Annotated in this window: 55 protein-coding genes and 1 tRNA gene (2 of these 56 running past the window's edge); 35 read left to right on the top strand and 21 right to left on the bottom strand. The window is 65.4% G+C overall.

Features of this window, described 5'->3' with window-relative positions:
• Together DMR_RS22260 and DMR_RS03175 are read right to left on the bottom strand one after the other, a co-directional pair.
• On the bottom strand, positions 1-523 hold the 5' portion of the coding sequence (locus tag DMR_RS22260) for a hypothetical protein (RefSeq protein ID WP_012750237.1). The gene continues 2,627 nt to the left of window position 1, outside the view; only the first 523 of its 3,150 coding nucleotides appear in the window; the start codon lies at positions 521-523; the stop codon falls past the left edge of the window.
• A gap of 38 nt (positions 524-561) precedes the next feature.
• Complete coding sequence (locus tag DMR_RS03175; RefSeq protein WP_006921555.1) at positions 562-747, bottom strand: helix-turn-helix domain-containing protein; 186 nt, start codon at positions 745-747, stop codon at positions 562-564.
• Between the two features lie 337 nt (positions 748-1,084).
• Here DMR_RS03175 and DMR_RS03165 point away from each other — a divergent pair, with 337 nt between their 5' ends.
• From DMR_RS03165 to acs, 4 genes are all read left to right on the top strand, one after another.
• Positions 1,085-2,158 (top strand): type IV pilus twitching motility protein PilT, encoded by a 1,074-nt coding sequence (locus tag DMR_RS03165; RefSeq protein WP_012750236.1) that lies wholly within the window; start codon positions 1,085-1,087, stop codon positions 2,156-2,158.
• A gap of 109 nt (positions 2,159-2,267) precedes the next feature.
• Entirely contained in the window at positions 2,268-3,413 is a 1,146-nt protein-coding gene (locus DMR_RS03160; protein ID WP_012750235.1) for a type IV pilus twitching motility protein PilT, read from the top strand.
• 127 nt (positions 3,414-3,540) lie between these two features.
• Positions 3,541-4,434: a LytR/AlgR family response regulator transcription factor gene (locus DMR_RS03155; RefSeq protein ID WP_012750234.1), complete on the top strand. Its 894-nt coding sequence runs from the start codon at positions 3,541-3,543 to the stop codon at positions 4,432-4,434.
• Positions 4,435-4,466: 32 nt separating this feature from the next.
• Positions 4,467-6,371: an acetate--CoA ligase gene (gene acs, locus DMR_RS03150; RefSeq protein WP_012750233.1), complete on the top strand. Its 1,905-nt coding sequence runs from the start codon at positions 4,467-4,469 to the stop codon at positions 6,369-6,371.
• 63 nt (positions 6,372-6,434) lie between these two features.
• On the opposite strand, the gene DMR_RS24210 is transcribed toward acs, so the two are convergent.
• A complete protein-coding gene (locus DMR_RS24210; RefSeq protein ID WP_012750232.1) occupies positions 6,435-7,928 on the bottom strand; it encodes a PIN-like domain-containing protein in 1,494 nt (497 codons plus the stop codon).
• Positions 7,929-8,039: 111 nt separating this feature from the next.
• On the opposite strand from DMR_RS24210, the gene DMR_RS03145 reads away from it, so the two are divergent.
• On the top strand, positions 8,040-8,255 hold the full coding sequence (locus DMR_RS03145; protein WP_012750231.1) for a type II toxin-antitoxin system HicB family antitoxin: 216 nt from the start codon (positions 8,040-8,042) through the stop codon (positions 8,253-8,255).
• A 13-nt stretch (positions 8,256-8,268) separates the two neighbouring features.
• Here DMR_RS03145 and DMR_RS03140 read toward each other — a convergent pair whose 3' ends face one another.
• From DMR_RS03140 to DMR_RS03130, 3 genes are all read right to left on the bottom strand, one after another.
• On the bottom strand, positions 8,269-8,658 hold the full coding sequence (locus tag DMR_RS03140; protein ID WP_012750230.1) for a type II toxin-antitoxin system death-on-curing family toxin: 390 nt from the start codon (positions 8,656-8,658) through the stop codon (positions 8,269-8,271).
• Complete coding sequence (locus DMR_RS03135) at positions 8,655-8,876, bottom strand: AbrB/MazE/SpoVT family DNA-binding domain-containing protein (protein ID WP_006918872.1); 222 nt, start codon at positions 8,874-8,876, stop codon at positions 8,655-8,657. The genes DMR_RS03140 and DMR_RS03135 overlap by 4 nt, the downstream gene beginning before the upstream one ends.
• A 235-nt stretch (positions 8,877-9,111) precedes the next feature.
• Positions 9,112-9,525 carry a hypothetical protein gene (locus DMR_RS03130; RefSeq protein ID WP_012750229.1) on the bottom strand — a complete coding sequence of 138 codons (414 nt, stop codon included), beginning with the start codon at positions 9,523-9,525 and terminating at the stop codon, positions 9,112-9,114.
• A gap of 210 nt (positions 9,526-9,735) precedes the next feature.
• Between DMR_RS03130 and DMR_RS03125 the strand changes: the two genes are divergently transcribed.
• The 3 genes from DMR_RS03125 to DMR_RS03115 all read left to right on the top strand — a co-directional run bounded on the left by DMR_RS03125 (position 9,736) and on the right by DMR_RS03115 (position 13,577).
• On the top strand, positions 9,736-11,013 hold the full coding sequence (locus DMR_RS03125) for a double-cubane-cluster-containing anaerobic reductase (protein ID WP_012750228.1): 1,278 nt from the start codon (positions 9,736-9,738) through the stop codon (positions 11,011-11,013).
• On the top strand, positions 11,010-11,768 hold the full coding sequence (locus tag DMR_RS03120) for an acyl-CoA dehydratase activase (protein ID WP_012750227.1): 759 nt from the start codon (positions 11,010-11,012) through the stop codon (positions 11,766-11,768). The genes DMR_RS03125 and DMR_RS03120 overlap by 4 nt, the downstream gene beginning before the upstream one ends.
• A 339-nt stretch (positions 11,769-12,107) precedes the next feature.
• On the top strand, positions 12,108-13,577 hold the full coding sequence (locus DMR_RS03115; RefSeq protein ID WP_012750226.1) for an outer membrane homotrimeric porin: 1,470 nt from the start codon (positions 12,108-12,110) through the stop codon (positions 13,575-13,577).
• A gap of 149 nt (positions 13,578-13,726) precedes the next feature.
• Here DMR_RS03115 and DMR_RS03110 read toward each other — a convergent pair whose 3' ends face one another.
• Positions 13,727-14,074, bottom strand: a complete 348-nt coding sequence (locus DMR_RS03110) for a hypothetical protein (RefSeq protein ID WP_148208345.1) — start codon at positions 14,072-14,074, stop codon at positions 13,727-13,729.
• Between the two features lie 550 nt (positions 14,075-14,624).
• Here DMR_RS03110 and DMR_RS03105 point away from each other — a divergent pair.
• From DMR_RS03105 to DMR_RS03095, 3 genes are all read left to right on the top strand, one after another.
• Positions 14,625-15,005 (top strand): RidA family protein, encoded by a 381-nt coding sequence (locus tag DMR_RS03105; RefSeq protein ID WP_012750224.1) that lies wholly within the window; start codon positions 14,625-14,627, stop codon positions 15,003-15,005.
• 63 nt (positions 15,006-15,068) lie between these two features.
• Entirely contained in the window at positions 15,069-16,142 is a 1,074-nt protein-coding gene (locus tag DMR_RS03100) for a TOBE domain-containing protein (RefSeq protein ID WP_012750223.1), read from the top strand.
• Positions 16,143-16,282: 140 nt separating this feature from the next.
• On the top strand, positions 16,283-16,702 hold the full coding sequence (locus DMR_RS03095) for a universal stress protein (RefSeq protein WP_012750222.1): 420 nt from the start codon (positions 16,283-16,285) through the stop codon (positions 16,700-16,702).
• Between the two features lie 82 nt (positions 16,703-16,784).
• On the opposite strand, the gene DMR_RS03090 is transcribed toward DMR_RS03095, so the two are convergent.
• The 7 genes from DMR_RS03090 to DMR_RS03060 all read right to left on the bottom strand — a co-directional run bounded on the left by DMR_RS03090 (position 16,785) and on the right by DMR_RS03060 (position 26,909).
• On the bottom strand, positions 16,785-19,595 hold the full coding sequence (locus DMR_RS03090) for an autotransporter outer membrane beta-barrel domain-containing protein (RefSeq protein WP_012750221.1): 2,811 nt from the start codon (positions 19,593-19,595) through the stop codon (positions 16,785-16,787).
• A gap of 194 nt (positions 19,596-19,789) precedes the next feature.
• On the bottom strand, positions 19,790-21,256 hold the full coding sequence (locus DMR_RS03085) for an ammonia-forming cytochrome c nitrite reductase subunit c552 (RefSeq protein WP_012750220.1): 1,467 nt from the start codon (positions 21,254-21,256) through the stop codon (positions 19,790-19,792).
• Between the two features lie 120 nt (positions 21,257-21,376).
• Entirely contained in the window at positions 21,377-21,838 is a 462-nt protein-coding gene (gene nrfH / locus DMR_RS03080) for a cytochrome c nitrite reductase small subunit (RefSeq protein WP_012750219.1), read from the bottom strand.
• Positions 21,839-22,242: 404 nt separating this feature from the next.
• On the bottom strand, positions 22,243-22,638 hold the full coding sequence (locus tag DMR_RS03075) for a VanZ family protein (RefSeq protein ID WP_043599948.1): 396 nt from the start codon (positions 22,636-22,638) through the stop codon (positions 22,243-22,245).
• A gap of 102 nt (positions 22,639-22,740) precedes the next feature.
• Positions 22,741-23,277, bottom strand: coding sequence for a GNAT family N-acetyltransferase (locus DMR_RS03070; protein WP_012750217.1), 537 nt, complete (start codon positions 23,275-23,277; stop codon positions 22,741-22,743).
• A 131-nt stretch (positions 23,278-23,408) separates the two neighbouring features.
• Positions 23,409-24,266, bottom strand: coding sequence for a zinc metalloprotease HtpX (locus DMR_RS03065; protein ID WP_012750216.1), 858 nt, complete (start codon positions 24,264-24,266; stop codon positions 23,409-23,411).
• Positions 24,267-25,001: 735 nt separating this feature from the next.
• On the bottom strand, positions 25,002-26,909 hold the full coding sequence (locus DMR_RS03060) for a right-handed parallel beta-helix repeat-containing protein (RefSeq protein WP_052278943.1): 1,908 nt from the start codon (positions 26,907-26,909) through the stop codon (positions 25,002-25,004).
• Positions 26,910-27,081: 172 nt separating this feature from the next.
• Here DMR_RS03060 and DMR_RS03055 point away from each other — a divergent pair, with 172 nt between their 5' ends.
• From DMR_RS03055 to DMR_RS02990, 14 genes are all read left to right on the top strand, one after another.
• A complete protein-coding gene (locus DMR_RS03055) occupies positions 27,082-28,071 on the top strand; it encodes a 2-hydroxyacid dehydrogenase (protein WP_012750214.1) in 990 nt (329 codons plus the stop codon).
• Positions 28,072-28,141: 70 nt separating this feature from the next.
• Positions 28,142-28,594 (top strand): CBS domain-containing protein, encoded by a 453-nt coding sequence (locus DMR_RS03050; RefSeq protein WP_012750213.1) that lies wholly within the window; start codon positions 28,142-28,144, stop codon positions 28,592-28,594.
• An 18-nt stretch (positions 28,595-28,612) separates the two neighbouring features.
• The gene (locus DMR_RS03045; RefSeq protein WP_012750212.1) at positions 28,613-29,950 is read left to right on the top strand and encodes an SLC13 family permease; all 1,338 of its coding nucleotides are present in this window, start codon (positions 28,613-28,615) and stop codon (positions 29,948-29,950) included.
• Between the two features lie 10 nt (positions 29,951-29,960).
• On the top strand, positions 29,961-32,135 hold the full coding sequence (locus tag DMR_RS03040; RefSeq protein WP_043599945.1) for a hypothetical protein: 2,175 nt from the start codon (positions 29,961-29,963) through the stop codon (positions 32,133-32,135).
• 187 nt (positions 32,136-32,322) lie between these two features.
• A complete protein-coding gene (locus DMR_RS03035) occupies positions 32,323-32,490 on the top strand; it encodes a Flp family type IVb pilin (protein ID WP_012750210.1) in 168 nt (55 codons plus the stop codon).
• 284 nt (positions 32,491-32,774) lie between these two features.
• Positions 32,775-32,942, top strand: coding sequence for a Flp family type IVb pilin (locus tag DMR_RS03030; protein WP_012750210.1), 168 nt, complete (start codon positions 32,775-32,777; stop codon positions 32,940-32,942).
• A 283-nt stretch (positions 32,943-33,225) separates the two neighbouring features.
• Positions 33,226-33,393: a Flp family type IVb pilin gene (locus tag DMR_RS03025; protein ID WP_012750210.1), complete on the top strand. Its 168-nt coding sequence runs from the start codon at positions 33,226-33,228 to the stop codon at positions 33,391-33,393.
• A 283-nt stretch (positions 33,394-33,676) separates the two neighbouring features.
• Positions 33,677-33,844, top strand: a complete 168-nt coding sequence (locus DMR_RS03020) for a Flp family type IVb pilin (protein ID WP_012750210.1) — start codon at positions 33,677-33,679, stop codon at positions 33,842-33,844.
• 284 nt (positions 33,845-34,128) lie between these two features.
• Complete coding sequence (locus DMR_RS03015; RefSeq protein ID WP_012750210.1) at positions 34,129-34,296, top strand: Flp family type IVb pilin; 168 nt, start codon at positions 34,129-34,131, stop codon at positions 34,294-34,296.
• Between the two features lie 109 nt (positions 34,297-34,405).
• A complete protein-coding gene (locus tag DMR_RS03010) occupies positions 34,406-34,792 on the top strand; it encodes a hotdog domain-containing protein (RefSeq protein ID WP_012750209.1) in 387 nt (128 codons plus the stop codon).
• 81 nt (positions 34,793-34,873) lie between these two features.
• The gene (locus DMR_RS03005; protein ID WP_012750208.1) at positions 34,874-35,083 is read left to right on the top strand and encodes a hypothetical protein; all 210 of its coding nucleotides are present in this window, start codon (positions 34,874-34,876) and stop codon (positions 35,081-35,083) included.
• A gap of 128 nt (positions 35,084-35,211) precedes the next feature.
• On the top strand, positions 35,212-35,778 hold the full coding sequence (locus DMR_RS03000; RefSeq protein ID WP_043599942.1) for a hypothetical protein: 567 nt from the start codon (positions 35,212-35,214) through the stop codon (positions 35,776-35,778).
• Positions 35,779-36,003: 225 nt separating this feature from the next.
• Entirely contained in the window at positions 36,004-37,413 is a 1,410-nt protein-coding gene (locus DMR_RS02995) for a sigma-54-dependent transcriptional regulator (RefSeq protein ID WP_012750206.1), read from the top strand.
• 117 nt (positions 37,414-37,530) lie between these two features.
• Positions 37,531-37,863, top strand: coding sequence for a hypothetical protein (locus DMR_RS02990; RefSeq protein WP_012750205.1), 333 nt, complete (start codon positions 37,531-37,533; stop codon positions 37,861-37,863).
• Positions 37,864-37,979: 116 nt separating this feature from the next.
• Here DMR_RS02990 and DMR_RS02985 read toward each other — a convergent pair whose 3' ends face one another.
• A complete protein-coding gene (locus DMR_RS02985) occupies positions 37,980-38,885 on the bottom strand; it encodes a lytic murein transglycosylase (protein ID WP_148208344.1) in 906 nt (301 codons plus the stop codon).
• Positions 38,886-39,016: 131 nt separating this feature from the next.
• On the opposite strand from DMR_RS02985, the gene DMR_RS24865 reads away from it, so the two are divergent.
• Positions 39,017-39,361 (top strand): hypothetical protein, encoded by a 345-nt coding sequence (locus DMR_RS24865; protein WP_043599939.1) that lies wholly within the window; start codon positions 39,017-39,019, stop codon positions 39,359-39,361.
• Positions 39,362-39,368: 7 nt separating this feature from the next.
• Here the strand turns inward: DMR_RS24865 and DMR_RS02975 are convergent, their stop codons facing one another.
• Together DMR_RS02975 and DMR_RS02970 are read right to left on the bottom strand one after the other, a co-directional pair.
• Complete coding sequence (locus tag DMR_RS02975; RefSeq protein ID WP_012750202.1) at positions 39,369-40,202, bottom strand: DUF1176 domain-containing protein; 834 nt, start codon at positions 40,200-40,202, stop codon at positions 39,369-39,371.
• Entirely contained in the window at positions 40,202-40,630 is a 429-nt protein-coding gene (locus DMR_RS02970; RefSeq protein ID WP_012750201.1) for a hypothetical protein, read from the bottom strand. Before DMR_RS02970 ends, DMR_RS02975 begins: the two co-directional genes overlap by 1 nt.
• Positions 40,631-40,827: 197 nt before the next feature.
• Between DMR_RS02970 and DMR_RS02965 the strand changes: the two genes are divergently transcribed.
• Positions 40,828-41,598: an SGNH/GDSL hydrolase family protein gene (locus DMR_RS02965; protein ID WP_043599937.1), complete on the top strand. Its 771-nt coding sequence runs from the start codon at positions 40,828-40,830 to the stop codon at positions 41,596-41,598.
• A gap of 204 nt (positions 41,599-41,802) precedes the next feature.
• Positions 41,803-44,280 (top strand): ATP-binding protein, encoded by a 2,478-nt coding sequence (locus DMR_RS02960; protein ID WP_012750199.1) that lies wholly within the window; start codon positions 41,803-41,805, stop codon positions 44,278-44,280.
• 233 nt (positions 44,281-44,513) lie between these two features.
• On the opposite strand, the gene DMR_RS02955 is transcribed toward DMR_RS02960, so the two are convergent.
• Positions 44,514-45,074, bottom strand: coding sequence for a hypothetical protein (locus tag DMR_RS02955; RefSeq protein WP_043599934.1), 561 nt, complete (start codon positions 45,072-45,074; stop codon positions 44,514-44,516).
• 38 nt (positions 45,075-45,112) lie between these two features.
• On the bottom strand, positions 45,113-45,910 hold the full coding sequence (locus DMR_RS02950) for a DsbA family protein (protein ID WP_012750197.1): 798 nt from the start codon (positions 45,908-45,910) through the stop codon (positions 45,113-45,115).
• Between the two features lie 187 nt (positions 45,911-46,097).
• Between DMR_RS02950 and DMR_RS02945 the strand changes: the two genes are divergently transcribed.
• On the top strand, positions 46,098-46,382 hold the full coding sequence (locus DMR_RS02945) for a c-type cytochrome (protein WP_012750196.1): 285 nt from the start codon (positions 46,098-46,100) through the stop codon (positions 46,380-46,382).
• Between the two features lie 72 nt (positions 46,383-46,454).
• On the top strand, positions 46,455-47,408 hold the full coding sequence (locus DMR_RS02940; protein ID WP_012750195.1) for a lysylphosphatidylglycerol synthase transmembrane domain-containing protein: 954 nt from the start codon (positions 46,455-46,457) through the stop codon (positions 47,406-47,408).
• Here the strand turns inward: DMR_RS02940 and DMR_RS02935 are convergent, their stop codons facing one another.
• Entirely contained in the window at positions 47,409-48,239 is an 831-nt protein-coding gene (locus DMR_RS02935; RefSeq protein WP_043599931.1) for a PilZ domain-containing protein, read from the bottom strand.
• Between the two features lie 250 nt (positions 48,240-48,489).
• Here DMR_RS02935 and DMR_RS02930 point away from each other — a divergent pair, with 250 nt between their 5' ends.
• Positions 48,490-49,152, top strand: a complete 663-nt coding sequence (locus DMR_RS02930) for a GDSL-type esterase/lipase family protein (RefSeq protein WP_012750193.1) — start codon at positions 48,490-48,492, stop codon at positions 49,150-49,152.
• Positions 49,153-49,843: 691 nt separating this feature from the next.
• Positions 49,844-52,174: a glycosyltransferase family 39 protein gene (locus DMR_RS02925; protein WP_158304236.1), complete on the top strand. Its 2,331-nt coding sequence runs from the start codon at positions 49,844-49,846 to the stop codon at positions 52,172-52,174.
• 87 nt (positions 52,175-52,261) lie between these two features.
• Here the strand turns inward: DMR_RS02925 and DMR_RS02920 are convergent.
• Positions 52,262-52,348: transfer RNA gene (locus DMR_RS02920), tRNA-Leu, on the bottom strand.
• 195 nt (positions 52,349-52,543) lie between these two features.
• On the opposite strand from DMR_RS02920, the gene DMR_RS02915 reads away from it, so the two are divergent.
• The 3 genes from DMR_RS02915 to DMR_RS02905 all read left to right on the top strand — a co-directional run.
• Positions 52,544-53,482, top strand: a complete 939-nt coding sequence (locus DMR_RS02915; protein ID WP_012750191.1) for a bifunctional riboflavin kinase/FAD synthetase — start codon at positions 52,544-52,546, stop codon at positions 53,480-53,482.
• 5 nt (positions 53,483-53,487) lie between these two features.
• Entirely contained in the window at positions 53,488-55,335 is a 1,848-nt protein-coding gene (locus DMR_RS02910; protein ID WP_012750190.1) for a chloride channel protein, read from the top strand.
• A 151-nt stretch (positions 55,336-55,486) separates the two neighbouring features.
• Positions 55,487-56,113 carry the beginning of a SpoIIE family protein phosphatase gene (locus DMR_RS02905; RefSeq protein WP_012750189.1) on the top strand. The gene runs 1,497 nt beyond the window's last position, so only the first 627 of its 2,124 coding nucleotides appear in the window; the start codon lies at positions 55,487-55,489; its stop codon lies beyond the right edge, outside the window.

The raw sequence follows: 56,113 nt of genomic DNA, 5'->3' as shown, positions 1-56,113 counted from the left end.
CCTCGGCCAACACCCCGGGCGCGCCAGCGGCTTCGGTCGCGTCGGCCGGGGTCGCCTCGACAGCCAGATCAATGACGGGTTCCGGCTGCAGTTCAGCCGGGCCGGCTGCCGGCATCGCCGGGTCAAATTCCGCCCCGTCGGCCGGCTTGGCCGGAGGAATTTCGCCGAACCCCGGCCAGCTCACGCCGCCCTGGTAAGAGGCGGTGGCAAGCCCCGCGCCGTACGGATCGTACACGAGTTGCGGATTGGCGTCGGCGGCGGCATCAAGCTGCGAATTCGTTGCCGGCGCTGTCGGCGCTGTCGGCGTCACAACCGCTTCTTCGACGACCGGGGTGGCGGCCAGGCCGGTCGGCGCGACAGGATCAGGCTGGGCCACCGCCGCCGTGGACGGGCCAATCGTCGGCCGACGCACCGCCTCCCCCGCGTTGGACGCAGCAGGAGCCGCCGTCCCGGCTGCTCCCGAGGACTTGCGGATGAGCTCCAGCAAACGCTGGCTCGGCGTAATTTTGTCTTCCTTGCCCACCGACTCTCTCCCGTCTTTGCCGCGTTCGCCGACCGACGCTAGCCCTGAAGCCGCGTCATGCGCACCACTTCGTCGTGACAAATGCGCCAACCCCGGCCCACCTTGGCCCCACGAAGCTCGTGGCCCTTGAGGAGCTTACGCACCGTCTGGTCGCTGCATTTGAGCAACCTGGCCACTTCCTGGACCGTGTAGGTTTCCTTCACTTCCATCTTGCGCTCGTGCATCCCGCATCGCTCCTTGTCGCTACTTAACGATAGATACGATGCCGTCCGGGCCAAAAAAAAACCGTCCGTCTTCCCAAGCGCTCCCAACCGGAAGCCTGCGGCGGTTCACTTTCTCACCCATGGGCCAGCCTCGTTTCATTTCGTTAAACTCCAGACGACCCTTCCCGCCGCCCGTTTTTCCCCCAACCGGGCCGCTGGCGGCGTTTCGCCCGGCCTTTGGGAGATCCCATGCCGGGCATTCTTCAAGACCCGTGCCCAAACCGAGGGCTGTCAAGGCAATTCCAAAGCTGCCCCCTTCCGTGGTAGGCTCGGCCATCCGTCCGTCCAAGGAGAGGCCATGGCCCAGCTCGACGCTTTTTTTAAGATGCTCAAGGATACCGGAGCTTCGGACCTGCACCTCTCCAGCGGCTGCCAGCCCATGCTGCGCCTCAATGGCCGGCTGGAACGCATCAAGTACAAGGTGCTGGAAAACGAGGAATTAAAGACCCTGCTCTACGAGATCGCGCCCCAGCGGCTGTTGGCCGTTTTCGAGGAAACCGGCGACCTGGACTTCGCCTACGCCGCCCCGGGGCTGGGCCGGCTTCGCTGCAACTACTTTCGCCAGGAACGCGGCGTGGCCGCCGCCTTCCGGGCCATCCCGGAAACCGTGCCGACACTGGCCGACCTCGGTCTGCCGGACATCCTGGGCGAGCTGGCCATGCGCCCCAAGGGACTGGTGCTGGTCACCGGCCCCACCGGCTCGGGCAAGTCCACGACCCTGGCCGCCATGATCCGCCACGCCCTCGAAGCCCGGCGCGACCACATCATCACCGTGGAAGACCCCATCGAATTCCTCCACGCCTCGGCCGGGTGCCTGATTAACCAGCGCGAGGTGGGCCGCGACACCCGCTCCTTTGCCGCCGCCCTGCGCGGGGCGCTGCGCGAAGACCCGGACATCATCCTGGTCGGCGAAATGCGCGACCTCGAAACCATCGAGCTGGCCCTGGAAGCGGCCGAGACCGGCCATCTGGTGCTGTCCACCCTGCACACCGTCTCGGCCGCCAAGACCATCGACCGGGTCATCGACGTCTTCCCCGGTGACCGGCAGGCGCAGATCCGCTCGGCCCTGTCGGAATCGCTGACCGCCGTCATCTCCCAAACGCTGCTGCGCCGGGCCGACGCCCCGGGCCGGGTCATGGCCATGGAGCTGCTTCTGGCCAACACCGCCGTGCGCAACCTCATCCGCGAAAACAAGATCTTCCAGATCAACTCCGTGCTGGAGACGGCCAAGGCCCAGGGGATGCGCACCCTGGACGACTCGCTCCTGGAACTCTTGGCCGCCGGACGCATCGAACCGGCCGACGCCCTGCGAAACGCCGTCAACAAGACCCGGTTCGAAGGCCTTGTCCCGGCCCCGGCCGCTTCGGCCTAGCGTTGCGCCAGGCCACAAAATGCGGCAGTGTTCCTCAGGAAAAATGACCGGTTGCGGCGCGCCCCGGCCCGGCGCGAAACCTTCTTAAGGACAGGAATCCAGGCAAACCGTGGAGCACGCCCTTCTCGACGCCCTCGTCGGCCAGGCCCTTGCCGCCGCGCCCCGGGCCTCGGACCTGCTCTTCCCCCCGGCCGGCCCGGCCGGGGCGCTGGTGGACGGCGCGTTTACCCCCCTGCCGGGCCTTGGCGCGCCGACCTCGCCGCCAACCACCGACGCCCTGGCCCGGGAGCTGCTCGGGCAGAACGCCCGTCTGGCTGCCGACCTCACGCGCCTTGGCAGTTGCGACGTGTCCTACCGCCATTCCTCGGGCTGGCGCTTTCGGGCCAACATCCACCGGGCCGGACAAGGCCTTGGGCTGGTCCTGCGACGCCTGCCGGCCGCGCCCGCGCCCCTGGCCGCCTTGACGCTGCCCCCGGCGGCGGCCCGGCTGACCGAACTGGCCGAGGGGCTGGTCCTGGTGGTCGGGGCCACGGGGTCGGGCAAATCCACCACCCTGGCCGCCCTGGCCGCCGCCATCCTGGCCGCCCGGCCCGTGCACGTCGTCACCCTGGAAGACCCCATCGAATGCCTGCTGCCGCCCGGACGCGGCATCGTCACCCAGCGCGAGCGCGGCACGGATTTCCCGGATTTCGCCGAAGGCCTGCGGGCCGCCCTACGCCAAGCGCCCCATGTCATCGTCCTGGGCGAGGCCCGGGACCGCGACACCCTGGACGCGGCGCTCACCGCCGCCGAAACCGGCCATCTGGTACTGGCCACGCTGCATACCGCCGACTGCGCCGGAGCCGTGGAGCGTGTGCTGGCCTGCTTCGGTCCGGCCGAGGAAAAGCTCGCCCGCAACCGGCTGGCCGGTTCCCTCAAGGCCGTGCTGGCCCAGCGCCTGCTGCCGCGCCTGGGCGGAGGCCGGGCCGTTTCGGCCGAACTGCTCGTCACCACCCTGCGCCTGCGCGAACGCATCGCCTCGGGCGAGGCGACAAGCCTTGGCGTCGCCGACATCATCGAACAGGGCGCGCCCTACGGCATGGTGGGCTTCGACGCCTCCACGGCCGCGCTTTTCGCCGCCGGCCTTATCACCGAGGAAACCGCCCTGGCCCGGGCCTCGGACCGGGCCGCCCTGGCCCGGGGCCTGGACGCGGTCAAGGCCGCCCGGGGACAGGCCGTCTCCACCATCACCGGCCTGCGCCTGGAGGGCGAGTGACCAGGCCGGGCGGCCCCCTGGCCGCCCTCGCCAGCGCCCGCCGCCCGCCCCGCCTCGGGAGCCGCACGCCGTACCGGCGTGCGGCAGTGCCCTTCTCCTTTTTCGCCAGCGACAAGGGCGCGTGACCATGGACCGCATCACAGCACTCCTCGTCCATCCCGATCCGGCCGTGCGCACGGCCCTTCGGACCGAGCTTTGCCGAGTCGACTTCATCCGGGTGCTGGGCGAGGCGGCCGACGCCTACGAGGCGTCCGAGCTGTTGCGCGCCATCCCCTACGGCCTGCTCTTTTGCGGCGTGGACCTTGGTGGGGAAATGGGCGGCTTCGAGCTGGCCGAGGCCCTGGCCGCCGCCAAGCGCCAGCCCGGGCTGGTTTTCATCGCCGCCGACGAAACGCGCGCCTTTCGCGCCTTTGAACTCGGCGCGGCCGACTATCTGCTGTGGCCGTTCACCCCCCAGCGTTTCGCCCAGACCCTGGACCGGCTGGCCCGGTTCCGCCCGGCCTTCCGCGAGGCCCCGCCGCCGGAATGGCGGGCCGCCGCCGCGCCGCGTCCGGGCCAGGACGACGACGGCGACGACGAGGCCGGCGGCGAGGAAACCGTGCGCCTGCCCCTGGAAGAGGACGAGGAGGACCGGTTCCTGTCGGCCCTGCGCCAGGCCTGGGACCCGCGCCACGAACGGGCCGTGGACATCGAAAAGCTGCCCATCACCCTGGACGGCCGCACCATCCTTTTGCCCTACACCCAGATCCTTTTTATCGAGGCCTACGAGGACTATTCCTTCGTCCATACCGCCAGCCAGAAGATGCTGACCTCGTATCGCCTCAAAAACCTTGAAGAACGCTTGCGGCCCCACCGCTTTTTCCGGGTCCACCGCAAATACCTCGTCAATCTCGACCAGGTGACCGAGATCGCCACCCTGCCCGGCGGCAACTTCATGCTGCGCACCGCCGGCAAAACCCGCATCGAGCTGCCCATCGGCCGCCGCCGCATCGGCGAGCTCAAGCAGATCCTCGGTCTGTGAGGGACGACATGCCCGCCAAACAAGGAACGCCGATGCCGCCGACGACCGGAACCCTGGACGCCCTGCTCGTGGAACAACGGGTGTTTCGCCCGGCCCCGGCCACGGTCATCGAAGCCAATATCAAACCCCACGACCTGGCCGAGGCCTACGCCCTGGCCGGCGCGGACCATCTGGCCTTCTGGGAAAAGGCGGCCCTGGAGCTGGAATGGCGGCGCAAGTGGGACGCCGTGCTGGACGATTCGCGTCCGCCCTTTTACCGCTGGTTTCCCGGGGCCCAGGGCAACATCGCCCACAACGCCCTGGATCGGCATGTCCATGCCTGGACGAAAAACAAGCTGGCGCTCATCTGGGAGGGCGAGGCCGGGGATTGCCGCAAATTCACCTATTTCGAGCTGTACCGCGAAGTGAACCGGCTGGCCGGGGCGCTGCGGGGCCTGGGCGTCGGGCGCGGCGACCGGGTGTGCCTGTACATGCCGCCCATCCCCGAAACGGTTATCGCCATGCTGGCCGCGGCCAAGATCGGCGCGCCCCACGTGTTCGTTTTCGCCGGCTATTCGGCCAAGGCCCTGCGCGAACGCGTAAACGACAGCCGGGCCAAGGTCGTCATTACGGCCGACGGCTTCTACCGGGGCGGCCGCATGATCGACCTCAAGGCCGTGGTGGACGAGGCCCTGCCGGGCGTGCGGCCCGAGGCGGCCGAGTCCGTGGTGGTGGTGCGCCGCACCGGCCACGACATCGACATGCAGGAGCCGCGCGACCTCTACTACCACGACCTCTTGCGCCAGGAATCGCCCGAGGCCCCCACCGAAGTCATGGAGGCCGACGAGCCGCTCTTTTGGCTCCACACCTCCGGCTCCACCGGCAAGCCCAAGGCGGTCATCCACGGCCACGCCGGCTACATGGTCGGCGCCCACCACACCTTCCGCACGGTCTTTGACGTCAAGCCGACCGACATCCATTTCTGCACCGCCGATCCCGGCTGGATCACCGGCCACACCTACGGCGTCTACGGCCCACTGCTCACCGGGGCCACGGTCATCCTCTATGAAGGCCATCCGCTCTATCCCCAGGCCGACCGGCTGCCGAGCATCATCGAGCGCTACGGGGCCACCATTTTTTACGCCACGCCGACGCTCATCCGCATGCTCATGCGCTACGGGCCGCAGTATCCCAAGAAGCGCGACCTCTCGACCCTGCGACTGCTCGGCAGCGTCGGCGAACCCCTTGGCCCCGAGGCCTGGATGTGGCTGTACAAGCATTTCGGCGGTTCCAAGTGTCCGCTGCTGGACACCTGGTGGCAGACCGAAACCGGCATGGCCATGATCGCGCCCATGCCGATCTCGGTGCTCAAGCCCGGGTCGGTGGGCAAGGCGCTGCCCGGCATCGAGGCCGAGGTGGTGGACGAGGCTGGCGCGCCCGTGGAGCCGGGCCAGGGCGGCTATCTGGTCATCAAAAAACCCTGGCCGGCCATGTGCCTGGGGCTGGAGGGCGATCCGGCCGGCTACCGCGCCGCCTACTGGGAGCGCATCCCTGGGATGTATTTCGCCGGGGACGTGGCCCGGCGCGACGAGGACGGCTATTTCTGGATTCAGGGCCGGGCCGACGAGGTGCTCAACATCGCCGGCCACCGGGTGGGCACGGCCGAGGTGGAAGCGGCGCTGACGGCCCACCGTTTCGTGGCCGAAGCGGCGGTCATCGGGCTGCCCGACAAGATCAAGGGCGAGGTGGCCAAGGCGTTTGTCGTGCCCGACCCGGGCTGGATCGCCGCGTTCCCCGACGCCGACGCCTTTGACGCCGAACTGCGGGCCCATGTGCGGCGCGAGCTGGGACCCATCGTCGTCATGCGGGCGGTGGAGTTGCGGGATACGTTGCCCAAGACGACCAGCGGGAAGATTTTAAGAAGGCAGTTGCGGAAGGAGGAGTTGAGGGAGGGGTAATCAAAGTTTTTTCGTACTATTTTCGAATACACCTTGAAGAACAGATCGCCGGCAAAAGGTACTTTACGGACAAACGCTGATTATTTCTTTAAATTCACCACCCACAAACACCCCAACAACCACAGCCCTAGGCTTATATTTTAATACAAAAGACTTTAAACTCTGATCAACCATTTTACGCCAACTAAAGCTGCTCGCCTCATAAATGACTTCAGAAGGCACTAATAAAATTACTGCAAAATCATCAACCACACCACCTGTGGCAGCTGAATACCTAGACAGCCAATAACCATCAACAACCTTTTTGAACCAGTTTTTCTCAGCCGAAACATCCTTAATAACAAGCCCCAAACGAGCGTTACCCGTCACTCCAATAAAGTCAAAACAATCAACCCCTCCTAAACAATACTCACAGTTAAATTTATACACAACAAAATCCAAAATCTTTCCTAAATTTTTGACATTGCCTTCTACAATTCCATAATAATTACCGGACGAACTACTACTGGCCGCAGACTCTCTGCGAGCAACGCCTTCAAGATGCTCCATAAAAGTCTTATAGCTATCAGCAACATTTTTGTCTTCAAGCACATCAAAACACACATTAACATGGCGAGGCTCATCGCCCAGCAGATCACTACCTCCACTAGCTAGTTCCTTAACCTGATCGATTGTCTCTTTTGTCACCTCTGTCGCTCTTAAATATCTTTCTGCATACTCCAAAAACTGATCAGAGCTATACATCCAAAAAACATCAACCTTTCCAATCCGAAAAATTTCCTCTACTAGCAACGGGTGAGGTCCTAGGGTCTTCCCTTCAACCTTAAACCACCAATCCTCTTTTCGGTCTCCTGTAACAAAAACAACTTTTTTATTTCCACTATTCAACACATGATCAATGACCTGCTTCCAGATAATAAAATCGCCGTACTTCTGAGGATATACGACTCCTCCCCAAAATACGGAACCATCCTTTTTGCTATCTCGGAAACCCGGAGGAATTGAGTTTACGTATCTCTCATCAGCACCAACCAACATTTTATCCAATTTATCTTGATTTTCAACAGCCGAACCAATCCTGCCCTCAAATAAATCGTATATTTTATTTGCAATGTCATCATCAAGACTAACCAAAGGTACTTTTTTATATACCAACTCAACAGCTTCAGACAAACTCAAATGAGAATCCCTCACAGCTTTCAGACGTTCTTGAACATCTTCAAGCCCTACAGCCCTCTTCTCGAGCTCTATGCTCTCAACTTCATCGCTTAACTCTTTTGCAGTATTCTGTATCTTATCAAGCAAAGACTTTATATTCTTTTCAGATTGCAATACTCTTTTAAATCTATTCTGTTGGAACTCCAATCCGACGAAAAATGGAATCCATATTCTATCCTGTATTTTTCTTAATACAGATTCAAAAACATCGCGGACAGCATCAGGATAACTATACATATCAAGAAGGACATTGGTATCAAAGACAAACAACCCGTCTTTCCATAATGATTCAAAGTCTTCCTCAGACGGCAAATAGTACCCAGGGAACATTTTTTTCATAATTTTCAATCCTCGATATTTTTCTTTCCACTAATACAATAAACCTTTACACGTCAACGAATATACACTTCACTCGCCCCTCCCAAACGCCCAGACAACCCCATTAATACCATGAAATACAAGGACTTCATTGGCGAATTCGAATATGACGCCGAAGCCAAGTTCTTCCACGGCCGCGTGGTCAACATCCGCGACACCGTGACCTTCGAAGGCGCGTCGGCCAGTGAACTCGAACAGGCGCTCACCGATTCCGTGGAGGATTATCTAGAATTTTGCCGCGACCTCGGCCGCGAACCGGACAAGCCGTTTTCCGGCAAATTCAATTAGACCCCGCCGGCCCTCACTCCACCTCCACCCCATGCTCCCGCAGCCAATCCGCGAATCCGGCTTCGTCGAGTTCGCCGGCGGCCAGGGACAGCACCGCCGCCACCACCTCGGCTTCGGTGGCCGTCAATTCCCAGCCGTTGATCTCTAAAAACACGAAGGCGGTCAAAAATCCGGTGCGCTTGTTGCCGTCGATAAAGGGATGGTTGCGGATAAGCCCAAACGCGTAGGCCGCCGCCAGGGCGCAGGCGTCCGGCGCGCCGTAGCCGGCCAGATGCCGGGGGCGGGCCAGGGCCGAGGACAGCAACCCCCGGTCGCGCACGCCCGCGCCGCCGCCGTGGGCGGCCAGCTGCTCGCCGTGCACGGCCACCACCACCGCCTCGGACACCCACTTCCAGTCCGTCACTTGGCCAGCTCCCGCAGCGCGTTGCGATAGCGCGCCATGCCCTTGCGCGCCGCCGCCATCTGTTCCTCGAAAGCCGGATCGTAGGGCGTGACCGCATAGCCCTCGGGCGTCTCGGTCAGATACACGCTGTCGCCCTTTTGCACCTTCAGCCGGGCCACCGCTTCCTTGGGCAGGATGATCCCGGTGGAATTGCCGATCTGCGTCACCGTCGCGCGCATGGTCCCCTCCTTGACGAGTATGAACAAATGTTAGAACGGCGGCACACCCCGGTCAAGTATCGCCCCGCCCCACGCCAAAAAAGCCGCGACCGGCCCCGCCTTCCCCGTGCCCAGGGAGCGCGGAACCGCTCGCGGCTCCAAAATTCACCCCACCCTTGGCGGGGTCCGGGGGGATCATCCCCCCGGCGGGGTTCGGGGCAGCGCCCCGATTATCCTCGTCGTTCTCCCTCTCCCCCTACGGCGACGACGACGTGCCGCGATAGGTCGGGGACTTCTCGATGAGGTCGGCCAGCAGCAGCACCATGGACAGGTCGCGCTTGTTGTCCGCCGTCACGGCCGAGAGCACGTAATCCTTGAGCGACGCGCCCGTGGCCGGCAAATCCTCGCCGCCGCCCTGGCGGGACGTGTGCACGGATTCCATAAACGACAACAGCAGATACGGCCAGACGTCGTCATAGTAGAGATGGTAGTCGAGTATCTCCTTGATCTTCATGATCGCGTAAACAATGTTGTCCGTCTCGCGGTAGTCCCGTGTCCAGAGGTCCCGGTCGCTGATGTGCGGTCGCTTGGGAGACAACGCGGTGTCGAGCGTTTCCCGATGCGGCCGGACTACTTGGCGACGGGGTTCGAATTGCAGTATTCGAGCCATACGCCTCCCTCCCTGGGGCGATGTCGTCCGGCGTTCCTGCCGGACCCTCGCGTGGTAACCTCCTTTTCGGCCGGTCTCGGAATTCCTTTAGCGTCTCCACGGATAGTTTGTTCCAATCGCATCCTCGCAAACTTATTAAAAGAAACAATTTCACCGCCCGCTTTTCCTTGAGTATGGCATACGCTTCAACCCCTTATCCCGGAGGATGCCATGAGCGACGCGGCCCACAAGGCCATGTGGGAAAAACTCGACCTCGACATCGAGGCCCACGACGGATTGCTGGCGGTTTTGGGCAAATTCTATGGCGACATCTACCTGTCCCAGGAAGGACGCCTCAAGGGCGCTGAATACCTCGATTTCGTCCTGTCCGAAGTCCATGGGCTGCGCATCAAGGAAATCCAGGACGCCAAGGCCGCCGGCAAGAAAGTTGTCGGCACGTTTTGCGTGTTCGTGCCCGAGGAGCTGACCCTGGCCGCCGGCGCGGTCCAGGTCGGGCTGTGCGCCGGGGCCAAGGCCGGCACGGAGCTGGCCGAAACGCTCGTGCCGCGCGGCACCTGCGACCTCATCAAATCCTTTGTCGGCTTCAAGCTGGCCCGGCTGTGCCCCTACACCGAATCCTGCGACCTCATCGTGGGCGAGACCACCTGCGACGGCAAGAAAAAGGCCTACGAGGCGTTTTCCCAGCTCGCCAACATGCACATCATGGAAGTGCCCCAGTGCAAGGCCCCGTGCGATATGACGCTATTTCGCTCGGAACTCGTGCGCTACAAGGAGGCGCTGGAGACGCTCACCGGCAACGCCATCACCGCCGCCGCCCTGGCCGAGGCCACCAAGGTCGTCAACGCCAAGCGCCGGGCCTTGCAGCGCCTCTCCGCCCTGCGCGCCGCCGATCCGGCCCCCATTTCCGGCCGCGACGCCCTGCTGATCAACCAGATAAGCTTCTACGACGATCCGGTGCGGTTCACGGCCAAGATCAACGAACTGTGCGACGAGATCGAGGCCCGGGTCGCCGCCGGCCAGGGCGTGGCCCCCAAAAAGACGCCGCGCCTGCTGCTGGCCGGCTGTCCAATGGCCGTGCCCAACTGGAAGCTGCCCTATCTCATCGAAAGCTCGGGCGCGGTCATCGTGGGCGAGGAGTCCTGCATCGGCGAGCGCAACACCCGCGACCTCACCGACGAGACCCCGGCCGACCTGGACGGCATGCTCGACGCCCTGGCCGCGCGCTACATGCAAATAGACTGCGCCTGTTTTACCCCCAACGACGAGCGCCTGGACAACATCGCCGCCCTGGCCAAGCGCCTAAACGCCGACGGCGTCGTCCACTACGGCCTGCTCTTCTGCCAGCCCTACGCCCACGAGGCCATGAAGGTGGGCAAGGCCATGACGGCCGCCGGCATCCCCTATCTGGCCATCGAGACGGACTACGGCATGGAAGACGCCGGCCAGCTCAAGACCCGGGTCGAGGCTTTCGTGGAGACCCTGGCGTGAGCGAGGTCGCGGGCCTGGACGTCGGCTCGCGGGCCATCAAACTGGTGGTGCGGCGGGAGGGGGAAACCATCCTCTCCCGCCGCCTGCCCACCACCTTCGACCCTGCCGGCCAGCTGCGGCAACTCTTTGCGGACGGTGTGCCCAAGCGTCTGGCCGTCACCGGCTACGGCCGGGAGCTGGCCCGGGAGCTGTACCCAACGGCCCGCGCCGTCACCGAGATCAAGGCCCACGCGCTGGGGGGCGCAAGCCTTTTTCCCCAGGCCGCGACCCTGCTCGACATCGGCGGCCAGGACACCAAGGCCATCGCGCTTCTGCCCGGCGGCCGGGTCGGCCGCTTCGAAATGAACGACCGCTGCGCCGCCGGCACGGGCAAGTTCCTGGAGTACGTGGCCACGGCCTTTGGCCTGTCGGTTGCCGCCTTTGCCGCCCTGGCCCTTACCGGCGACGATCCGCCGCTGATCAGTTCCATGTGCACGGTCTTTGCCGAGACCGAGGCCACCACCCTCATGGCCCGGGGCGTGTCCCAGGCCAACATCGCCCTTGGGCTGCACAAGGCCGTGGCCGGCCGCACCCTGGCCATGCTCGGCCGGGTGGGGCTGACCCCGCCCGTGGTCTTTGTCGGCGGCGTGGCCCAAAATCCCTGCCTCGTGCGGCTGGTGGCCGAGGCCGTGGGCTTTGATGTGCTCGTGCCCGAAGCCCCGGACATGACCGGCGCTTTGGGCGCGGCCCTGTGGCTGGCCGCCGAGACGCCTTAAGCGGCGTTGCCTTTCCTGGTCGCTTCGCCCCCCTCCGGGGGCTCTCTCCAAACGCCCTTGTCCAGCGCCCCCAAAAAGCGCATGTTTCCCTTCGCTGGCGACACGCAACGAACCTGCCTGTTCCTCTCTCCCGCGCGCGTGCTTCGGACGCGGCCTGGAGGGACTGACGCCGGTCGGACCAGGTAGTTTCCATGAACAATAATTTATAATTTGTAACTTGTTTTCTGACCAGCCTCGGCGTAGCCGTTTTCACGTGAACTTCCGGCACGCCACCGGAAGCCTGGGGCGCGACGATGGCTGTTTGCTCGAACCCCTTTGTTTGATTGGAGGAAGGAAATCATGAAGACGATGAAAAGCCTAGCCCTGGCCGCCGCCCTGCTCATGGGCGCGACGACCCTGGCCCATGCCGCCACGGAAGTGAAGATGACCGGCGACGCCCGCGTCTACGGCAACTTCTTCGAGGGCCGCAACTTCACCGGCTGGAACAAGACCGGCACCAAGACCGAGGACAACTTCGAAATCTGGGAGCGCTTCCGCCTGCGCTCGGACTTCATCGCCAACGAAGGCGTGAAGTTCCGTCTGGGCATCAAGGTGGAAGACACCTGGGGCCACGGCACCTTTACCGCCGCCAACCCCGAAACCGCCGTTCAGGTCGATCTGGCCTACCTGCAGTTCAAGTACCCGGGCACCGACATCGAAATCACCGCCGGTCTCCAGGACGTGAACCTGCCGCAGTCCAGCATGTTCTACATGAGCCCGGTGTGGTCCGACAAAATGGCCGCCCTGACCATCAAGGCGCCGCTTATTGAAAACACCCTGTCGGTGCTGACCGGTTTTGGCCGCCTCATCGACACCAACCGCACCTACGACACCACCACCACCCAGGTGGCCGACGAGCTCGACGCCTACTTCCTGGCCCTGCCCGTCACCATCGAAGGCTTCAAGGCCACGCCTTGGGGCATGGTTTCGGTGGCCGGCCGCAACACCGACTACGCCTACAAGGACACCACCGACGTGGCCGAGTGGGGCAACAACTTCAACAACACCCTGATGTCGGCCGCCAGCGCCGCCAACCGGACCAGCGCCACGGGCCTGGGCCGTTGGAAGAACGACCAGAACCCCTACTACTGGGTCGGCGGCGCGTTTGAAGTGACCGCCCTGGATCCGGTCAAGTTCTACGCCGACGTGATCTACGGGGCCGGCGCCGCCGGCGACACCAAGGCCGCCAAGCGCGAAGGCTGGATGGTCGACGCCGGCGCGGAATACACCGGCTTCGACATGGTCACGCCCCAGGTGTTCGCCTTCTGGTCCACGGGCGAAGACAAGTCCACGAGCAACGGTTCCGAGCGCATGCCCTACATGCGGTCCTACTGGGGTCCGGGCAACAGCTTCCTGTTCGACAACAGCCAGGAGCTGGGCAAGGGTTCCAACATGTACGTGTCGCCCGTGGGCAACTACGGCATCGGCGCGTCGCTCAACAAGATGACCTTCATCGAGAACCTGACCCACCGCCTGACCTTCGTCTACCTGCGCGGCAACAACTCGGCCCGGGCCATCCGTTACGCCCGGACCTACCTCAGCAACAGCTACTTCTCCATGGGCCACGACCTGACCACCAACGAGTACCTCATGGGCCTGAACTTCGACACGAAGTACATGATCTATGAAAACCTCGCCGCGGTCCTGGAAACCGGCTGGGCCCACGGCCAGTTCCAGGAAAGCGTCTGGGGCCACCGCATGGTGAGCCAGGCCGACAGCCTCGGCAACAACGCCTGGAAAGTGGCCTTCGGCCTGACCTACAAGTTCTAGCGGACGATAAGCCATCGGCGCGCAAGGGGGGAGTCTTCGGGCTCCCCCCTTTTGCTTGGCAGGCTCCCAGGGCTGCGCGCGGCAACAAAAAAGGCGGCCCGGCCCAAGCCGAACCGCCCTTGGCGGGCCAAGGCCTCACGGCCGGGCAGCTATTCGAACTCGATTTCCAGGTTGTCCTCGCAGAAATCAAACTTGGTGGCCTTGGCCTCGGAACCGTCGGCGTACACCACCTTGATCCACTGTTCGCAATCCTGGTTGTTGGTGTGCTTGGCCCAGACCAGCTTGGCGGTGCGCCCGGGCTCGATCATCGTGCCGATGTCAAACGATCCCCAGCTGCCGCCGGCTTCGCGCACGAGCACCTTGGTGATGCCGACATCGGACTTGTTGTGGACCTTAAACGAGTAGTCGCCTGCCACGGCGCTGCCGGCTTGGGAGAAGACGGCCAAAGCCGCGACGCCGAGCACAACGAAGAACGCCTGTTTCCACCATGCAACCATGCCGACTCCTTTTCCTGTTGCTTTGCCAAGACGCTTCGCGGCAGACGAAACGCCCAAAACCACACTACATCAATAGTGAATATTGGGCATTCCCTGGCTCACGTCAAGACGTGATGGCAAAGCAACATCGCGCCTTTCCTGACAGTTGCGAAATGTTGCATCGCAAAACAATGGCGAGTTCGCTACAATTTTTCAAAGCAACTACACAAGCGCCTGTAAGCCGTTGCGCCCCAGCGCGACCTCTCGCACTCCTTTGCACGCCAGTGCGGCCCTTTTACGCCCCAGCGAGACCACTGGCGACCCCTTCGCCCTCGCCGGCGTCGCCAGTTGCGGCAGACGCCGCGTCGTCGGCGTCCTGGCCGGCTCTCCGATCTCAATGCGCCACGTACAGCCGCCGCTTGCGCCCCTCGCGCCACTTGCCGCCATTTGACGGCACTTCGGCCACTTGCGGCCACTTGCGGTTGACGCCGCGCCGTCGGCGTCGCACACTGCCCCCCGGCGGCAGCCGCCTGCCAGCCACCGCCGCAACAGCAACGCAAAGGAGGCCGTCATGGCCAAACAGATCGTCGTCGCCGAAGGCTCCTCGCCGCCCATCGGCCCCTATTCCCTGGGCGTGTGGGCCGGGGATCTCCTTTTTGTGTCCGGCCAGACCCCCATCGACCCGGCCACCGGAACCGTGGCCTCGGACAACGTCGTCGAGCAGGCCCACCAGACCATCAAAAACGTGCGCGCCATCCTCGAAGCCGCCGGGCTGACTCTGGACAACGTGGTCAAGGCCACGGTCTTCATCAAGAACATGAACGACTTCGCCGCCATAAACGACGTCTACGCCAGCTATTTCCAAAAACCCTACCCGGCCCGTTCCTGCGTGGAAGTGGCCCGGCTGCCCCGGGACGTGCTGGTGGAGATCGAGGTGGTGGCCTCGCGCTAAGCCTTGACTTTGCGGGCCTGCCCGTGGATTTTTAAAGTTTGCGTGCATTCGCGGGGAGGTTTGATGAACGAGCCTAAAAACGCCGAGACCGGCGGCAAGCGGTTCCGGGCGGCCCGCATCTTTTCGGTGCCTGACGACGTCAAATTTTTAGACACCCTGGAGCTGACGCGACTGTCGGAAGCCTTCTCGGCCTGGACCGCCCGGGCCGGACGGCCCGACGTGGCCGTGTCGCGCAACCGGGTGCGCCTGATTTTTCTCATGCTGCGCCACACCGGGGCGCGCCTGGGCGAGGTGCTGGCCATAAACGACCGCACCGACGTCAACCTGGAGAGCCTGTCGGTGATGCTGGGCGGCGGCGAGGACGGCCCGGGCCGCGAGGTCCAGATTCCGGCCGAACTAGGCGAGGCCCTGGCCGCCGTTTTTGACAACCCGGCCTACGCCGGCCTGCGCGGCACGCTGTTTCGCCTGGACCAGGGCCATGTGCGCCGCAAGTTCTACGAGCGGGCCGAGGAATGCGGCTTCACCAAGGAGCTCGTCAATCCGAGCACCATCCGCCGGTCGCGGGCCGTGGAGCTCTTGCGCGACGACGTGCCACTGCCCGTGGTCCAACGCATCCTGGGGCATTCCACGGCCGACCTCACGGCCGCCTTTCTCCATCTGCCCGAGGACCAGCGGCGCAAGGTCGAACGGCAGGTGCTCACCCGGGAAACCCGGCGCACCAGCGCCCGAAACGCCTTCTTCGGCCGGGTGGCCCACATCCAGCGCGGCGACATCCAGTCCATCGTCACCGTCGAGAGCCTGGGCGGCCATGCCGTCAATTCCATCATCACCAACGAAAGCCTTAAAAACCTCGGCATCACCGAAGGCAGCTTCGTCACGGCCGAGATCAAGGCCCCGTGGGTGGTGCTGGAGGCCTGCACGGACATGCCCCGATCCACGGCCGGCAACCGGTTCCAGGGCGAGGTGGAGCTTTTGCGCCTGGGCGAGCTGACCAGCGAAGCCATCGTGGCCCTGTCCGACGGCACGCGCCTGTGCGCCGTGGTCACCACCCAAAGCGCCCGGGATCTGGAACTGCACGAAGGGCAAAAAGTCTGGGCCCTTTTCACCGCTTTTGCCGTGGTGCTCCACATGGAGTAAGACGGCATGAAAACACGCCGGCAGCAGTGTTTTCACACGACAACGCCACGGCGGCGGGATATGCCTCGCATAGGTTTGGTTCGCGTCGGAGCATGGGTTAAGCTGGCCCCGGCCAAGGGCCGCGCCCGGGAGGGGAAGCCATGAAGACGAGCATCGTGTGCCTGGACGGCTCCCAGCCGTCGTTTCGCGCCCTGGATCGGGCCCTGGACCGGGTCGGCTGTGTGCCCATGGACATCCTGGCCGTGTGCGTGGTGGAAGCGCTGTCGTTTTTCGACTGCGACGCCACGGACTGCGAAACCGCCTTTGCCGCCCACCTGCGCGAACCCAAGGCCATCCTGGCCGAGGCCGAGGAAATCGCCCGGCTGCGCGGGGTGACCATCCGCACCCGCTGGGCGCCGGGCCGGCCGGCCGAGACCGTGGCCCGCATCGCCCGCGAGGAAGGAGCCGACGCCATCTACCTCGGCTCCCGGGGCAAGGACGACGTGGAAAACCTGCTCCTGGGCAGCGTGTCCATGCGCCTGGTCCAGATTGCCCCATGCACGGTGGTGGTGGTGCGCTAAGGTCGCGCACGAAAAGCCCACGGGCTTTTCGCGGGCAACAGCCGCGATTCCGTATCTTCCAAGACGCGCCAGGCCCGGCGGATCAAAAGCCCAGCCGCAGCCCCAGGGACAGGCCGTAGCTTGAGCGCGTGCCGCCGGCCGTGCCGTCGAACCGGGCCGCCACGGCCGCGCCGCCCGCGCCCCAAAGCCTGAGCCCGGCCCCGAACCGGGCCTGATCCCGGTCCACGGTCCCGCCCGAGGCGGCAAAGGGCGCGTCCGGCGCGCCGGCCAGGGCCGCCGTCACCGATGGGGCCGGATCGCCGTATTCGTGCTTCCAGCCACCGAAAACCTCCGGCGTCAGCCGCCAGGCCCCGAATGCAAACGTCTTCTCCAGACGCAGCCCGGCTACCGAGGTCAGCGACAGGCTGGTGTCGGCGGCCACCAGCAGGTTGGCCGCGCCGGCCCCGCTCTCCGTGACCGCATCCCGGTGCAGGGACACGAGCTGGCCGACGGCAAAAGGTTCGGCGGCAAAGCCGTTGCCAAAATCGAAGCGCCGCGCCGCCCGGACAAATCCCAGCCATTCGCCCATGGTCCCCGTGCTCTCGGCCACACTGTCCCAGACCGGCCGGCTGTTGCGCGCCGTGTGCCAGCCGTAGGCGGCCAGGGCATCCAAAGTCCAGGGGCCGGCGTCCACGGCGGCATAGGCCCCGGCCCGCCAGACCTGATCGTCGCCGCGGCCCCGGCCGGTGAAATAGTCGGCCCCGGTCCAGGCGTAGCCGCCCACAAGCCCCAGACGCAGCCCGGGCAGCGCCCGAATCCCCAGCCCGCCCATGGCCCCGGCCAAATTGCTGGCATAGCCCGGGGCGTCGCCGCTGGAAACGCCCTGCCCTTGGCCGCCGTAGAGCGTAGCAAACGCTTCCAGCGGCCCCTCGGCCGTTGTGTCGTCCAACCCCAGGCCGTCGTCTGCCGGGGCGGCCCCGGGCACAGCGGCGCGCCAGGGCTCGGCCAGGGCGGCCGGCTGCCCGGACACGGCCAGCCGGCCCAGGGCCTCCAGATCGCCCAAGCCCGCGCCATGGCCGTAAAATCCGGGCGCGGCCAGACCTGCCGCGCCGCTGCCCCCCCGCAACCCGGCCAGGCGTTCAGCAAAGGCGGCGGTAAAGGCCGACGCGCCGTCCACGGCCAAGGCCATGGACCGGGTCTGGGGGCCGGGCAACAGCCGCGAGCCTGCCCCGGCCGCGTCCGGGCTGTGGTCGAGAAACCCGATAAGCCCTTCCATACCCGGCCGGACCGTGGCGGCGGCGGCGTCCAGGGCCGCGCCCAGGGACGGGCTGGTGAGGCTTCGCGCATACCAGCCCGGGTCGCGCCAACCCGTGACCGAAAGACCGGCAGCGTCCGTGGCAGCGGTGAAACGCACCATGGGCAGGTTGCTCGTTACCGTCAGGCCGCTGTCGGCCAAGTTGACCAAACCGCCCGAAACAATGGCGTAGCGCTGGCCGGTGGCCACATAGCCTGACGGGTCAAAGGTCAGGGCCAGGGAGGTCTGCGGCCCAAGGCTCACGGACTCGACATTTTGCACCGGCGGGGCCGAGGTCCCCTGGGGAGCCAGGGCAAAGGCCAGGCTGGACGGGCCAGTGGCGACCAAACTGTCCTGGCCGCCGCCGAGGTCCACCCGGCCGGACACCGTCCCCCCGCGCAGTTCCAGCCGGTCGGCTCCGTCGCCGGTGACCACAGCCGCCTGGCCGCCGGTGATCGTGCCGGAGTTGACGACGACCGTGTCGCCGGCCAGGGCCATGACCGCCGTGCCCGGCGAATCGATATTGCCGGCATTATAGAGCGTGTTGGTGCGGCCGTAGGGTTCGGCCAGGGAGCCGGGCGCCGCCTCGCGTCCCAGAAACAGCACGGCCACGTCGGCCGTGCCGTCAAGACCGTACTTGGCCGCCGTGGTCCCGGTGATGGTTCCGGCGTTGGACACGGTGTAGCCCGGCGAGGAGATAAGCAGCCCCTGGCCGCCGGAGACCGTGGCCCCGGCCTCGATGACGACGCTGTCGCCGCGCGGCTGGAACTGCCGGCCGGCCCACAGGGTGTCGAGAGCGCCGGTGACCCGGAAATCGCCTGAGCCGCTGCCACTGGTGTAGAGGTAGGACCCCAGGGAATAGACGGCGTAGACCGTCCAGCGCGAGCCGCCAGGGACGATGAATTCCGACAGCCCCCGGATGTCGGCCAGGGTCGGTCCCAGGCCCCAGCGGTAGGTGTAGCCGAGCTGGGTCCAGGGGAAGTTGCTCGATCCGTAGGCGGCGGCCTCCCAGGAGTGGTAGTAGGCCACGAAATTCCCGTAGGCCGCGTCGGACATGCCGGCCGGTCGGACAAAGGCGGCGGCGCTGCCCAGGGACGTGGGCTGGCCGGCCACAGACGGGTCCTTGGTCGGCCGCTGGATGGTGTTGACGTCGGGGCTGACGAGCAGCTCCACCACGGCGTCGTTGCTGTTTGTTTGCGACATGCCAAGGACGCGGGAGGTTTCGAGCTTGACGTCGGCAAAGGTCACGCCCTGGCTGGTCAGATACGACTTGAGTTCGCCGCCCACGGTCACCCAGGAAGCGCTGGAAGCGGGCTGGCCGTACACGGTCATGGACAGGCCGGGATAGGCGCTGGTGTAATAGGAGGATTTGGTGAAGGTGGCGGCCACCACCTTGCCGTCCACATAGGCGTTGCCGTCGCCCGAACCCGGGCCGGCGATGACCTTCAAGTTGGAGACGCTCCAGGGGCCGGGGTCGGCGGCATGGGCCTTGGCTTCGCGCACGGCCGCGTCGTAGGCGGCGGCGCTGTCGTCGGCCCGGGCCGGGCGGCCAAGGGCGGCCAGACACAGGAGCAAGACCAGGACCGTAACGGGGCGCAACACGGTTCGCGGCGTTGTCATGGGCCACTCCTTGCCATTTCGAGGGGATACCGATGGCGATAGGGCAAGGGCAGCCCGGGGTCAAGGCGAGGGGCGCCGCCGGGGGCAAGCCTTGCCCGCTTGCCCTCGCCGGCCGTGCCGCTGTCCCGTCCGACGCGAAAACGCCCGCCCCGGAAGCTCCGGAGCGGGCGTCTGGCTTGTCGGGACCTGACGAATTAGAAGCGATCCTGGACGCCCATGGGGTCCTTGAACTCCTGGTCGGCGGGCGCGCCGAGCTTCTTGGCGCCGCGGCCTTCCAGGTACTTGGCCAGTTCAAGATCGACCTTGATGGGCACGTCCACGCCGGCCTTGGTCAGCACCTGGCGCAGGTAGGCCTCGGCCTTGACGGCAAAGGCCACGGAGTCGCCAAGCACGCGCAGGGCTTCGGTGGGGTTGTGGAAGCCCATGGAGTTTTCCGCGCCGATGTACAGCGACCGGTAGAAGGCTTCCTCGTAGAAGTCCTTGGCCTGGTCGTAAAGGGCCTGATCGATGGCCTTGCCCTGCTCCTTGGCCTTGTGCACGGCCTCGAAGAGCTTGGCCGTGGTGGCCGTGGCGTTGCCGGCCCGGATCTGCAGCGAGGCGGTGCGGTCCTGGATGGTGATGACCTGCTGCTTGAGCCAGTCCGGGCTTTCGGTGTGGCACTGGATGCAGGCCTTCATGTCGTTTTTGAGCGGGCTGGTCACCCGGTGGTCGGACACCTTGCGCACGCCCACCTTGGTGTAGGGCATGTGGCAGTCGGCACAGGCCGCGCCGGCCTTCCAGTGCACGCTGTTGTTGGAATAGAATTCAAACTCGGGATGGCGCATGAAGGCCATCTTGAAGCCGGTGACGGTCTGCTTCCATTCCTTGACCGAGTCGTCGCTCTTGATCTTCTTGATGACGTCCTCGACGGTGATGGCGCCCCACTTGCCGTACTGCCAGGGGAAGAACACGCCCACGGACTGCATTTCCTTGTCCTTGGGGATGTTGTACGTCACGTGGCACTGAGCGCAAACCACGGAGCGCATTTCCTGGCGGGTGAGCTTTTTCCAGTCCACGCCCATGCCTTCCAAGGCCGGCGTCAGGCTGAAGCCGCGCGAGACGGTGAGCGACATGTCCTTGTTATTGTGGCAGTCGATACAAGCCACGCCCAGGGTGCGGAACTGCTCGGGAATCTTGTTGAGCACGTCCTTGAAGGGCAGCTTGTAGTAATCGACGCCCATTTCCTTGACCAGAAGCGGCGCATAGGGGCTTTTGCAGGTCAGGCAGACGCCGCCGGCCTTGAGCCGGGTCGAGTCGATTTCCAGCTGGTCGCGCACCATGTAGGCATGGCCGCGCGGCTCGTTGTATTCCACGCCGAAACCCCAGCCGTTAAAGAGCAAGGCCATGTAGGGAAACTCGGCCAGTTTGTCGTAGGTGATGCGATCGGCGTCAAAACCGCGTTTGTATTTGCTCTTGCCGGCAGGGGTGGGCTGCTCGGTCATCTTCCAAGTTTCGTACTCTTCCGGATAGGCTTTGCCCCATACGGCCGGATCGATCTCGCCGTCGGGGATGACCACGGTCTTGACCGGCTCGGGCTTGGGCGGCGAGCAGGCGTAGGGGACGAAGAGAAAGGCGGCCAGCGCCGCGCCCATGGCCAATTTGTACAACAGTTTGCCCCGCATATGCGCTTCCCTCTTTTTGGTGGACTCGGTTGTTGTTGGCATTGTCCCGGCAAGGGATAGGCGTCTTGCCGCGACGGTCCGCCGTCATGCCGTATTCGCCTGCGCCGTTTGAACGCGCGCTTAGCGCGTAAACGGCACGCCCACATGCCGGTGCATGGTCCGGCGGTGGCAGTCCCAGCACCAGCGCTTCTGGTCGATCATTTCCACGGCCGTTTCGTGGCAGCGGATGCAGTTGGCCTGCACCACTTCCTTGCCGTGGGCCGAGATCCGGATGTCGTCGGGCACCCGGCCGGAATGGAAGACGACCACGTCCTTCATTCCGTCGATGCTTTTCCACAGATAGTGGCTGGCCGTGTTGTCGTTGGGCAGATGGCAGTCCACGCAACGGATGCGTTTGTGCGCTCCGTGGTGGAACCAGGCCTCGTACTGCGACTCCATGACGTGGCAGGAAGCGCAAAAGTCGGGCGTTTCGGACTTGGCCAAGAGCCCCGGCGGGCCAAGGGCCAGGAACAGTCCCACGCCAACGACCACAAGCCCCGCCACGACAAGGAGCCGCACGCCCCCTTTGCCGGCATGTCCCATGGTCCCCTCTCCTGATAAAAGGTTTGGGATACCCTACCGCGACCAGGGGATTATGACAATGCGAAGGGTGCAAAAACATGGAACATTCATAAAACTAATCGAAGCCATCAGGAAGCCGGCATGGCGGCAAAAACGTCGGGCCGGGCGAGCGGCGCGGGAAGGCGAGGGATTGCGGGCGAGCAAGTGTGCGGGGCAGGAGACGGACTCACGAAAAACGGCAAATAGCGGGGAAGACGACGCCAATGACGGGACTGGGGCCGGCCATCAGGCGGCAGGAGCCTGGGAAATACAACAGGGACGTGCGCCCCGTTACCTCGTTGGGGGGGGCTGGGGGCCTCAGGCCCCCAGCGGAGAGGTCCAGGAGAGGCAGAGCCTCTCCTGGCCGCCGGAGGCATCTTCCCTTCTTACATCCGCTCAACATCCCCGCCAAGGCCTTTGCAGCCACGGCAGCGGGCCATGAGGGTTTCGGCCAGCCAGATGCCGATAAAGACGCCCACGGCGTTGGCCACGGCGTCCATCATGCTGGAGGCCCGGCCGGGCACGAAGGACTGGCCCCATTCGAGGAGAGCGCCCAGGGGAATCATCAGGTAGGCGGCGTTTCGGGCCGTCCCGCCCCGGGCGAAGGCGAAAAGGGGCAAGAAGCCGAGCCAGCCGTAGCCGATGAGGTGGTAGACCTTGTCGGCGTTCCAGAATTTGACCGGCAGTTCGATGGCCGGCAGCAGGGAGAGGTAGCACACCGAGGCCACGGAAAAAAGCCACACGGCCATGGCGGTGCGCTGAAAAGCCTTGGATTCGAGCATGGAGACCCCTTGCCGGCGGCGGTAAATGGAGGCGAGCCGGTCCGGCGACGGGGGGAAATTACTGCGGGGGCGGGGAAATAGCCAGCCCAATAGCAAGGCCCGTCATGCCCCGTCCCCATGGGGCGTGGCCGACAAAGCTGGCGCATCCAACCGCCTGACCATTTCATGCCAGGACATACCGCCGTGATCCGAGGCCGATGGTTTGTCGTATTGGAATCCGAATTTCGCGTAGAGACCCACGTGGCGTTCCTTGCACATGAGATGAATGGTCGCCTTGCCCATCCGCGCCATGCGCTCCACAAATTCCTCCATCATCAGCCTCGCGTATCCCCTGCCCTGCATGGCGGGATCGATCACCACCGACAGGATCACCACGTTAGGCGCGTCCGGATCGTGGCCGACGAGTTCCTTGAACGCCTCGTCGGACATGACCACTTTCCGGGCGCAGCCGCTGTTGATGAAGCCGGCGACCTGTCCGTCGATCTCCATGACGACAAAGCCCTCAGGGTAGAGGTCGATGCGCAGGGCGATCTTTTCCAGGGTGGCGGCTTCCGCCCCTTCGTAAGCGGATTGCTCTATCTCGTGGCAGCGCGCCGCATCACGGCTATCAGCTGCGCGAAAACAAGGCTTTCTGGACATCTTCCTCTCGCGTCTCAAGAATGCTCGGCCGCCCCAAACGTTGAAAAACGCCCAGGCCGTTGCGGCGGTGCAATTGCAAACGGGGCGCGTCGCCGCGCCCCGTTCGTTTGCCGTTGGGTCGAAGAAAAAACCTAGCGCCCGGCCATGTCGCGCAGCCGGCGAATGCGGTCCTCGGTGGGCGGGTGGGTGGAAAAAAGCGAAGCCATGGACATGCCGGCAAAGGGATTGACGATGAACATGTTTTCCGTGGCCGGATTGGCGTTCATGGGAATCTGGCGGGAATAGGCGTCGAGCTTGCCCAGGGCCCCGGCCAGGGCCAGGGGCGTGCCGGAGAGCTGCGCGCCGGTGGCGTCGGCCAGGTATTCCCGGGAGCGGGAAATGGCCATCTGAATAAGCGAGGCCGCGATGGGGGCCAAGATCGCCATGAGCAGGCTGCCGACCACCCCGGAGCCGCCGCCTTCTTCATCATCACTGCTGCGGCCAAGGCCAAAAATAGCGCCCCATTGCAGCATGTTGGCCATCATGACGATGGCCCCACCGAGCACGGCGGCGATGGACTGCACGAGGATGTCGCGGTTTTTGATGTGGCCCAGCTCATGGGCGATGACGCCGCGCAGCTCCTCGGGCGAGAGCAGGCGCAGGATGCCTTCGGTGACGGCCACCACGCCGTGGGCGGGATCGCGGCCCGTGGCAAAGGCGTTGGGGGCCTCCTGGGCGATGATCATCACCCGGGGCTTGGGGATGCCGCCGTTTCGGGCCAGCTCCTCGACCATGGCGTGCAGACCCGGGGCGTCGGCCGGGGACAGTTCGCGCGCGCCGTACATGGCCAGCACGATCTTGTCGGAAAACCAGTAGCTGCCGACGTTCATGACCAGGGCCATGCCAAAGGCGATGACCAGGCCGGTGCGGCCTCCCATGGCCTGGCCGACGATGAGAATGAGCGCGGTAAGCAGTCCAAGCAGCAAGGCGGTCTTGATCTGGCTCGTCATGATGCGGCGATCCTCCAAGGATAAAAATAAGACCTCGCCCGGTCCGTCGGGGCCAGGCGAGGTCGCTAGTGGTCTTGTTCGTATATTGCCGAAACCAGTTTCCCAATCGTCGCGGCATCGGATTTTTTCGGCTATTGCGGCCGATCCGTGCCCGAAGCACCCGGCGGGAAGGCGGTTCCCCCCGCCCGGCGGGATCCGGAGAGAACCTCCGGTCCCCGACTTCGCGGCGAGTCATCTCGCCGGGAGTGGGTTCATGATGGTTTGGCGCGACGCTCGCGCAAATCTTCTTTGCGTGTTTCCGAAATTCCAGGACCTTTTCCCCAATGCGGCGGCCTCCTCCCCCGAGGGGGCTACCTGCCGCTGGCGGGGTCACGTAGCGATCGGGCAAATCCTTTCGCTTTCCGGCCCTCAGGCAGCCGGGCCGACAGGGCGACTCCATTCGCCGGATATGTTCACTTCTGGCCCATCGGAGTCAACCTCCATCTTGCGCTTTCGCGCGTTGTCACGTTCTTGTCATTCCCGGGAAGCCAGCGGGGTCTGTGCGGCCATTCTCGTCCGCCGCGACGCCGACTATCCATCAACGCAATCGGAGCTGTCCTTTGCATTCTGGCGGTCCGGTTTGCTGCCCGTTCCCGCCTTCCTACTGGGGCGACTCGACTCGCCGGGTATGGGATACGGCATTCGTGACGGGGCTTCCTCCTGCTAGGGATTGACCTCTTTCGAGGTTGCCGTTGATCATACAGTTAAGCCTTCCGTCGCCGTTGTAAAGTGAATTTTTGATGAAATCGTCACCCGGGGATCATTTCCCCACAAACTGACCCGTTGCCCGTCCGCGCCCGTCAGATCGGCCGGCAGGACCACCTGGGCCGCCTTGCGCCGCCAAGGTCCCGGGATGGTGAGAAAAAGCCGCGTGCCCTCGGTCCGGCCGGCGACCTCCACGACCTCCCCCCGGCGGTCGCGCACCAGCGCCTGACAGGTCCCGGCGGCCAGGGGCCGGGAACAGTGGACCACCAGCCGGCCGGCCTCGAAAGACAGATCCACGGGCCGGGGGGCCTCGTCATAGCCCGGGGCCGGGTTGGCCGGCATACAGAAGACAAAAGGCGGACACGGGGCCGGCGCGCCGGCCGGCTGGGCCGCGCCGGCCACGGCCAGGGCCGGGCTTTGCCAGTCGTAGTCCCCGGCCCAGTCGGTCCCGGCGGCAAGGCGCACGGGCACGGCCGGCAGGGACGGCCCGGAAAGCCGCAGATCGCCGGCAAAGGGGGCGCGAAAATGCAGCGCAGGCTCCACGCGGCCGTCCGCCTCGAACCCGGCCGGAGCGAACCCCGCCGGCCAGGGACGGTTGGTCAGGTCGCCGTCAAAGACGATACGGTCGCCGGCCGGATCGTCCAGAAACTCGGACGAAGCCACGAACGACGGCCCGGGTTCGGCCAGCGGCGGCACGCAGCCGAAACTTTCGGGATCGGCGGTCAGGGGCGACGGGGCGCACGGGTCGGGGCACGAGGCCGGAAACGGGCACGGCGGGTCGGGATCGTAACCGCGAAGATCGGCCGGGGTGCAAAAGAGCACCACGTTGTCGACATGGCGCAGGTTCCTGGTGCGGCCTTCCTTGATGAGGTTGGCCCGCAGGAAATAGGTGTTAAACGCGGCCAGCACCGGCCGGTCCGGCATCCCGCCCTCGACGTCGTACTTGTAGACCGCGCCGCCGGTGTTGTCGCCCTCGGGCAGGCCCGGCTTGTCGTTGAAATAGCCGGTGTTGCCGCAGTAGTACCAGAAGCCGCCGGCCACGTTGTCCATGGAAAACCAGGCGTGGGCATTGACGATGCGGTTTCCCCGGACATACCAGTTGACGGCCGTGCGTTCGGGTTCCACCGGATTGTCGCGCAGCCGATGGAAGCGGTTGCCGGTGATCTCCACATTGTGGTTGAGCCGGTTGCCCTTGCTGGCGCTGGCCTTGAGACGCAGGCCGTTGAAGGCTGTGCACAGGGTGTTCTCGCGAAAAACCAGGCTCCCGGAGATGTCCACCGAGCCGAAAAAGCCGCCGTTGTAGTAGTAATAGCCGGTCTCGTCCTCGCGTTTGACCGCTTCCCAGGTGATGTCGCGCCACAGCGCCCCGGTGGGGTCCTGCCGCCAGCGGCAGCCTTCGATAAGGATGTGGTGGCTGCGCTCGCCCCGGGCAAAGACCACGTAGCGGCCGTCGAAAACCCGGACGTTGCGCACGGTAACGTAGCGGCTGTGTTCCATGAACAGAAAACACGGCCAGCAGCCGGCCACGTCGAAGTTCTCGAACACCACCCACTGGCTGTCAAAGAGCTTGAAAAAGGCGAACTGGTCGGCCGTGGGCAACCGGGCGTCGGCGATTTCGGCCTTGCCCTCGCCGTAAAAAGCCGTGGTCGGTCCAAAGCCCCGGATGGTCAGCGGCGCATCCTCGCTGCCGGCAAAGCCCCGTATTTCCACCGGGAAGGCCTCGCCCAGGGCCCGATTGCCCGGGTCGATCCGGGTGGGCGGAAAAAAAGCTCCGGGCAACAGCTGCACCACATCCCCGGGCCGGGCCGCGGCCACGGCGTCAGCCAGGGTCAGGGTGTCGCGCAGCTCACCGTCGTAGAAACGCCGGTCGCCCCGGCAGGTGGCGTAGATGGTGGTCATGGGGCACTCCTTGGATTGTCCATATAGGCAAACAAATGACACGTTCCCGCCCAACCGACAAGCCCCTTGCCCGACCGCGACACGTTACGACAAGCCCCGCGTTGACAAGGCCGGAAGCATCAGCAAACTTTCCCCGAACATCCCGCGCCCGGCCGCGCCCAAGGAGTTCGCCATGACCAAGCCCCTGCCCCATGTCGTCGTCACCCGGGCCATTCCCGAGGCCGGGCTGGCCCTTTTGCGCGAGCGCGCCACCGTCTGGGTCAACCCCGAGGACCGGCCCTTGACCCGCGACGAACTGCTGGCCCAGGCCAAGGACGCCGACGGCGTCATCGGGCTTTTGACCGACCGCATCGACGCCGGCTTTTTCGACGCCTGCCCCAAGCTTCGGGGCTACGCCAACTACGCCGTGGGCTACGACAACATCGACGTGCCCGAGGCCACCCGCCGGGGCCTGCCCGTGTCCAACACCCCGGACGTGCTGACCCAGGCCACGGCCGAGCTGGCCTTTGCCCTGATCCTGGCCACGGCCCGCCACATCGTGGCCTCGGACGCGGTGCTGCGTTCGGGCCAGTGGTCGGGCTGGGGGCCGCTGCAATTCATCGGCACGCAGCTGGCCGGCAAGACCCTTGGCATTTACGGCCCGGGGCGCATCGGTCTGGCCGTGGCCCGGTTGTCGCGCGGGTTTGACATGAAGATCATCACCTGCGGCGGGCGCAAACCCAACCCGGCGCTGGTGGCCGAATTCGGGGCCGCCTCCCTGCCCTTCGAGGCGTTTCTGGCTGCCGCCGACGTCGTGAGCATCACCGCGCCCCTGACCGACACCACCCGCCACGCCTTCAATGCCGCCGCTTTTGCCCGCATGAAGCCCACCGCCCTCCTGGTCAACACCGGACGCGGCCCCATCATCGACGAGGCCGCCCTGGTCGTGGCCCTGCGGGAAGGCCGCATCGCCGGGGCGGGCCTGGACGTCTACGAATTCGAACCGCGCCTGGCCGAAGGGCTGGCCGCGCTGCCAAACGTCGTCATCACGCCGCATATCGGCTCGGCAACCACGGAAGCCCGCGAGGGCATGGCCGTGCTGGCCGCCCAAAATCTCATCGCCATGCTGGAAGGAACCACGCCGCCCACCTGCCTCAACCCCGAAGTTCTGGCCCGGCCTTGACAATTTTCGCTAATCGGGAGCATCCCCCAAGGCTGTCCGGGCCGTTTCGGCCGGACACCAAGGAGCCGCCATGCGTCTGCGCGAACTGATGCGAACCAACCTCTCCCGGGCACGCCGCGACACCCCCTTTGGCGACCTGGTCGCCGCCCATCGCCGTCGCGATTCCCGGCTCGTGTATGTTGTGGACGAAGCCGACCGGCTGCTTGGCGTGGTCAGCTGCTACGACCTGCTGCGGGCCGCTCTGCCCTTTTACGTGGATTCGGGGTTGGCCCGGGCCCTGCCCGAGGACGCCGCCGTGCTGCGCGACGGCTTTGCCGCCGCCTGCCGCGACAAGACCGCCGGCGACGTCATGACCGCCGAGGTCGTCACCGTGTCCCCGGACGACACGGTGTTCGCTGCCGAGGCCTATTTCGCCGAAGGCCGCCACAACGTCCTGCCCGTGGTCGACGCGATGGGCCGGGTGGTGGGCGAAGTCACCCGGCGCACCATTCTCGTGGTCCTGGCCGGTTCCTGCGGCCTGTAGCATCCCGGAGGCCCGCCCATGTTCTGGATCGCCACCGCCATCTTCGTCGGCGCGTATGCCGTCATCGTCTCGGAAAAGATCAACAAGACCAAGGTGGCGCTTTTCGGCGCGGCGCTCACCCTGGCGACCAAGGTGCTCACCCAGCACGACGCCCTCCACGACGCCGACCTCGGCGTCGACTGGAACGTCATTTTCCTGCTCATCTCCATGATGATCATGGTCAACATCATGACCAAGACGGGCGTGTTCCAGTATGTGGCCGTGCGCGCCGCCAAAATCGCCCGGGGCGAGCCCTTTGCCATCATGGCCATCCTGGCCGTGGTCACGGCCCTGGCCTCGGCTTTCCTCGACAACGTCACCACCGTGCTGCTCCTGGCCCCGGTGACGCTGCTGGTGGCCAAGGAATTGGAAATCGACCCCGTGCCCTTTCTCATCACCGAGGCCCTGGCCTCCAACATCGGCGGCACGGCCACGCTCATTGGCGACCCGCCCAACATCATGATCGCCTCCAAGGCCGGCCTGGACTTCATGGACTTCATCGTCCACCTCACCCCGGCCATCATCATCGTCATGGCCGCCTGGATGTTCGTCTGGAAACTTGTCTTCGGCCAACGCCTGCATGTGGGCGCGGCCCAGAAAGCCCGCATCCTGGCCATGGACGAGGGCGCGCTCATTCGTGACCCGGCCCTTCTCAAGAAATCCGGCCTGATCCTTGGGCTGACCATCTTGGGCTTCACCCTCCACGGCTTTCTCGGCTTCGAGCCGGCCACCATCGCCCTGCTCGGGGCCTCGACGTTGCTGCTCATTTCCGGCGAGGACCCGCAAAAGGTCTTCGAGGACGTGGAGTGGCCCACCATTTTCTTCTTCATTGGCCTTTTCATCATCATCGGCGGCACGGTGAAAGCCGGGCTCATCGAGGTGTTTTCCCAGAAGGTCATTGCGCTCACCCACCCCACCAAGGACTCCATGTTTGTGCTGTCCATGGTCATGGTCTGGTTTTCCGGCATCGCCTCGGCCATCGTGGACAATATCCCGTTTGTGGCCACCATGAATCCGCTTCTGGCCGAGCTGGCCGAGAAGGTCCTCGGCCCGGAAACAGGCCTCACCGGTCCGGCGCTTTACACCCACCCCACCATGCTGCCGGTCTGGTGGGCCCTGGCCCTGGGAGCTTGCCTTGGCGGCAACGGCACGGCCATCGGGGCCTCGGCCAACGTCATCGTGGTCGGGCTGTCGGAAAAGGCCGGCCACAAGATCACCTTCGCCCGCTTCCTCAAGTACGGCGCGCCGGTGACGCTGGGGACCATCGCCATCTCCATGGGCTACATCTACTTGCGCTACTACGTCCTTGGCTGGTAGCCGGCAGGCCATGAACAACGCCATGCGGCCCCCCGGCCGTTTTTTGGCCGGGCTGGCCCTGTGCGCCCTGGCCGTCCTGGCCTTCTGGGACGTGCCGCGAAGCGGCCCCACGGCCAGCGACGACCTGACCTACGAGCGTGCCGTGCTCGACGGCCGCATCGGGGTATTCAGCGCCGAACTAGCCGCCGGCTCGGGCCGATTCCACCACTATCTCCACGTGGGCCTGACGAGCCTTGCCTACCGCATGGACAGCCCGGCCCTGCGCCGGTCCGTGGCCCTGGCCGGGTTCCTGGGCGTCATCATTGCCCTGGCCGCCCTGGCCGCCCGGCTGTCGCGCCGCCCGGAGCTGGGCCTTCTCGTCGCGACTTTGGCCCTTGGCCTGTATCAGGACAACTGGCACCACAACATCCTGACGGCCTATCCCTTGGTCTTTGATTCCGGGATGCTCTGCCTGCTTTTGGCCGGCTACGCCCTGGCCCGCCGGGCCGAGACCGGCCGGACGGGCTGGCTCGTGGTGGCCAACCTCGCTCTTTTTCTGGCTTTTTGCCATTTCGAGGCCTTTGTCGCCTACGTCCCGATCCTGGCCGGCCTGGTCTGGCTGACCGCCCGGGGCGGCGCGCGGGAGCGCTTGCGCGCCATGCTCCCGGCCTTTGCCGTGCTGCCGGCCTACGCCGCCGTCTACCTCGGCTACCGCCTGGCCCACCCCAGTCAGTACGCCGGCAACGCCCTGGACCTCACCAGCCCGGCGGCCATCCTCAAGACGGCCTGGGCCTACAGCCGCCCGGCCCTGCCCCTGGGCGGATTTGCCTTCAACCTCGAATACGTCAACCGCTTCCCGCAGTTTGCCAAGGCCTATGTCCTGTCCTTTGGCCAGTACCTGTCGGAGCTGGCCGCCAACCTGTCCCTGCTCGCCCCGGCCTGGGTGGCCCTGGGCCTTTTGGCCGGCGGGCTGACCTATCATTGCCTGGACCGGGCCGTCCGGGCGCGCGTGCCCTGGCTCACCTGGCTTCTGTGCGCCTTTGCCGTGGTCTGCCCCAATGCGCTCATTGCCCTGTCGCCCAAATATCAGGAACCGGCCGCCTCGGGTCTGGCCTGGTACGTCACCACCACCTTTTCCTTTTACGCCGTGGCCGTGCTCCTGGCCCTTGGCGGCTTGGCCCTGGCCGGGCGTTTGCCAGCCGGGCCAAGGCGCGTTCTGGCCGCCGGGCTAGGGCTGGTCGTCGGGCTTGCCGCCCTGGTTAACGCCTCGGTCAACGCCTCAGTGCGCGACTCCAAGATCGCGGCCGGCGCGCGCTGGCGGGTGGCCGCCCTGGCCTGCCAAAGCCGGCTCATCGCCGGCCTGCCCGAGGGCGCGCGCCTTGTCGCCCCGGACCTGTTTACCGCCGTCAACACCGAACTGGTCGGCCCGGACTACTGGCCGGCCTATTTCCGCGCCCACGCCGGCCGGGGGCTGACCGTGGCATCGGGGCTGGGCGGGGCCGACCCGGAACAAACGCCCGTCTATGTGCTGCGCCGCCTGTCCGGCCTGCTGGACCGGGATACGGCCCTGGTTCTGGCCCGGGTGACCGGCCTGGGTCCAGCCCCGGCCGATCCGTACGCCGCCGCCCCGGACGCGCCCGCCCTCCTGGCCGGCCAGGCCGTGGTGGCTATGGACGCGGCCAACCGCTTTTATGACCTCGTCTTCCGCGACGCCTCGGGCTGGCGGATCGCGCCGCTTACGGTCGGCGGCGGCCCGTTCTCACGCACCGACATCAAAGGCGACGGCCTTTTGCCGGCCTCCATGGCCAGACTTGCGGCCCATAGCCTCGCCACGGGCGAGGCCGCGCCGGTGGTCCTGCGGTTTGGCCCGGGATTTTCCGCGCCCGAGCGGTCCGTCACCGGCGACGTGGTCTGGGCCGGCGACACGGCCGAACTGGCCCTGGTCAACAACACGTCGGCCGTGTTCCGTGTGACGCTCGCCGCCACAGCGGCGGCCCCCGCGCCGGTCACGGTGGCCTTGGGCGGCGCGCTTATGCCAGACGGCGCGACCATTGAGTGCTCCGCCCTGGTCACGCCCCTGTCTTTGTCCCTTACCTTGCCGCCGGGCCGCCACGTGCTGATCCTTCGCGCCCTGCCGCCGACCGGAGCTAAAAAACGTTTGGGCCTCATCGACGCCCGATGCGTCCCGCAAGCTCCCGCGCCCTGACTCCATTATTGCTGGATCAGTTTCCTGCCGTTCCACCAAAGCGTGATCGGCCGCCACCAGAGAAAGAAAATACCTCATCCAAAACAGCATGTTAATTTTAGCATTCGCCTTGGCACGGCCTATGCTTTGTTTTGGGGCAAGAGATGCACAGGAACCCAAAACAACTTTACATACCAGGAGACACGCCATGTTGACCGCCATCACCCAGTTCATCCGTGACGAAGAAGGCGCCACCGCGGTGGAATACGGCCTCATGGCCGCCCTGATCGCCGCCGTCATCATCACCGCCGTCACCTCCATCGGCACCAACCTCACCACCACCTTCAACACCGTCGCCACCTCGCTGGGCAGCTAAATTTCACCCGCTTCGCGAAGCCAAAGGGCCGTCCTCGCCAGGAGGACGGCCCTTTGCGTTTGCCGGCCTCGCCGGCCGCTGCGCCCCTGCGCCCGCGACTCCATTTCTGCTGGAACGGCGCGCCAGAAATCCACGAGCCCTGGCCCAAACCATCGCATCAAGAATATTAAATTCATAAATCCAGTATGTTAAGTTCTCGATGAAGTTTGGCACGCCCCCTGCTTTAGGAAAGGCACGAGACGCACACGAACCCAAAGCAACTTTACATACCAAGGAGACACGCCATGCTGACCGCCATCACCCAGTTCATCCGTGACGAAGAAGGTGCCACCGCGGTGGAATACGGCCTCATGGCCGCCCTGATCGCCGCCGTCATCATCACCGCCGTCACCTCCATCGGCACCAACCTCACCACCACCTTCAACACCGTCGCCACCTCGCTGGGCAGCTAAATTTCACCCGCTTCGCGAAGCCAAAGGGCCGTCCTCGCCAGGAGGACGGCCCTTTGCGTTTGGCGGCCTCGCCGGCCGCTGCGCCCCTGCGCCCGCGACTCCATTTCTGCTGGAACGGCGCGCCAGAAATCCACGAGCCCTGGCCCAAGCCATCGCCTCAAGAATATTAAGTCCATAAATCCAGCATGTTAAGTTCTCGATGAAGTTTGGCACGCCCCCTGCTTTAGGAAAGGCACGAGACGCACACGAACCCAAAACAACTTTACATACCAGGAGACACGCCATGTTGACCGCCATCACCCAGTTCATCCGTGACGAAGAAGGCGCCACCGCGGTGGAATACGGCCTCATGGCCGCCCTGATCGCCGCCGTCATCATCACCGCCGTCACCTCCATCGGCACCAACCTCACCACCACCTTCAACACCGTCGCCACCTCGCTGGGCAGCTAAATTTCGCCCGCTTTGCGAAGCCAAAGGGCCGTCCTCGCCAGGAGGACGGCCCTTTGCGTTTGCCGGCCTCGCCGGCTGCTACGCCCCTGCGCCCGCGACTCCATTTCTGCTGGAACGGCGCGCCAGAAATCCACGAGCCCTGGCCCAAGCCATCGCCTCAAGAATATTAAATCCATAAATCCAGTATGTTAAGTTCTCGATGAAGTTTGGCATGCCCCCTGCTTTAGGAAAGGCACGAGACGCACACGAACCCAAAGCAACTTTACATACCAGGAGACACGCCATGCTGACCGCCATCACCCAGTTCATCCGTGACGAAGAAGGCGCCACCGCGGTGGAATACGGCCTCATGGCCGCCCTGATCGCCGCCGTCATCATCACCGCCGTCACCTCCATCGGCACCAACCTCACCACCACCTTCAACACCGTCGCCACCTCGCTGGGCAGCTAAATTTCGCCCGCTTTGCGAAGCCAAAGGGCCGTCCTCGCCAGGAGGACGGCCCTTTGCGTTTGCCGGCCTCGCCCGCCGCTGCGCCCCTGCGCCCGCGACTCCATTTCTGCTGGAACGGCGCGCCAGAAATCCACGAGCCCTGGCCCAAGCCATCGCCTCAAGAATATTAAATCCATAAATCCAGTATGTTAAGTTCTCGATGAAGTTTGGCACGCCCCCTGCTTTAGGAAAGGCACGAGACGCACACGAACCCAAAGCAACTTTACATACCAAGGAGACACGCCATGCTGACCGCCATCACCCAGTTCATCCGTGACGAAGAAGGCGCCACCGCGGTGGAATACGGCCTCATGGCCGCCCTGATCGCCGCCGTCATCATCACCGCCGTCACCTCCATCGGCACCAACCTCACCACCACCTTCAACACCGTCGCCACCTCGCTGGGCAGCTAAATTTCACCCGCTTCGCGAAGCCAAAGGGGCGTCCTCGCCACGAGGGCGCCCCTTTTCGTTTGCCCCCCGCGCCACATTTTGGCATCCCGAAAGGACAGGAGACCGCCCCATGGACGTCAACACCCACAAAAGCGTCGACCCCGGCCTGTGCGGCCAGCCCGAAACCCTGGGCGAGGGCCTGGCCCGGGTGGCCTTCACCGCCCTGCCGGCCATGGCCGCCGACGACCGGGGGCTGGTCCACGGCGGCTTCGTCTTCGGCCTGGCCGACTACGCCGCCATGCTGGCCGTAAACGACCCCAACGTGGTCCTTGGCGCGGCCGAGGTCCGCTTCACCGCCCCGGTGGTGGTCGGCGAAACGCTTATGGCCGAAGCCCGGCTCACCGATACCGCCGGCAAAAAACGCCTCGTCACCGTCACCGTGCGCCGGGGCGAAGACGCCGTCTTCACCGGAACCTTCACCTGCTTCGTGCCGGAAAAGCACGTCCTTGACCGCTGAGGCCGCGCCATACCGTCCGCGCTGTCGCCGCCCGCCCCGAACGGGCCGGCCCCGGCCAGGACGTCAGCCAGGAGGAACGCCATGAGCTTTGTGCTGCAAAAGCCGTCCCCGGCCGCCGAACAACCCCGCTTCGACTGCATCTTCTGCAACCGCCCGGCCCTGGTCTCCTCCGAGGCCGGACGGGCCGACCAGGCCCGCATCGTGGAGGTCTTTTGCCGCCACTGCGGCTCCCGAAAAACCATGGCCACGCGCCTCAGCGCCGACGGCGCCCGCTGGGAACCGGCCGACTGAACGGTGCCGTCGCCTTCGCCTCGGCCGTCATGTTTTTTTTCGCCGGAAAAGCCCGCGCCCCCTGCCCAAACGTCCGGCCCTGTGCTATGGCTGGCCCTAACCGCCAACCACTGCCAAGGAGGGACCCCATGAAACGCGCCTTGCTCAAGCTCGCTGTGCTCTTGACCATGCTGGCCCTGGCCGGGACGGCCCATGCCTGGAAAAAACCGCCGTTTAAAAACGTCGATAAAAACGGCGACGGCGTCATCATCTTCGAGGAGATCGTGGTCTTCAACTCCGGCCTGACCATGGAAGTCTTCGCCGTCATCGACCTCAACAAGGACGGCAAGATCGATCCGGCCGAATACGCCGCCATGGGCGGCAAGACGGCCAAGGGCAAGGCGGCCAAGCCCTGGTGGCGCTGCTCGTCCAAGGAAGGCTCCCTGCTCTACAAGCAGGGCACGGACCTGCTCCTGGCCGGCAAGAACGCCGAGGCCGCCACGGTCCTGCGCCAGGCCCTGACCACGCCCCTTTGCGTGGATTATTTGAGCTACGCCTACTACAACCTCGGCGTCGCCTGCATGCGCCTTGGCGACGCCCCCTGCGCCAAGGCCAATCTGGAAAAGGCCCGAGCGCTCAACGTCAACAACACCGTGCCCGAGAACAACTTCGGCCTGGACGGCTGGCCCCGCAAGCCCGGCGTGGTCGGCAAGTAATCCCTGTGCCCCTCGCGGCGGCCCGGGGCTCGCTCCCCGGACCGCCGCGACAAGGCCAGCGCCGGGCCGCGATGGAGGCGACCCGCCGCCACGAACTCCCCCGCCCCGTTTCCCCCCGCAGCCGGGCGACTCGTCACGCCGCCCGCGTCGCCTCTTGACAGTTCCTGGCCGCGTGGTCATCCAAAAGAGCGAGCGGCGCCAGCGCCGCGCGCTCCGGAGGACTCCTTGGGCAACGTGCTCATCATCGACGACGATCAGACCATCCGCGACGCCCTGGCCCGGGTCGTGGACCGCCTGGGCCATACCCCCACCCTGGCTTCCACCCTGGCCGAAGGCCTGCTGCGGGCCGGCAAGGACGACGTGGATGTGGTCTTTCTCGACGTGCGCATGCCCGACGGCAACGGCCTCGACGCCATCGCCGACATCCGCCGCTCGCCCTCCCACCCCGAAGTCATCGTCATCACCGGCTGGGGCGACCCCGACGGGGCCGAGCGCGCCATGCGCCAAGGGGCCTGGGAGTACATCGAAAAGCCCCCCACCGTAAAAACCATGACCGCGCCCCTGGTCAGCGCCATGGAACACCGGCGCGGCCGGGCCAGCTCCACCACCGTCTTCCGCTTTCCCGGCATCCTCGGCGGCAACCCCGCCCGCACCGCCTGTCTGGAACAAGCCGCCCGGGCCGCCGGCAGCGACGTCAACGTGCTTTTGACCGGGGCCACCGGTTCCGGCAAGGAGCTCTTCGCCCGGGCCATCCACGACAACAGCCCGCGCCACGCCGCCCCCTTCGTGGTGGTGGACTGCGCCGCCCTGCCGGCCACCATCGTCGAAAGCGTGCTTTTTGGATCGGAAAAAGGCGTCTACACCGGCGCGGACCGCCGCCGCGAGGGCGTACTGCTGCGCGCCCACGGCGGGACGCTGTTTCTCGACGAGGTGGGGGAGATGCCGCTGTCGGTGCAAAAGGCCTTTTTGCGCGTGCTCCAGGAACGCCGGGTACGACCGGTCGGTGCGCTGGAAGAGGTCCCCTGCCGCTTCCGATTGGTGGCCGCCACCAACCAGGATCTGGAATCCCTGGCCAGGCAGGGGCTTTTCCGCGAAGATTTGCTCTTTCGCCTCCAGGGCGTGGGCATCGAGCTGCCGCCCCTGGCCGGACACCCGGACGACATCCTGGAGCTGGCCGCCCACTTCGCCGCCGAAGCCGCCAAGCGCCAGGAGCTGACGCCCAAACCGCTGTCGGACGACTTTTCCCGGGCACTGCTGGCCTACCCCTGGCCCGGCAACATCCGGGAGCTCAAAAACACCCTGGAAGGTTGCCTGGCCCTGGCCCAGGCCGACGACGCCCTGCTCCCCATCCACCTGCCCCTGCACATCCGGGTCCTGGCCGCCCGCAACCGGGTCATCGGCCGGGCCGCCGACGCCCCGCCCCCGCCGGCCGAGCCGACCCTGACCGATCTGCCCGCCGCCACGGCCCTGCCCACCTTCCGTGACTACCGCGACGGCCGCGAGGCCCGCTACCTGCGCGAACTGGCCGCCCGCCACGGCGGCGACATCGGCCGGATGCTCGACGTCTCGGGTCTGTCGCGCTCACGCCTCTACGCCCTGCTCAAAAAGTACGGCATCCCGGCCGCCCGGGCCTGAGCCGCTTTTTTCGCCAAGGCTAAAGACCGCCCCCCCGGCCTCCGATGAGTCGTAAAAGGGAAAAAGCCCCAGTCGGCAAGGACGCTGGCCGGGAGCCTCCCCAGGCGGCGGGGCAGCGTGAAGTATCTCATCATCTTCATCGTCATCATCGGTATCGTGACCTACATCTTCCTTGGCGCGCCAAGCCCCAAGGAAGAGGACGCTCACGTGGCCGACCGCCGCGAACAGGTCTGGGAACGCATCGCCTACCTGGAGCACCGACGCCGCGACATGCTTGCCGAGGCCCGCACCAACCAGATGGCCACCGGCCCCTCCCGCAGCCGCCTGACCTCGCGCGGGGCCTACTACGCCGGCTACCGCGACGGCTTCAACCAAGGTTACTACGAAGGCAGCTTCCTCTCCGCCAACCGCAAGCCTGACCCGCTATTTTTCAAGGTGCCGAATCCGTAGGGGAAAAAGAGGGAAGATGCCTCCGGCGGCCGGGGGCCTGAGGCCCCCGGCCCCCCCGCATGGGGAAAGGTGTACAGGGGTTTCGGCGAGGATTGGCGCTTTTCGTGGGTGCGGCTCTAGCCGCCCAGGCGCGCCTTGAGGCGGTCGGCCACCGTGGTCACGGCCAGCACATACAACTCGCTGTGATTATACGCGTAGACCACCTTGTCGCGCTGCTCGCCCGTCATGCCCGGGACCCAGCCGTGGCCGCGCAGATAGCTGGCCACGCTGACAATGGCGTCGGCCGGGGTAAAAAGGTCCAGCACCCCATCATTGTCGCCGTCAACGCCAAATCGCAAGGCATTGGAAGGCATGAACTGGCAGATGCCGATGGCCCCGTAGATCGACCCCGGGATGGCTCCCGGCCCCTGCCCCTTGGCCTTGGCGTAGCGCAAAAGCGCCGCAAGCTCCCGAAAACCCCACTCCGACCGGTCCTTAGCCGCCCAGTCGGCATAGGCCGAACGCTCAGCGTCGCCGCGCAGGGTTTTCATATAGGGCGCGATCTGCCCCAGCCCCGAAGCCCGGGCCAGACTGGCCAGGACGCTCAGCGCGTCCTGGTCGCCGAGATACGTGCCAAGCTTGGTCTCCACCATGAGAAAGGCGCAGATCAGTTCCGGCGGCGGCCCGAACTCCCGCTGGGCCCGGTCAAAGGCCCCCCGGTTCTCCCGGATGTAGCGCACCCCGGCCTCGATGCTGGCCGGCGTCAGGAACTGGCGGTAATTGCTGGCTTCCAGGGTCTTCTTGGTGGGCGCGGGACGCGGCTCGAACTGCTTGCGCACCATGGCATCGACCTTGCGGGCCATGATCGAGGGTTCGTAGTCCACCCCGGCCCCGGCGAACACCTTTTCCACCCAGGCCCGGTCCAGACCGTCAGCGGCCAGACGGTCCATAAGCGGCTGCCAGCCGGCATCCACCCCGCCGTGGGCCGCCGCCAGCCAACCCGACACCAACACCAGCGCCAACACAAAAGCGTATCGTTTCATGGCCTTCTCCCTGTCGGACCCTAGCGCCGGCCCGCCCCGCAGGCAACCGGTTCCGGCTCGCCACGCCCTATGGCAACAAAATTGCAATGTCCCCTAGGCCGGCGGCAAAACACCGCCGGCAAGGAGGCGGCATGAAACCATCCACCGCCGCCATGGCGAGCCTCGTCGTCGCCCTCGCCCTGGCGTTCGTCCCTCTGTCGGCCATGGCCGGCACACCCTTCGACGTGACCATCTCCAGCGCCGACTGGGGCAAATCCGTGGCCGTGCGCTACCATCACGGCCTGTTCGGCTGGATCGACGCCGGCCGGGTGGAATTCCACCACGACGGCCGCACCGTCATCGCGCCGCGCGGCGGCCAGCCAAGCGTTACCGACAACCTCGCCGACAGCCTCGCCCGCTACGCCGCCGACCGCCTGGGCAACCCGGCCCTTGGCCGCCAGCTCGCCCAGGTCATCGAACGGGAAGTGGGAAAATGACGTCCGGTCAGCGTCCCACCAGCGGCCACCGCTCGGGCGGCAGATACGGCCCGGCCTTCTTCGGGCACTCCCGCGCCCGCAGCTCCCGGACCGCCGGCTTGCCGGCCGCGTCGAACCCGTAGACGGCGTAACTGCCGCAGTCGCCGACCCCCCGGGCCTTGGTCAGCACGGTGAGCGTCTTGTCCGCGTCATGGAACTGCAGATCGCCCACCAGGGAGTCGTCTTCGCGCCGGATGACCCGGCCGCCGTCGGCGTCGGCCGTGGGAAACCGCAACAGCCTGGCCGGTCCGTCGCCCGGGCCGGTCTCCATGGCCGCATAGACGCCCTGGTAGGCGGCCTGATCGCACTGGACGAGGAACAGGGTCCGGCCGTCGCCCAGGGCATGGCGCTCCACCCCGGTATCCCGAAGGGGCAGGCCCGGGCCACCCTGGGCAGCGGCGAAGGTTTCCCGGAAGGAGTCCTCGCAGTCCTTGGGCCAGTGGAGCCGTGCCTGCAAGGCCGCCCGCTCGTCCCACAGCGCCTTGGCCGCCCCGGAAGCGGCCGCTGTCAGCGCCGCCCGGCGCTCGGTCAGCCGCTGTCCCAGACAGGCGGCGTCGGGGCAGGCGTTTCGGATCGCCAGCCAAGCCCGCTGGCCAGCCCGCACCGCCGCCGGGTCGGGGCTGGCGGCCACGGCTGCGGCAAAGGCCTCGGCCACGGCCGCGTCGGCCGCCAGCAACTGGGGATCGGCGCAAATGGTTTTTTCCACGGCCGTTTGGGCCTTGGCGCAGTCGATGCCCCCGGCCCGGGCCGGACCGGAGGCCAGCGCCAGGCACAACAAAAACAACGCTGTCCCACGCCGCATTACTTGGCCTCCCGGACGTAGCGGGCGATGCCGATGCCCTTGGAAGCCCCGACGTCGTGGCTGTAGACAAGCTCCAGGGAGCCGTCGGGCAACAGCTTGCCCGTAAAGCTTCCTTCATCCTCCAAAATGTGGATGGTGGAACCGTCGTAGCCGATGACGCCCATGACAGTTTCCTTGTGGTGCGGGCTCGACTTGACGCCGACAAAACGCCGGCCTTCCTGGCGCTCGATGTGCAGGACAAACTGGCTGGAAACGAAATGCGGCCCGGAATCGTTTTTGGGGAAATGGCGACTGCCGGTGGTGATGCCTTCATGGGCCACGCTTTTCCAGGTCCCGACCAGATCCGGGACGGCCTGGGCCTGGGCGGCTGCGGCGGCGAGCAGGACGACGACCAAAACGGTGGCCAGGGGCAGGAGGCGAATGCGCATGGCGAGCTCCTTGTTGCGATCGGCCGGCCGAGGATTGCCGGCGGCCTGGATGTTCTCCTCTATGCGACGCGCCGGGCACGCCGGTCAACAAGGTTCGCGCGATCGAGGTGAACGTGGGTTTACGTGCCGCCGGGAACCTGCTAGACGGTGCGCCTCACGCGATTTTCCCGCGTCACCCGTTGCCAGGATCAACCGGTTTGAAAACTGACAAACTCCTTGTTGCGCTGTTGGCCGGCTGCCTGCTCAGCATGTCCGGCATCGCCTTCTATTACAAGTTGGGCTGGGACCGCATGGACGCCCAGATGCGCGAGATCGCCTCGGACGTGGACCTCGTCAACGCCACCATGCAGGACCTTGGCGGCCTCTACCGCCGCACCCGCATCGCCATCATCCAGGCCCAACTGCGCTCCCAGGGCCTGCCGCTCATCGTCGTCTTCGGTGACAGCATCGTGGAACAACTCTACTGCCCGGCCCTGGCCGGCCGCAACGTCTTAAACGCCGGAATTTCCGGGGCGCGGGTGCTCGAATCCCAGCCCTTCCTGGAAAGCGTCCTGGCCGCCGCGCCCGGACCGCTGGTCATCGTGGCCATGGGCGTCAACGACGCCTTTGGCACGGCCGGAACCACACCCGAACAGTTCGAGGCCGGCTACGAAACCCTGTGCAAGACCGTCCTGGCCGACAACCGCCGGCTGGTCCTGGTCAATCTGCCGCCCATCGAGTCGGACAAGCCCGAAGCCCAGCGTTTCGACGCGTCCAAGATCGCCCGCTACAACGCCATCGTGGCCGCTGTGGCCGGCCGTCTCGACGTTCCCCTGGCGGACATCAACGCCATGCTCGCCGAGCGCCGCAAGACTTCCGGCCAGTCCCAGACCGTGGACGGCGTGCATTTGAACCCGGCTGCCGCCGCCGCCTGGCGCGACGCCGTCTACACCGTCGCCCTGCGCGCCCTGACCCGCCCCGATTCCTAGGGTCGCGTCCGTACAATATCCGCCCGAATTTTAAAGCAAAACCCACGTCCGTGGTCCACGAAACGCCATCGGCGCTTTTCGGGGACGCGGCCCTCGACTGCCGGTCCTCGCCAGTCGGGGCAGGCTCCCGCCCGCCCCGTCCGCTGTCCCACGCCTTGACAAGATGCCCGTCGGGCCGGACATTGGCCAAACCGGGAGGACTGCATGAACCAGCCCCAGCCCGGCCCGGCCCTCCCCGGGCCGGCTTTTGCGCTTCGTCTCGACCCGGCCGGGCGCGTCAAAGCCGCCGATCCGGCGGCTCTCAGTCTCTTGGGCGACTGCCTGGGCGCGCCGCCGCCCCTGCCCTGCCCTGCTCCGGGAACCAGCCTGGACTGGACCGGAGCCGGCGGCGTCTGGCGGCTGTGGACCGAGGCCGCCCCGGACGGGAGCCTTGTCCTGCGCGGGCTTGACGTGGCCGATCTGGCCGCCGCCGCCGTCGCCGGGCAGACGCGGCAGCGCCAGTTCGCCGACATCATCGACGGGGCCACCGAAGGCGTGGCCGTGGCCGCTGGCGGCCGGCTGGTCTACGTCAACCCGTTCATGGAGCGCCTGACCGGCTACGACGCCGCCACCTTGCGCTCCAAGCCCTTTGTGGATTTCCTGCACCCCGACGACCGCCGCACGGTCCTTGGCATCCACCTGCGCCGTCTGGCCGGCGGGCAAGCGCCCCAGGGCCACGCCTTTCGCATCGTCACGGCCGACGGCGGCCTGCGCCACGTCAACGCCGCCTCGGCCTGGATGGAATGGGAAGGCCGGCCGGCCACGGTGAGCTTTCTGGCCGACATTTCCGAGCTCAAGGCGGCCGAGCAGGCCCTGGCCGAGCATGTCCACAGCCAGGAGGAAGTCATTGCCGCCCGCACGGCCAGCCTGCGCGAATCCAACGACCGTCTGGCCGCAGAAGCGGCCCGCCACGAGCGCACCGCCCAAAAGCTCAAGACCGCCCGCACCAAGCTGGCCCGGGCCCTGCGGGCCAAGTCCGTGTTCCTGGCCAACGTCAGCCACGAAATCCGCACGCCCTTAAACGTCATCCTGGGCATGGCCGACCTGGCCTTGCGCCCGGACAGCGGCGGCCAGGCCGATCTGACCCGCTGCCTGGAAATGATCCGCGAGGCCGGAACGTCCCTGCGCGGTATCCTGGGCGACCTCCTCGACCTGTCCCGGGTGGAGTCGGGCCGGCTGGAACTCGACGCCGCGCCCTTTTCCCCCCGGCAGGTGCTGGAAGCGACCCTGGCCGCCCACCGCCACGTGGCCCAGCGCCAGGGGCTTGCGCTTACCGGCGCAACCGCCGCCGACGTGCCCGAGCACGTCATCGGCGACGCCGGCCGGCTGGCCCAGGTGCTGGGCAATCTCGTCGGCAACGCGCTCAAATTCACTTCCGTCGGCGGCGTCAGCCTGCGCCTGACCCTGGCCCGGCCTGGACGGCGCGCCCCGGATGGCCGGGTGAACCTGCGCTTTGCCGTGCGCGACACCGGCATCGGCATCCCCGAGGACAAGCAGAAAACCATTTTCGAGAGCTTCAGCCAGGCCGACGAGACCATCGGCCGGCGTTACGGCGGCACGGGGCTGGGGCTGGCCATCTGCCGCCGGCTGGCCGCGCTCATGGGCGGCCGGCTGCGTCTGGCCTCGGCCGTGGGCGAGGGCAGCGAATTCGTTTTGACCGCCCGCTTCCCCCTGGCCCCGGGGCCGGCCGAACCGGCCGGCCCCGCCAGACTCGCGCTGCCGCCCCTGGACATCCTGCTGGCCGAGGACGCCGATCTGGCCGCCGAGATGATCCAGGCCTTCCTGGTTCCCAAGGGGCACAATGTCATCCGGGTGGTCAACGGCGAGGAAGCCCTGGCCGCCCTGGCCCTTCGCCGCTTCGACGTGGTGCTTATGGACATCCAGATGCCGGTGATGGACGGCTTGACCGCCACCCGGCGCATCCGGTCCGGGGAGCTTGTCGGAATCCCCCGGGACATCCCCATCCTGGCGCTCACCGCCTACGGGGCCGTGCGCGACCGCGAGCGCATCCTTGGCAGCGGCGCGAGCGGTTATCTGGCCAAGCCCGTCAATTTCGACCAGCTCCTCGACGCCCTGGCCGCCAGCCAGTCCCTGGCCCCGGACAGGTCGCCCCTGGTCGAAGCCGGACCGGCGGCGACGACGGCCGATGTGGCCGAACGGCGCGACGACACGCCGGCCGCCAAGCCCCGTTCCGGGCGCTCCCGGACCAAGGCCGGGTCGGCGGCCGCCTCTTCCCGAAGCAAGGCTGCGTCGGCCCAGGCCGACGCCCAGACCAACAACGCGGCCGAGCCGGCCTTCGACGCCGGCCGCGACGAAGCCCTGGCCAATCTCGGCGGCGACGAGGCGCTTTACGACCGGCTGATTGCGGTATTCCTGCGCGACACGCCCGGCGACCAGGCGCGGCTGGCGGCGGCCCTGGACGCGTCGGACGCCGCCGGGACGGCGCTTTTGGCCCATTCCCTCAAGGGCAATGCCGGGGTGGTGGGAGCGACCACGGCGGTCGCCCGGGCCAGGGAGCTCGAACACGCCGCCCGGGCAGGGGAAACGGCCCGTTTCGCCGCCTGCCGCCAGGCCCTGGACGAGGCCCTGGACGCCGCCCTGGCCGGCTTCGCCGCCAAAGGGCACCAGCCGGCCGCGCCATAGGATGATTCCAGCGCCAAGTCGCAACAGCCGCCTCAACCATAAAGGGGTCTAGGCGGTCGGCTCTCGGACGTCGGAGCAACGCGACTTCCCACGAATGCTATGCTGGTCTCTTTGGCTACCCAGGTCACTGGAAAATAAAATACCCCCCGAAAACCCCTTCCACATTTTCTCCATATGGGGGGTCTGGGGGCCTCAGGCCCCCAGCCGCCGGAGGCATCTTTTCTGTACCCGCCTTAGCGGGCGAACTGGGGCATGGCTTTGTTGAGTTCGTAGAGCAGGGTGGTCAGCCGCACAAGATAGGTCTCGTAGAGCTTTTGCACGTCGGAAGAGGCGGGAACGTCGTATTCCTGATTGCGGGTGGTCAGGAGATAGACCATATTGTTGAGGAACGTGACGATATTTTTCGTGCGGTTGACGACATAGGCGTTGATGTCGCTTTCCTTGGAATTGCCGAGCTTGAGATAGATGTAGAGCATGTCCACCAGATTGTTGAGGCTGGTGGTGGCTTTCTGGTAGGTGTCGAAGAGAAAACGCAGCTTTTTGTATTCCGGGCTATCCTTGCTCTTTTCGTGGACCGGCAGCAGGGCCACGATCTGGCTTTCGGCCGGCCGGGCGTCCTCGTAGTACTTGATGAGGTCGTCGAGCATGGCCACCAGCACGGCCTCGTCCAGGGTGACGGCGGTCGATGGCGGCGTATGCTCCTCGGCCAGGGCGGAAACGGGCGCGGCGGCCAAGCAGGCCACAAACAGCAGGCTGCCCAGCAGCACGGCGAAAACGCGGGAACAAACGCGCATGGGGCGCCTCGCTTGGGGGTGCGGACCGGGCGTGGGCATCAGGGCTTTTTCTTGTCGCAGGCGGCGCACGGGGCTTCCTGGCCGCCGCTGCGGGCCACCCGGCGCAGCACGTCCTCGAACTCGGACAGCGGAGCCGCGCCGCGCACGGACACGCCGTTTATGACGAAGGTGGGCGTGGCGTCGAAACCGAAGACCCGGGCCTCGGCCGTGTCGTCCTCGATGCGCTTGGCCAGTTCGGGGCGTTTGAGGTCGCGCTTGAGCTGGTTCACGTTGGCCCCGAGCTTGATGGCCAGGGCGTAGACCACGGGTTCGCCGCCCTGCTCCACCTCGGCCTGGGCGGCAAAGACGGCGTCGTGGAAGGCGAAGGCGAGCTGGGGATTCTGGGCGGCCAGGGCCTCGTAGACCAGGGCGACCTGCTTGGCCAGTTCGTCGGTGGCGTAGTGCTTAAAAAGCACGCGCACGGAATCGGGATGGCGGGAGGCGAATTCCTTCAGCGTCGTAGCTCCCTTGGCGCAGTAGGGGCACAGGAAGTCGGAATAGACCACCACGGTGGTGGCGGCGTCGGCCGGGCCGCGCATGGCCCGGGCCGGATCGATGGCCGGAGACAGCGGCTTTTGGAGTTCGGCGTCCTGCCGGGCCTGGCGCTGGCCGGTCTGGTAGTCCTGCTGGCCCTCGACGACGAGGGCGAACAGTTCGGCTTTGCGCTCGCCCAGGGCGTCGAGCACGATTTCCGGGTGTTCCTTGATGGCTTCCTTGACGCCGTCCCGGGACGGGGACGGCGCGCAAGCCACCAAAAGCAGCAAGGGCAGCAAGGCCAAAACGGTGCGCGAAACCATGGGAAACGTCCTTTGCCTGGAGATGTCCACGACGTGCAAGCCTACCCTGGGCTGGTGGAAATGCAACAAAAATTTCCGAAATGCAAGGCAAACGCAGTGAAAGCATTGCCTTTTTAAAAAGTCGGGATATGGTGAAAGCGATTCCCCGTCGTGGGGCATCGCCGGGAGCACATCCAAGGAGGATCGCATGAAACGCATCGGCATATTGATTTGCGCTTTGGTGCTGGGGCTTTGCGCCCTGGCTTACGCCGCCGGCGACGCGGCCAAGGGCGCCGAGCTGGCCAAGGGCTGCGCCTGCCACAAAAGCAAGGGCGATCTTGACGGCCTGGACGTGGCCGCGCTGACCGCCAAAATGCAGGCCTTCAAAGAGGGCCAGGGCGAAAATAAGGCCATGGTCGCCATCATGAAAAAGCAATCCGACGAGAACATCGCCGATCTGGCCGCCTATTACGCCTCCCTGCCCAAAAAATAACCACCTTGCCCGTTGCCGTGAAAAAGGCCATGGAAGCCCTTTCCATGGCCTTTTTCACGAGGTTTCCCCACCATGCGCAAATGCCTTTCCCTGGCCGCACGCTTCGGCCTGGCCGCCGCCTGTCTGACCTATGCCCTGTGGGGTATCGATTTTCACCGGCTTGGGCAGGCGCTGGCCGGTTTTCCCGTCTGGGCCATGCTGCTCTACGCCGTGACGGTTCTGGCCAGTGCGCTGGCCCCGGGGCTGCGTCTGCGTTTTCTGGTTGGCGACCGGATCAGCTCCGTCGCCGGCGTACGGGCCTGCCTGCTGGGGCTTGGCGTCAACAACGTGCTGCCGGCGCGCCTGGGCGAAATGGCCAAGGCGGCTTACCTGTGCCGCGAGGCCGGGCTGTCCCTGGGGCAGTCCCTGGAAGCGGTCTTTTGGGAGCGGTTTTTTGACCTGTCGGCCCTGCTCGCCCTGGGCGTCGCCGTGGCCGCGATGCTCGGCCAGGGCGTGCTGCTCTACCCGTTGCTGGCCATCGTCGGCGGCGGCTGGGCTTTTCTGGCCCTGCTGCGGCTGCGTCCGGCGGCGGCCCATGCCTGCCTGCGCCTGGTCCCTGGCGAACGGCTCAAGCTGTTCGCCGGAGAGATGCTGACCCTGTTTGAAGGCCGGTTGCGGGCCGGCTTCCTGCTGCGTCTGGCGGCCTGGACGGCGCTTTGCTGGACCGGCTTCATCCTGACCTTCGCCGTAGGGCTGACCAGCATCGGCGGCCGGCCGGCCGATCCGACCATGATCCTCACGGTGTTCGCCGTCGTCACCCTGGGCTTTGCCCTGCCGGCCGCTCCGGGCGGCATGGGGGTCTATGAAGCCTCGGCCGTGCTGGCCCTGGGCTGGTTCGGCGTGGACCGGGATCAGGCCTTTGCCCTGGGGCTCACCCTGCACATGCTGCAATATATCCCGGTGACCCTGGCCGGCATGTGGGTGCTGGCTGCAAGCGGCCTGTCCCTGGCCGATCTGCGCCGACGGGCCGAGACACCGGGGCTGTGATCAGCCGAGCTTTTCGCGGTGGCGGTCGAGATGCCAGTAATAGAGAATGTCGGCCAGCTCCGGAATGACGTGGCCTTCCACAGGCTGCCAACGGATCTTGCCGACCTTGGCGTCAAGGCTGCCGTTGGCCAGAAATTGCAAGCCGAACTGGCGATCGCCGCCGCAGCCCGAGGCCGCGACGTGGCAGACCTTGGCCACCATCCAAAAATCGCCGGCAACGTCCGCCCGGGGTTCATCCAGCTCCAAACGCACCACCAGCCGGTCGCCCTTGACGGCCTCGATGCCGCGCGGTCCGGCCAGGGCAGGGCTCACGGCCAACCCTAGGCCGCCGGCCGAGAGGTTGATCAGCCTCGCCTGGCCATTTCGAAAATCCGCTGACCGCAGGGCCGGATAATCCAAAGAAAACCCCGCCGCCTTGTCGTAGCGCCAGAAAAAGGCCTCGCGCAGCCTGTCCACATCAGGCTCCAGGCGCAGGCTCTTGCGGCGCTGGCCGAAAACCAGGCGCTCGGGTTCGGCCAGCCGCAGCCGGGCCAATCCGGCAGGACTGGCCGCTGCCGCCTTGATACGGCTGTCGAAGGTGTAAAACGTCTCCTCCAGCGTCTGGCGCTTGATGACCACCCGGAAATAGCCTTTCACGTCGAGGCCGACCCAGTGCGAACCGGCGGCGGCCTTGCCGATGCTCTCCAGCAGGATGCCGCGGTTGGTGGCTTCCAGGATGGCGCAATCGAGGTTTTTCAGCCCGACCACGTTTTCGGGCAGCGACAAATGGCAGCGCGAACGCTGGGCCAAAGCCTCTTCCAACAGGCGGCGGGGGGTGGCGGGAGACGTCATTGGGCGTACTGCTTCATTGCCCAGGCCCGCAACGCCCCGGATAAGGCGCACACGGACGCGGATTCGTTTGCCGTGGGCTCACGGCGTTGAGCCACTCTGTCTTATTTGAAAATGAAAATCAATACCACGGAAGCTTTGTTCCCGGAGAAGGCCATGAAAAACGGGGAGCTGCCCGGCCGGGGGACTTTTCAATCGGCTCGGGCCGTGCTACCAGCTGCCCCGTGTTGGATTTTGCCCAGGGGATGGATGTATGCGCATAAAGAGGGGAGCAATGGTGTCGTTTTGGTTTCGCGCGACCGTCATTTCGGCGGCGCTCGTGTTGTGCGCCACCGGGGCGCTGGCCAAGACCGTCTTTTTGGGCGGCAGCCAGACGGCCGGCTGGAAGCACATGGGCATGTTTAAGGATGTGGTCAACAAGGGTGCGGTGAGCAACACCACGGCCAAGATTTTAAAGACCTTGGGGCCGGTAGTAGCTCAGAAGCCGGAAAAGGTCTTCATTTTGGAAGGCATAAACGAGCTGTATAGCCCCAATGCCGCCATCCTGGCCCGTTACCGCGAGATTTTGCTTCGCATCAACAAGGGTTCGCCCAAGACCATGATTTTCGTGCAAAGCGTGCTGCCGGTGGTGAACCGCCAGGACCTTTCCAACGACAAGATCATGGAATTAAACGCCGGCCTCAAGACGCTTTGCGGCGAGATGCAAAACTGCGTCTACATCGATCTTTACAGCCATTTCGCGGAGGGCGGCGCGTTGCGGGAATCCCTGACCACTGACGGCGTGCACCTGCGCCCCGACGGCTACAAGCTGTGGCAGGCGCTTATCGAGAAGTACGTGACCCAGCCCAACGACCAGCTCACCCGGCCCGAGACCGTGGCCGGCCTGAGCCAGCCGGCGGCGACAAGCGCCAACTGACACAACGGCCGCCTGGCGGCCTGTTCGCGCCAAGCGACGATCAAGCCCCTGCCTGGGCAGGTTTTTTTGTTTTGAATGGACACTGGCCCTGGTCTATCCCCGCAGGGCTGGCCCGCTCCAGCCTTCAAGACAACGAAACAAAATGCAGCTCATCCAAGCGTGCGATTATGCGAGGAGTCGAAGTCACCCTAGCCGCAAGCTAACCAAACTTGACATTCGCCTCGCTAGCGAACTTTTGGAAAACACGCTGTCTCAACCCGTTGTGTCTCACGCATTCGCGATTTCCCTTTCTTTGTCTCACTTCTACCCTAATTCGAGACAATCCTCTCGTTGCGTTTCACCAATATGACTATAAAAAACTTCCCTACCCTCAGCGAGGTTCAGATGTAAGGCTCCCTTAAAATAAGACCCCCGAGAAGTTGAGATTTCTGTCAAACCCACCAGGCCGTCGCATGAGCCTTTGCGTCTCCACCACGCCGGGGCTGTCCTTGCTCCCGCATCCACAACTCCACGAGGCGTACCATGATCAGGATGAATTCCGCCGTCCGGGCCTGAAACTAGTCGCCATCACCTTGGCCTTCTCTCCCATTGCCTGCGTCTACCCCAAACCCGGCCCAGTGCCACGCAACACGACATGCCCACATCCAATCGCTTTTCCGTCAACCTCGCGGCCCTGGCCCTGGGAGTCGCTGTGCTGGCGGCCCTGGTCCTGCGCTTTTACCACCTGGACAGCTGCCCACTGTGGTGGGACGAAGTCCTTGTCCCGCTCAACGCCCAATATGGAGTTGCCTACGTCATCGAACGCGCTTTGCGCTGCGACTTCCATCCGCCCTATTTCACGCTGCTGGGAACCCTCTTCCTCGGCCTGGGCACAAGCGAGCTGGCTCTTCGCCTGATCCCGGCCCTGTGCGGTGTGGGTCTCGTAGCTTATGTCGGCCGGTCCTTCGCGCCCTTGTTTGGCCAGGGACCAAGTCTGGTGGCCGCCTCTTTGCTGGCCGTTAGCGCCATGAACCTGTTCGTCTCCCGCAGCGTGCGCCCCTATGCCTTGATCGTGCTCTTTTCCTGCATGGCCTTTGGCTTTTTTCTGCGCTACCTCAAAGGGGGGGGGCACCGCGACGGTCTCGCCCTGCTGGCCTGCAACCTGGCCTTTGTGTTGTTCCATTTTTCCGGGTTGATCATCCTTTTTGCCCAGCTGTGCGTCTTTCTGTTCTGGCGGCTGGCCTACGACAGACGGACGGCCCGGCTTGAATGGATCACGGCGACAGCCTTTTGCGCCCTGGTCGCAGGCTTGCTGGCCCCCTTCTTCCTGGCCCATGTCGCAGGCTTTGCCGCACCGGCCCAGGCCACGATGGCTGCCACTTTTCTGGAATGCCTGAAAAACATCGCCAACGGCCTCGCCTCGGCCACGATGATCCCCAAAGATCTGTCCTTTAATTCCAGCGTTACCCTAAACAGCCTCCTCATCGTTTGCATCGTTGTCGGCATTCTCCGTTCATACCGGATCGACAGACGCCTCACCCTCGCCTGCCTCATCTATATTGCTACGCCTATCGTTGTCCTGACCCTCAAACGCTACGCTTCCTACTTCAATCCTTGGCACGTTTTGTTTCTAAGCCCCGTCCTGCTGCTTTTCGCGGCTACGGGTATCTGTGCCCTCCTGGAAAAGGCGACCAAAAGCCCACTCGTGGGCCCTGTGGTCGCCATCGTGATCGCCCTGGCTGGGACCGTGTATTTTTTCACGGCCAACAGCGTGATCTTTTCAAAGCAATACCATTATACTGCAAGTTATCAGCCTTTGGCCCAGGCCGCCGGACGCTACATTGATCCCAAGGCCGTCACGGTCTTTTCCGACGGCTCCCTGGCGGACTGCATCGGCTGGTACACCAAGCAATACGCCGTCCCCGATCCATTTACGCATTCTCCCGATCTGGCCGCCAACGCGCCTGTTGACGTGACCTTTGTCAGTTTCGGCGACTTTGCCCATTTCGGGGCCACCGAACAGGAATTTCTCCAACTTTTTGGGCCACCCACCTCGGTTGCCACCATCCCGATCACCCCGTTGCAGCCCTTGACCCGCTATAGCTTCCACTATCCGCACAGCTCGCTGCCGACCCTGGCCGATCTACCGACCACCCGCACCCTGACAAGCGCCCCCAGGGATCTATTCAGCCATGCCAGCCGACTGCACAATGTGACCCTGTACCAGTACTTTGAAAAAGGGGTCCGAGTACTTGATCCCGCCCGGCCGGGCATCGTGGAATACGAGTTTGCCTGCCCCGATGCCCAAATGGCGCCGTCCCTGCTGGCCGGCAGCCTGTCGTACCGCAACACAGCCGTTGGCGGCCGCCTAACCGCCACCTACTCCTTTGACGATGAGCCCCTGACCCCTTTTTTTGTGAGTGCCGGACCGGATGGGTCCACCCGCAAAAGTTTCCTTCTTGTCAGGAAAGCTCCCTACAGCCGCCTGCGGCTTCGCCTGCAACTGGACAATCCCAGGCCGCCAGCCGGCATGACCGGCCCCTCAATGGACAGCCTGCAGTGGACCGACCTAACCCTGTACGCCAATAACATCGCCACGGAGCGATTCATTTCGAGCAGCCTAGTCATCGATACAACGCTGGGGGCAATTGAACACGAAGGGACGACGGCCTACCGGTGGGCCTCTGGTCCGACCACCCGCTTCCAGTTTGCCCTTTCGGCCCCTGAAACCATCACCATCGAGGCGGCCTGCAACAATCCTATCCCGGGACAGGGCATCAATTATTTCCTCAACGGCGCGCCCATTGCGTCGGTTAAGGATCTGCCGGTCCAGCCCTGGCTTGGCGAATTCACGGAACAGACCATCACGGCCAGGGGACAGGCCGGGGAGAATCTGCTGGAATTGCGTTTTGAGAAGTGGAATCAGCAACCGAACGACCCGCAGGCGACCTTTGCCCCGAAGGACGGACGCCCCCTGGCCGCGGCCTGCACACTACTGCGCATCAACCGGCAACAGCCGCCGGATTTGACAGAGCAGCGGTGACGCAATGGTGACACAACACGCCTAAAGCACAAAACAAAGCGGGTTATCGTCCGGTCTTTCCGGTGCGATAACCCGTTGTTTTTCTTATGGTGCCGAAGGGGAGACTCGAACTCCCACTCCCTTGCGGGAACTAGACCCTGAACCTAGCGTGTCTACCAATTCCACCACTTCGGCGCGGTGCAGAAGAAAGCTTTTACGGACCTCGGCCCGTCTTGGCAAGCAAAAAATGCGGCCCGCGAAATTTTTTTTCAAAAAGCCGTCCGCCGGCCTTCCACTGCCCTGTCCGGTTGAAGGCCGACGCCTTTTACGGTAGCAACTTGCTCCATACGGGCCACGCTTCGCCACTTCGCGCCCGCCGGACCACCTGCCATGATTGTCGTCAACCGCGTCGAGGACATCCACGAAGCCCTGCACGGCGTTTGCCTCACCATAGGCAATTTCGACGGCGTGCACATGGGCCACGCCAAGCTGTTGCAGCGCACCCGCGAACGGGCCGTCGCCGCCGGCCTCGTCAGCGTCGCGCTCACCTTCGACCCCCACCCGCGCCGGGTGCTCATGGGCAACGCCGCCCCGCCGGCCATCACCCTGCTGGAGCACAAGCTCGAATGCATCGGGCAAAGCGGCGTCCAGGTCTGCGTCGTGCTGCCCTTCACCCGCGAACTGGCCGCCCGCGAACCGGAAGATTTCGTCGGCCAAGTGCTGGTCGGCGGCCTGTGCCTCAAACACCTCGTCATCGGCTACGACTACGCCTTCGGCAAGGGCCGACGCGGCAACTTCGAGATGCTCTCGACCATGGGCCAGAAATACGGCTTCGGCGTCGAACGCCTGGACCCGGTCATCATAAACGGCGCCGTGGTCTCCTCCACCCGCATCCGCGACATGGTCCAGGCCGGCAACGTCTGGGACGCCCGGCCGCTGCTGGGCCGCTTCCATCAGGTACGGGGACTGGTCGTCCACGGCCAGAAGCGCGGCCGCAAGCTGGGCTTTCCCACGGCCAACGTGGGCGTGCGCGACGAACTCGTGCCGCTGTCGGGCGTCTACGCCGTCTGGGTCGAGGTGGACGGCATCCTCCGCCCAGGTGTGGCCAACATCGGCAAGAACCCCACCTTCGGCGACTTCGACCTGTCCGTGGAAGCCCATATCCTCGATTTCAAGGGCAAGATCTACGACCAGCCCATCCGGGTGCATTTCGTCCAGCGCATCCGCTCCGAAAAGAAATTTTCCGGCCCCGAGGAGCTCATCACGCGCATCCGCGAGGACATCGGCCTGGCCCGCATGATCCTGGCCGCGCCCGACGCCCGGCCCTGACCGCCATGGACGCGCCCCAGGCCCCAGCCTCCAGCCGCCCGACCTTTTTCCGCCGCCCCCGCGCCCTGTGGCGACTTTTAGCCCGGCGCTACACCCACATCGCGCTCATGCGCTGGCTGGTCCTGGGCGTGGTCGCCGGCCTGGGTTCCGGAACCCTGGCCATCGCCTTCCACGCCGGCCTCGAAGGCCTGTCCCATCTGCTCCAGGTGCATCTGGCCGGGCTCACCCTGCCCCATCCCTCGGGCGAGAAACTCCTCAGCGGCCTACCCGGCCCCTACCGGCCCTGGCTCATCCCGGTCTTCACCACGGCCGTGGGCCTGGTGACGGGACTGCTTGTCACCCGCTTTATCCCCAAGTCCCTGGAAGGCGTCACCGACGGCACCGACGCCATGATCAAGGCCTTCCATACCCAGGGCGGCGTTATCCGGCCGGCCGTGCCGGCGCTCAAAAGCGGCACCGCCATCCTGACCATCGCCGCCGGCGGCGCGGCCGGCCAGGAAGGCCCCATCTCCCAGCTCGGAGCCGGCTTCGGCTCGCTTTTGGCCCAAAAGCTCGGCCTGACCGCCCGCCAACGCCGCATCCTGCTCCTGGCCGGCGCGGCCGGGGGCCTGGGGGCCATCTTCCGCGCGCCGCTGGGCGGGGCCATCACCGCCGTGGAAGTGCTCTACTGCGAGGATTTCGAGGCCGAGGCCCTGCTGCCGGCCGTGGTCTCGTCCGTGGTGGCCTACACCCTTTTTGCCTTCGTCTTCGGCGGCCGGGCCATTCTCGCCACCCCGAACTACAATTTCACCAACGCTTTCGAGCTGCCCTTCTACCTGGCCCTGGCCGTGGCCGCGTCCCTGGCGGCCAGGCTTTTTATCCGGGTCTTTTTCGCCGTCAAGTTCAAGGTCTTCGGCCCCATCGCCAAGCGCTTCGGCCCGACTATCGCCATGATGGCCGGGGGCATGGGCATGGGGCTTTTGGGCTGGCGGTTCCCGGAACTGTGCGGCGGCGGCTACGGCTGGCTGGAGCTGGCCGCCGGCGGCAAGCTCGACATGCTCTTTTTGCTCGGGCTTTTTGGCGGCAAGTTCCTCGCCACGGCCCTGACCATCGGCTCGGGCTTAAGCGGCGGCATGTTCGCGCCGGCGCTGTTTCTGGGCGGAACCGTCGGCGGCGTGGTCGGCCAGGCCGGGCACATGTGGCGGCCCGACATCGTGACCCAGCCCGGCGGCTACGTCCTGGTCGGCATGGCCACCTTTTTCGCCGGCGTGGCCCACGCCCCCATCGGCCCGCTGATCATGGTCTGCGAGATCTCCCTGGGCTATGGCTTGCTCGCCCCGCTTATGCTCTGCTCGGCCGTGGCCTTGGTCCTGTGCGACGACATCCATCTCTACGAAAATCAGGTGGACAACAAATTCGCCTCCCCGGCCCACGCCGCCGACGCCACCACCAACATCCTCGAAACCCTGCCCGTGTCCTCGGTCTTCACCCCGGGCCGAACCGTCGTTTTGGAGGAATGCGTGACGCTTCGGGCCATCACCGACGTCATCGCCGCCACCCGGAACTTCGTTTTTCCAGTGCAAAACGAGCGCGGCGTCCTCACTGGCCTGCTTGACGTCCACGACGCCCGCGGCGTGCTGTTCGAGCCGAGCCTGCGCGATCTTGTCGTGGCCCGCGACCTCATGCGCTCCCCCACCGTGGTCCATCCCGACACATCGCTCTACGACGCCCTCATGCTCTTTGTGGAGACCGACCTCGGCCAACTGCCCGTAGTCGCGCCGGACAAGCCCGACACGGTGTTGGGGCTGCTGGATCGCCGCCACGTCTTTACCGCCTATTCGAGCACTCTGGCCGCCATCAAGGCCGAAGCCTGAGTTCGCCGCGCCCCGTTTGATCGGCCCGGCCTTGGCCGACGCGCCCCGGAAACGAGCCGGACCGCCACCGGCCGCCAGCCGCGCCCCTTGCCCCCGACGCGCATCCGGCCTATGCACGGGGGCGATTCCAAAACCGATTCCCGGAGCGGCCATGCGCATACGGACCAAGTTGCTGTGCTTCCTGCTGGCGGTGGTCATCATCCCCCTTTGCGCCCTGGGGCTGTATTCCTGGTCCCGAACCAGCGAACTGGGCCGCGAGCTGGCCCGGGGCGCGGCCAAGGCCCTGGAAGCCAACGCCGCCGGAGAGCTGGTCCAGACCGCCGAAATGTTTGGCGAGCACTGCGCCGCCACTCTGGATCTGCTGGAAACCTCCCTGGCGCTCACCGTCGACGCCGCCAAGCAGCTCCTCGACGTGCAAAGCCCCACCTCCCCGCCGCGGCTTATGCCCATGGACAGCGATTTCGACGCCGGGACCGTCACCGACGCCGTCCTAACCCCCATCGGCGGGTCCGACGTCAACGCCAGTTACGACCACATGGTCTTCCATCTCGCCCCGGGGCTGACCAGGCAGGCCGCCCTGCCGGAAATGCGGGCCATGTCCGGCCTGACCCCCTTTTACCGCACGCTTTTCGCCAACCACAAAAGCCTCATGCAATTCGGCTATGTGGGCCTGGCCTCGGGCCTGCACTGCGCCTATCCCGGCCACGGCGGCTATCCCGTGGACTACGACCCCAGGCGTCGGCCGTGGTACCAAAACGCCGCGGCCAAGCCCGGCGTC

Origin of the sequence: Solidesulfovibrio magneticus RS-1 (genome assembly GCF_000010665.1) — a bacterium.
In the GTDB taxonomy this organism is placed as follows: Bacteria; Desulfobacterota; Desulfovibrionia; order Desulfovibrionales; family Desulfovibrionaceae; genus Solidesulfovibrio; species Solidesulfovibrio magneticus.
This window is presented reverse-complemented; position numbering and strand designations above follow the sequence as displayed.

Excerpts from the sequence above, each read along its gene's own strand:
- DMR_RS03175 (WP_006921555.1), bottom strand. The coding sequence starts at position 747 with ATGCACGAGCGCAAGATGGAAGTGAAGGAAACCTACACGGTCCAGGAA.
- DMR_RS03165 (WP_012750236.1), top strand. The coding sequence starts at position 1,085 with ATGGCCCAGCTCGACGCTTTTTTTAAGATGCTCAAGGATACCGGAGCT.
- DMR_RS03155 (WP_012750234.1), top strand. The coding sequence starts at position 3,541 with ATGGACCGCATCACAGCACTCCTCGTCCATCCCGATCCGGCCGTGCGC.
- acs (WP_012750233.1), top strand. The coding sequence starts at position 4,467 with ATGCCGCCGACGACCGGAACCCTGGACGCCCTGCTCGTGGAACAACGG.
- DMR_RS24210 (WP_012750232.1), bottom strand. The coding sequence starts at position 7,928 with ATGAAAAAAATGTTCCCTGGGTACTATTTGCCGTCTGAGGAAGACTTT.
- DMR_RS03145 (WP_012750231.1), top strand. The coding sequence starts at position 8,040 with ATGAAATACAAGGACTTCATTGGCGAATTCGAATATGACGCCGAAGCC.
- DMR_RS03135 (WP_006918872.1), bottom strand. The coding sequence starts at position 8,876 with ATGCGCGCGACGGTGACGCAGATCGGCAATTCCACCGGGATCATCCTG.
- DMR_RS03130 (WP_012750229.1), bottom strand. The coding sequence starts at position 9,525 with ATGGCTCGAATACTGCAATTCGAACCCCGTCGCCAAGTAGTCCGGCCG.
- DMR_RS03125 (WP_012750228.1), top strand. The coding sequence starts at position 9,736 with ATGAGCGACGCGGCCCACAAGGCCATGTGGGAAAAACTCGACCTCGAC.
- DMR_RS03115 (WP_012750226.1), top strand. The coding sequence starts at position 12,108 with ATGAAGACGATGAAAAGCCTAGCCCTGGCCGCCGCCCTGCTCATGGGC.
- DMR_RS03110 (WP_148208345.1), bottom strand. The coding sequence starts at position 14,074 with ATGGTTGCATGGTGGAAACAGGCGTTCTTCGTTGTGCTCGGCGTCGCG.
- DMR_RS03105 (WP_012750224.1), top strand. The coding sequence starts at position 14,625 with ATGGCCAAACAGATCGTCGTCGCCGAAGGCTCCTCGCCGCCCATCGGC.
- DMR_RS03100 (WP_012750223.1), top strand. The coding sequence starts at position 15,069 with ATGAACGAGCCTAAAAACGCCGAGACCGGCGGCAAGCGGTTCCGGGCG.
- DMR_RS03095 (WP_012750222.1), top strand. The coding sequence starts at position 16,283 with ATGAAGACGAGCATCGTGTGCCTGGACGGCTCCCAGCCGTCGTTTCGC.
- DMR_RS03090 (WP_012750221.1), bottom strand. The coding sequence starts at position 19,595 with ATGACAACGCCGCGAACCGTGTTGCGCCCCGTTACGGTCCTGGTCTTG.
- DMR_RS03085 (WP_012750220.1), bottom strand. The coding sequence starts at position 21,256 with ATGCGGGGCAAACTGTTGTACAAATTGGCCATGGGCGCGGCGCTGGCC.
- nrfH (WP_012750219.1), bottom strand. The coding sequence starts at position 21,838 with ATGGGACATGCCGGCAAAGGGGGCGTGCGGCTCCTTGTCGTGGCGGGG.
- DMR_RS03075 (WP_043599948.1), bottom strand. The coding sequence starts at position 22,638 with ATGCTCGAATCCAAGGCTTTTCAGCGCACCGCCATGGCCGTGTGGCTT.
- DMR_RS03070 (WP_012750217.1), bottom strand. The coding sequence starts at position 23,277 with ATGTCCAGAAAGCCTTGTTTTCGCGCAGCTGATAGCCGTGATGCGGCG.
- DMR_RS03065 (WP_012750216.1), bottom strand. The coding sequence starts at position 24,266 with ATGACGAGCCAGATCAAGACCGCCTTGCTGCTTGGACTGCTTACCGCG.
- DMR_RS03060 (WP_052278943.1), bottom strand. The coding sequence starts at position 26,909 with ATGACCACCATCTACGCCACCTGCCGGGGCGACCGGCGTTTCTACGAC.
- DMR_RS03055 (WP_012750214.1), top strand. The coding sequence starts at position 27,082 with ATGACCAAGCCCCTGCCCCATGTCGTCGTCACCCGGGCCATTCCCGAG.
- DMR_RS03050 (WP_012750213.1), top strand. The coding sequence starts at position 28,142 with ATGCGTCTGCGCGAACTGATGCGAACCAACCTCTCCCGGGCACGCCGC.
- DMR_RS03045 (WP_012750212.1), top strand. The coding sequence starts at position 28,613 with ATGTTCTGGATCGCCACCGCCATCTTCGTCGGCGCGTATGCCGTCATC.
- DMR_RS03040 (WP_043599945.1), top strand. The coding sequence starts at position 29,961 with ATGAACAACGCCATGCGGCCCCCCGGCCGTTTTTTGGCCGGGCTGGCC.
- DMR_RS03035 (WP_012750210.1), top strand. The coding sequence starts at position 32,323 with ATGTTGACCGCCATCACCCAGTTCATCCGTGACGAAGAAGGCGCCACC.
- DMR_RS03030 (WP_012750210.1), top strand. The coding sequence starts at position 32,775 with ATGCTGACCGCCATCACCCAGTTCATCCGTGACGAAGAAGGTGCCACC.
- DMR_RS03025 (WP_012750210.1), top strand. The coding sequence starts at position 33,226 with ATGTTGACCGCCATCACCCAGTTCATCCGTGACGAAGAAGGCGCCACC.
- DMR_RS03020 (WP_012750210.1), top strand. The coding sequence starts at position 33,677 with ATGCTGACCGCCATCACCCAGTTCATCCGTGACGAAGAAGGCGCCACC.
- DMR_RS03015 (WP_012750210.1), top strand. The coding sequence starts at position 34,129 with ATGCTGACCGCCATCACCCAGTTCATCCGTGACGAAGAAGGCGCCACC.
- DMR_RS03010 (WP_012750209.1), top strand. The coding sequence starts at position 34,406 with ATGGACGTCAACACCCACAAAAGCGTCGACCCCGGCCTGTGCGGCCAG.
- DMR_RS03005 (WP_012750208.1), top strand. The coding sequence starts at position 34,874 with ATGAGCTTTGTGCTGCAAAAGCCGTCCCCGGCCGCCGAACAACCCCGC.
- DMR_RS03000 (WP_043599942.1), top strand. The coding sequence starts at position 35,212 with ATGAAACGCGCCTTGCTCAAGCTCGCTGTGCTCTTGACCATGCTGGCC.
- DMR_RS02985 (WP_148208344.1), bottom strand. The coding sequence starts at position 38,885 with ATGAAACGATACGCTTTTGTGTTGGCGCTGGTGTTGGTGTCGGGTTGG.
- DMR_RS24865 (WP_043599939.1), top strand. The coding sequence starts at position 39,017 with ATGAAACCATCCACCGCCGCCATGGCGAGCCTCGTCGTCGCCCTCGCC.
- DMR_RS02975 (WP_012750202.1), bottom strand. The coding sequence starts at position 40,202 with ATGCGGCGTGGGACAGCGTTGTTTTTGTTGTGCCTGGCGCTGGCCTCC.
- DMR_RS02970 (WP_012750201.1), bottom strand. The coding sequence starts at position 40,630 with ATGCGCATTCGCCTCCTGCCCCTGGCCACCGTTTTGGTCGTCGTCCTG.
- DMR_RS02960 (WP_012750199.1), top strand. The coding sequence starts at position 41,803 with ATGAACCAGCCCCAGCCCGGCCCGGCCCTCCCCGGGCCGGCTTTTGCG.
- DMR_RS02955 (WP_043599934.1), bottom strand. The coding sequence starts at position 45,074 with ATGCGCGTTTGTTCCCGCGTTTTCGCCGTGCTGCTGGGCAGCCTGCTG.
- DMR_RS02950 (WP_012750197.1), bottom strand. The coding sequence starts at position 45,910 with ATGGTTTCGCGCACCGTTTTGGCCTTGCTGCCCTTGCTGCTTTTGGTG.
- DMR_RS02945 (WP_012750196.1), top strand. The coding sequence starts at position 46,098 with ATGAAACGCATCGGCATATTGATTTGCGCTTTGGTGCTGGGGCTTTGC.
- DMR_RS02940 (WP_012750195.1), top strand. The coding sequence starts at position 46,455 with ATGCGCAAATGCCTTTCCCTGGCCGCACGCTTCGGCCTGGCCGCCGCC.
- DMR_RS02935 (WP_043599931.1), bottom strand. The coding sequence starts at position 48,239 with ATGACGTCTCCCGCCACCCCCCGCCGCCTGTTGGAAGAGGCTTTGGCC.
- DMR_RS02930 (WP_012750193.1), top strand. The coding sequence starts at position 48,490 with ATGCGCATAAAGAGGGGAGCAATGGTGTCGTTTTGGTTTCGCGCGACC.
- DMR_RS02915 (WP_012750191.1), top strand. The coding sequence starts at position 52,544 with ATGATTGTCGTCAACCGCGTCGAGGACATCCACGAAGCCCTGCACGGC.
- DMR_RS02910 (WP_012750190.1), top strand. The coding sequence starts at position 53,488 with ATGGACGCGCCCCAGGCCCCAGCCTCCAGCCGCCCGACCTTTTTCCGC.